Origin of the sequence: Comamonas sp. B21-038, from assembly GCF_022387135.1 — a bacterium.
Lineage (GTDB): Bacteria > Pseudomonadota > Gammaproteobacteria > Burkholderiales > Burkholderiaceae_C > Comamonas > Comamonas sediminis.
This window is the reverse complement of the sequence record NZ_CP092462.1, coordinates 4,051,387-4,108,302: the sequence shown is the minus strand read 5'-3', so window position 1 is coordinate 4,108,302 and position 56,916 is coordinate 4,051,387. Positions and strand designations below refer to the sequence as shown.

Sequence of the window (56,916 nt, the reverse complement as noted above, 5' to 3'; positions counted from 1 at the left end):
ACCTGCGCGCCGTCAGCGGCGCGAGCGAAGACATCATTTTGTCCAAGGTCGTCACCACGGTCGGCCGCCCCGGCATCGCCGTCGCTGCACTGACCAAGCGCGGCAAGGGATACGTTGCTACCAAGGTCGATGGTTCGGCTGATGTGGTGCTCAACGGCCAGGCGCTCAATGGCGTGGCTTTGTCGATGCACAAGGGGGACAGGATTGAGCTGGCGGGGATGGCTTATGAGTTTTGGGGTTAGGACTCTGAACCTTGGGCTTATATAGTCAAGTCCTCAAGAGACGCAGCGGCACTTTCGGGTGCCGTTTCTGTTTCTGCCGCCCATGCGCATAGCTTGCACAGGCGTTCAGAAGGTGACAAAAATGGCAGACATCTTGGCTTGCTGACATTTATGAACGTCTTGCACAATAAGTTAACAAAACGCCGCATTTTTGTCAGTCAACGCCGCGAGATGTATGGGCGCTAGAAGTTGGCACAGCACTTGCAGTAAGTGAAGCACGCCAAGTCGTTCGACAAGGCTACCTAATCACTGGTTACATAGAGAGGATTCAACATGTTGCGTAAGATGCAAAAGGGTTTCACCCTGATCGAACTGATGATCGTTGTGGCGATTATCGGTATTTTGGCTGCTGTGGCTTTGCCTGCTTATAACGATTACGTCACCCGCGCCCAGGTGGCGGAACCAACAGAACTGCTGGGCGGGCTGAAGGCTCCGTTGTCTGAATACGGTGCTAATGAAAATGCATGGCCAGGCCTGGTCCAATCTGATGGAACAAATAACCAATCAGTTGCTGCTGGATCGATCGCAGTGAATTTGACCGGTAAATATTCATCGTTAGGCGGCACTGTTGCCGGCACCTATCCGAATGGCACTATAACTGGGACGATGGGCTCTAATTCCCGCGCATCGGGCCAAACTATCACTTTTGCAACAACGAATGGTGGTCAATTGTGGGACTGCACAGGCGGTACTGTAAATCAAAAATTCCGTCCACAAGCCTGCCGTGCAGCAGCGGCGGCTCCTAACCCTTAATAAATAAAGATATATCTATTAAAAGAGGCTTCGGCCTCTTTTTTTTAATTATTATAAGGAGGGGAGATGAGAGGTTACTCCAAGGCGGCAATGGGTGGCTACTCACTCTTGGTATTGATCGCAGTTTTTATAGGATTAAATGAGGCTTGGATCGCGCCTTTTGGTGTTTTGATGATGATTTTTTCGAATTTCATGAATCATCCTCATTTTATGGCCTCTTATAAACTTTTTTTTGAAATGTATCCAAAAATTAAAACAAGTGAGTTTCAAAAAACGTTACAAATCCGTTGGTGGGTCGCTGCTATCATAGTTCCACTAGGGTTGTCGATATTATTAGTTATTGGTATTGTAAAGTATTTTCATGGCGATGATTTCGTGCTTACCTTAGTCATTTTTCTCTACGGGATCAGTGTGGGGTGGCACTATGTTAAACAGGGTTTTGGCATGGCAATGTCGGAGGCGGCTCTGAAAAGATGCTATTGGCAGCCGAAAGTACGGCGCTGGATGCTATGGAATGCCTATGCGTGCTGGATATTTAGTATGTGCTTGTTGTTTTCTGCTGAAGGCGGGGTTGGTTTTTTAGGCTGGTATTTCCCATTGGAGAGAAGCTCCTTGCAGCAATGGTTATTGCCCGCTGCAATTTTTTTTGGTATTACTAGTGTTGGTGTAATAATTGGTATTCGGAGGAATATTGGTTACTGGCGTCAAATAGGCAAACATCAAAAGGATTGGCCGAGTGCAGGGTTAATGGGATATCTGGTGTCTTTGTATGTTTGGGTCGCGATTGGTGTCTCTTTTCCGTTGTTAATGCTTGTGATTCCATTTTTTCACTCTATGCAATACATGCATGTGGTAGAAAAATTTTACGACAATAAAGAAAAAAAACAATCTAAACAAGAAAAAACTCGCCGTTGGTTGTATTTGATTGGATGGGGATTTGTTTTATTTTGGTTAATTCCAGGTGTGTTGGATTATATAAATTCGGGGAAGGTTAACTTAATGTCGCAGGTGGGGATGCTTTTTACAGCCGCATTTTGGTTGTTCATAAATATCCATCACTACTTCATTGATAATGTAATATGGCGTAAGGAGAATAAATATATCTGGGAGAGTTTAAATGCTTGCTGAATTTATTAATAATCTGTGGGCTCGTTACAAAATCCTGCGGTTTGGTGTGCGGATTATTGTTGTGGCTTTGTTATTCAATTTCTGTTTGCAGGCTTTTGAGGTGTACAGCCAAACAAAAAAAATAAATTATTTTCTCCTCCTGATTGCTGAATTGTTTACGGTAGGGTTGGTTATTTTTTCTAGAGATACGAAGAAGGTTAATTTGTCAATTCTGGCAATTTTTTCTACAATCGGTGGTAGCTTTTATTATATTTTTTTTGATTTTTTTCAATATCCACATGTCTCATTGATCCCTTTGTCTTATGGCGTCTCGCTCCAGTGCCTGGGAATAGTGATGCAGATTTTTTCTAAGGCTTCGCTGGGCTTCAGTTTTGGCCTGGCTCCAGCCAATCGAGGTATTCAGCAAAGGGGAGCTTACCGCTTTGTGCGGCATCCTATTTATGCTAGTTACTTGGTGGCACATATCGGATTCATTCTGTCATTCTTCAGTTTTTTCAATTTGCTAGTGTTGTGTTTCAACTGGATGTGCCAATTCATTCGCATTTTTGAAGAGGAGAAAATTTTAAGGAAAGACCCTGGCTATATAATCTACGCTAGAAAAGTGCGCTGGCGGTTGGTGCCTGGGATCTTTTAAGAGAAACCAATTAATTTTATGAGTTTTACGATCAAGTATGTTAAGGTGATTAAGGCTTGTGGCATTCACTTGTTAGTAAGCGCGGGCATTGCAGCGCTGGCAGCAATATTGGTGTTTAAGGCATGGTTTCCATTTCCCTTTCGCGAACTTGCCGGAGGAACCTTTCTTTTTTTGGTTGTGATAGGGGTAGATCTGGTGTGTGGGCCTCTCCTAACACTGGTCCTGTTCAAGACCACTAAATCCAGACGTGAGCTGATCTGGGATCTATCCCTTGTAGGCGCTGTGCAGTTAAGCGCACTGTTTTATGGTCTATATAGTATTAGTCTAGCGCGTCCGGTGGCAGTTGTATATGAGGTGGATCGTTTTGTGATGGTAACTGCGGCGGAGATTGAATCGAAGTCCTTGATGCAAGCGGACAAGGCTTATCAATGCATGCCATGGTGGGGGGGGCCATGGTTGCTCAGTATTCGATCGCCTCGTAGTAATAAAGAGGTGAGTCAGAACCTGTCACTTTCCTTGCAAGGCCATGAACCTAGTACTCGGCCAGACTGGTGGTGGCCTTATGAGCCAAACCGGGCGTTTGCTCAAGTGAATATGCAGCCGCTGATCCAACTTTACCAACGCTTGTCCCCATTACATCGCTCAATGATAGACGATGCTGTTCAGAAAACAAATTTGACGATCAATAAGCTCTCTTATTTGCCGCTGGTCAGTCAGAAATCACTGGATGGCTGGATTGTGCTATTGGATGGGCAGGCATATATTGTAGGATATGCACCGATAAGCGGGTGGGAGTAATGATATTTAGATTTGAGTGTACGCTCGAAACAATGAAGTTCGCAAATTTATTGCAGGGATTCTGAGTATTGCGAATATTAATACTTTGCTAAATGCTATATGGATTTGATATATATTTTTAAGATTTTTAAAAATTGTGCTAGTGCGGTCATAAATAAATGATTCTGTTCTGATGCGGCATCTGCCAATGTGCGTCGGTGTTTTCTCAGTCTGTCGCGGTGTAAGTTGGGGGTAATTAAGTAAAATGGAATTGGGGTTTGTATAAGTCTAATAAACCTTATCCGCATATTCAGTCAACTGCGCCCCTAAATTGTCACCTTGCGATTTATAAAATACAAGCAGCTTTACTTGGGAGTAAATTTGCCTAATCGATTAAGATTGATATTTCTGCCCCGTGCTTTTCAAGTAAGCGTGTGCCATTTATTACCATCTCCCTTTCCACCGCCTTGCACATATCATATATAGTTAATAACGCAATCTGCACTGCAGCCAGCGCCTCCATCTCCACCCCCGTCTGCCCTACCGTCTCTGTCCGCGCTTCGCATCGCACAGCATTTTTCTCCGGCAGCACCTCAAACTCCACCGCCACCTTGGTCAACGCAATCGGGTGGCACAGCGGTATCAGCTCACTGGTCTTCTTCGCCGCCATGATTCCGGCGATGCGGGCAATGCCCAGCACGTCCCCTTTTTTGGCAGTGCCCGCAGCAATGATGTCCAAGGTGGCCGGCTGCATGGTGATGAAGCCCTCCGCGATTGCAATGCGGTGGGTGTTAGGCTTGGCGCCGACGTCGACCATATGGGCCTGGCCCTGGGCGTCGAAATGGGTGAGTTCAGTCATAGTGCTTCCGTGTTCAATGCGTCACAAGCTGCAATACAGGGTGCAACTTGTGCAGTGGTGCTTCATCATACGTGTTGGCGTTCATGCATGATGGCGGGGAGCGCGCCCCGGGCTGGCTCTCGCCTTGATGCAGATTCAGCCTCTGTTGCAGCACGGATTATTGATGAATACATGGTTTTTTAAACGCACAGCATGTGCCTTGCTCGCGGCCCATATGGCGGCAGTGACCGCCCTGGCCCCCCTGCAGGTGCGGGCGGATACCAGCTTGCCGGCGATGGGCGAGGGCGCCGAGATGACCACCAGCGAGGAGCGGCGCCTGGGGGATGACATTGCGCGCGAGATTTATCGCGATCCGCAGTTTCTGGATGATGCGATTCTGTATGAGTACGTCAACGGCATCTGGCAGGAGCTGATGCTGGCGGCGCGCCAGCGCGGCACCTTGACGTCTGAACTGCAGGAACGCTTTGCCTGGCAGGTGATGCTGATCCAGGATGCGACCGTGAACGCCTTTGCGCTGCCAGGCGGTTTTATGGGGGTGCAGACTGGTCTGGTGGGCGTGGTCGGGAGCCGCGACGAGCTGGCCTCGGTGCTGGCCCACGAGATGAGCCATATCACCCAGCGCCATATTGCGCGCATGCTGGCCCGCCAGTCGCGCATGACGCCGGTGATGATTGCCGGCATGATTTTGGGCGCCTTGGCGGCTAGCAAGAACCCGGCTGCCGCCCAGGCGCTGATGGTGGGCAGTTCGGCCGCCGCCATCCAGTCGCAGCTGAACTTTTCACGCGATATGGAGCGCGAGGCGGATCGCACCGGCATGAGCCTGATGCCGCCTGCCGGCTACTCGCAAGCGGGTTTTGTCAGCATGTTTGAAAAGCTGCAGCAAGCTAACCGCATGAACGACAACGGCAGCTGGCCCTACCTGCGCACCCACCCGCTGACGACCGAGCGCATTGCCGACATGCAGTCACGCTTGCCGGCCGGTGCTGCACGCAAACCACAGGACACGGGCATGGTGGCGCAGATGATGTCGGCCCGGGCCCGCATACTGTCAAAGCCTGAGCCCCAGGTATTGCACCAATGGGTGCAATTGACCACGGCGGCCGATTTTGCCAACCGCTCATTGGAGCAGCGGGCAGGTGTCTGGTATCTGGCCGCCATGTCCCAAAACCAGCTGGGGCGCCATGCTGAAGCGTTGGCCGCATTGGACCAACTGGATGCCACCGTGCAGGCCCATCCCGATGCGATGCGCCAGGCGCAACTGCTGCGCGCTGATCTGGCATTGCGCAACCGCCAGCCGCAGGATGCGTTGGCGACGCTGGCCAAGATCCAGCCACTCAAGACCCTGCCCAGCAAGGCAGGTAGCACCTCGGTGACCGTCAGCAATGCGATGACTGGCTTGGTCAATGAGGCGGTGATCACGCAGGGCTCGGACAAATCGCTGAGCATCCAGGACAGCAGCCGCGATGTGCTGCTGCCGGAGGTCAAAGCGGTGGTGGGCGACGATGCAGGCCAGAGCAGTGACCGGCCCGAGCTGGTGCTGGCTGCACAGGCACTGGCGCAGCTGCCTGCCACAGGTTTGGCGGCCTACGAAGGAGTCTTGCGCCAGACCAGCAGCCGCTTGCAGACCCTGGTGGTGCAGTGGCCCAAGGATGCGGGGGCCTGGCTTGCGCTGTCATGGGTGCTGCGCCAGCAGAACCAGCCGCTGCGCTCCATCCGTGCCGAGGCTGAGAGCCGGGCTGCACAGTATGACTACGCAGCAGCGGTAGACCGCCTGCGCGCCGGGCAGGACATGGCGCGCAACAGCCCCAACCGCAACGACTACTACGAGGCCTCGATCATCGACACCCGCTTGCGCGAGATGCAATCACTTGCCAAGGAGCAGGCGGCCCGTAAGTGATTCTATGACGAGGCTGATGATGGAGTAGAGCACAGAGCCGATCAGCGCTGCCCAAAAGCCATGCACCACAAAGCCGCTGCCTGCGATGCCGGACGCGGCCCAGAACATCAGCGCGTTGATGACAAAGATGAACAGGCCCAAGGTCAGGATGGTGACGGGTAGGGTCAGCACGATCAGCACGGGCCGCACTATCGCATTGCACAGCCCTATCAGCAGCGCTGCAATCAGCGCCGCGCCAAAGCTGCGGACTTCCACGCCACTGTAAAGGTAGGCGACACAGAGCAGGGCGACTGCGGAGAGCAGCCATTTGAGTATGAGTTTCATGGCTCCAGCATAGCGGATGGCAGGCGCGCTGTGTATAGGCCGGCATCCAACGATAGCTGGCTTGGCAAACCCCGCCATGAAAAAAGCGCCCGAAGGCGCTTTATGTGGGGTGGTGCGGCTGATGGCTTACGCGCCGTCGAGTACCAGGCTGAAACAGATACCCAGAATGCCCAGCAGCGAACCTGCCAGCTTGGCAGGGCGCGGCACAAAGTCGGCCGATGGCGGCTCGGAGATGGCCTTGGGGCGGCGCCAGTCCAGCACTTCGGCCTCGGGGTACTCGGCATGCAGTTGGGCGGTCATTTGCTGAACGCTCACTTCCGAGATATGGGTCGAGACGCGGGCGCGCTGCAGCTGGGTGCTTTGCGGGATCAGGCCCTCAAACAGGTTCTTGGCCCACTTGTTGCGCCACTTTTCGAGGGTGCTGCGATTGCCCCAGCGGCTGGCCCTGCGGGTGATCTTGGGGGCACAAGCCACCAGCACCCAGTGCTCGTCGTTGATGGTTGCGCGCTCGTTCAAGCGCTGCAGGGCAAAGGCGGCATCATCTACAAAGACTATTTTTACGTTCATCCAAGTGGCCTAAGTGGGGCTGGCAGCGCGGGGCTGCCAGCGGTGGTGATAGAGGGCGGGTATAGGCTTAGTGTACGTTGGCCGCCGGGAGTTCCTTGGCTTTTTTGCCGGCCAGCCATTTGCCCAGCACCAGCACGATCAGTGCGCCAGCGGCAGCGGCTGCATAGTGCAGCGTCTTGCTCTGGTCGATCTTGAACATCCAGGTCCACTTGTCAGGGTTGGCAAACACGGGGTCGGACACCAGCATGCCACCTGCAATCCAGCCCAGCAGCATGCCGCCGGCGGTGATGACCATCGGGAAGCGCTCCATCAGCTTGATGACCAGCTGGCTGCCCCAGACGATGATTGGGATCGAGATCAGCAGGCCCAGGATGATGAGCAGCATGTGGTGCTCGTCACCGGCGTTCTGTGCGGCGCCGGCAATGGCGATCACGTTGTCCACGCTCATCACCAGGTCGGCAACGATGATGGTCTTGATGGCGGCAAACAGGCGGTCGCTGCCCTGGATGTTGCCGTGGTCTTCGTCTTCAGGCACCAGCAGCTTGATGCCGATCCAGAACAGCAGGATGGCGCCGACAAACTTCAGGAACGGCAGGGCCAGCAGGAACATCGCGAACGCGATCAGGATGACGCGCAAGATGATCGCGCCAGCGGTACCGAAGATGATGCCTTTGCGGCGCAGGTCAGGGGGCAGCTTGCGGCAAGCCAGTGCAATCACCACCGCGTTGTCCCCGCCGAGCAGGATGTCGATGATGATGATTTGGCCCAGTGCAATCCAGAAGGGCGCGTGCGTCAGAAAATCCAAGTCCATGTAAGCACCTAATTTTTGAAAAAGCGGCCCATGCACCATGCACAGACCAGCCAGTAGGGTGTCGTTACAAGTCAGGGAGGCGACGTGGTTCGGCGTTGACGCTAGAAATGGCCAACAGCCGGGGCAGTAGCTTCGAAAGACCTGTGGTGCGGCACCATGGTTTTCAAAGGTCTTGCTCAGATCATGTGGGCCATGAACCTAACGCGCCGGAAGCCGTGAGGCTTCGTACTGACGACGCATTACATGTCGCTGCGCTTGCCGCAGGCAAGGCATCGACGGGAGCTACTCCCCTTCGTCAGCGCGTATTGGAACACAAACACGGCGCTTTGGGGTGACAAAGACCGGGCCAGCGCACAGAGTATTCCCGCATGTTTGTGTTTGCCCACACCTGTGGATAACAAGCTGTGAACAAGTGGATGCGGGCTGGCGTTTGGTGATTTGGTTGCTGCAGAGCTATCATCCCCGCAGCTATGGAATCCATCCACCTGACTGATCTGGAAGCGGCCATCAACCACTGGCGCCAGCGCGCGCCCAGTGGCCCGGGTGCGTCGCTGTCACCCCAGGTTGCTGCGCTGGCCGAGGTGTATGCGCGGATGGTCTACCAGCGCCAGGATGCGGTGGAGGCCCGCGAGCTGGGGGATGCCGCGATGCGGGCCTGGCTGGATTGGTGGGAGACCACCCCGGACACGCCCTGCATCGCCATCTGCTCCACCAGCCAGGGCGATGAGGTCTGCACGGGCTGCGGCCGCAGCTTCGACGAGGTGCAGCACTGGCTGGCCTACACGCCTGTGCAAAAGCGGGCGGTGTGGCGGCGCATCACCGCGCAGGGCACGGCCTGGCGCTTCAACCGCTATGCGGAACGTGCGCGTTCCGCAGGCGGCATCACTTCCAGCGAATAGGTTCTACAAAGACGGTGCCCTTGTCGCTGGACAAGGTCAGCTGGCCTTCCTGGATGGTGGCCTGCAGCTGCATGCTGCGCTCGGCCAGGTCGGCTAGCGATTGCGACACCTCCGTCGGCAGGCGGAACACTTCGAGCTTTTCCTGGCGCGCGAGCTTGCCTTCCAGGCCCTTCCACCAGATCTCGGCCGCATGGTTGAAGCAGTAGACCAGCATATGGTCCGACTTGTTGCAGGCCTTGGTGATCGGCTTTTCTTCGGGCTGGCCCACTTCGATCCAGATGCGCTTGGCGCCGGTGAAATCGGTCAGGTGCACATCGGGGTTGTCCGGGTCGGACAGGCCGGCGCCAAAGCCCAGCGTGCCGTCGCCGTTGCACAGGTCCTGCAGCTGGTGCGCGTTCAGGGCCAGCGCCACCAGGCGCACCATCATGCGCTCGTCGGTTTCGCTGGGGTGGCGCGCCAGGGTCAGGTTGTGGTCGGCGTAGTAGTTGTGGTCGATATCGGCAATCGACAGATTGGCCTTGTAGATCGTGGATTTGATAGCCATGGGGCAGGGTCTGGTGACGAAGCCTGGGCTTCGGGGGTGAATCCGGCGCGCCCGGGCGGTCGCATTGCAGTCCGCCGGGCGGTGAGAGAAAAGGCAAGAGGCCAGCGTGTACCTGGCCTCTGGGGGCGCACGGGCTTAAACGCGCTGGGCCAGCTCGGTGGCCTTGCCGATGTAGCTGGCCGGGGTCATCGCCAGCAGGCGTTCCTTGTCGGCCTGCGGGATCTCCAGGCTGTTGATCAGCTGGTGCAGGTCTTCGGCGCGCACCGTCTTGCCACGGGTGACTTCCTTGAGCTTTTCGTAAGCGCCTTGCACGCCATAGCGGCGCATGACGGTCTGGATCGGCTCGGCCAGCACTTCCCAGGCATTGTCCAGGTCTTCGGCCAGGCGCTCTTCGTTCAGCTCCAGCTTGTTCAGGCCGGTCATCAGCGAGGTGTAGGCCAGCGCGGCATAACCGGTGGCCACGCCGATGTTGCGCAGCACGGTGGAGTCGGTCAGGTCACGCTGCCAGCGGCTGATCGGCAGCTTTTCCGACAGGTGGCGCAGCAGTGCATTGGCCAGGCCCAGGTTGCCTTCGGCGTTTTCGAAGTCGATGGGGTTGACCTTGTGCGGCATCGTGGACGAGCCAATCTCTCCGGCCTTCAGGCGCTGCTTGAAGTAGCCCACCGAGACATAGCCCCAGATGTCGCGCGACAGGTCGATCAGGATGGTGTTGGCGCGGGCAATGCCGTCAAACAGCTCGGCCATGTAGTCATGCGGCTCGATCTGGATCGAGTAGGGCTGGAAGGTCAGGCCCAGGCCCTGAGGTTCGTGCTTTTCCACGACGTTCTTGCTGAAGCTTTCCCAGTCGAAGTCGGGCCAAGCCGACAGGTGGGCGTTGTAGTTGCCCACCGCGCCGTTCATCTTGGCCAGCAGCTTGACGTTGGCAATGCGGTCCATCGCGCCTTGCAGGCGCACCACCACATTGGCCAGTTCCTTGCCCACGGTCGTGGGGCTTGCGGTCTGGCCGTGGGTGCGGCTGAGCATGGGCACCGCAGCGTACTGGTGCGCCATCTCGCGCAGCTTGAGCACCACGCGGTCCAGGCCAGGCAGGATCACCTGGTCGCGGCCGGCGCGGATCTGCAGCGCATGGCTGGTGTTGTTGATGTCTTCACTGGTGCAGGCAAAGTGCACAAACTCGGCCGCCTTGAGCAGCTCTGGGCGCGCCTCGAACTTGCTCTTGATCCAGTATTCCACCGCCTTGACATCGTGGTTGGTGGTCTTTTCGATGTCCTTGATCGCCTGCGCGTCGGCTTCGCTGAAGTTGTTCACCAGGCCGTGCAGGTAGCTGCGTGCACCTTCGGACAGCGGCGAGAACTCGGCAAAACCGGCATCGGACAGCGCGATGAACCAGGTGATCTCCACCTGTACGCGGCGATGCATGTAGCCGAATTCGCTCATGATCGGGCGCAGGGTGGAGAGTTTGGAGGCGTAGCGGCCATCCAGCGGAGAAAGGGCGGTAAGGGAAGACAGGCTCATGGGCCGCTATTGTAGAAGCGGGGCGTTTGCCGCATCTACAGTCTGGATTTGCCTATTTACAATCTGCGGGTGCGGATACCCGCAAGGCCCTCCTCGCCGTCTGCCGGCTGGAGGTCACCTGGTGACCGAACGGACACCACCAGCATGGGTTTTACTGCTATGAAATTGCTAGGAAGTCTGACCAGCCCATTCGTGCGCAAGGTGCGCGTGGTACTGGCCGAGAAAAAACTCGATTACCGTCTGGAGACGGTGGATGTCTGGGGCGACAGGGCGACGATTGCCCTGGTCAACCCACTGGGCAAGGTGCCTTGCCTGGTGCTCGACGATGGCTCGGCGCTGGTGGATTCGCGCGTGATCGTCGAGTACCTCGATACCCTGTCCCCCGTTGGCCGTCTGATTCCCAGCCTGGGCCGCGAGCGCGCTGAAGTGCGCAGCTGGGAGGCGATGGCCGATGGCGTGCTCGATGCCGCCGTGCTGGCCCGTATGGAATATGCCTTTTCGGGCCGCACCGAACTGCAGCGCAGCCCCGCCTGGGTGGAGCGCCAACTGGGCAAAGTCTGGGCCGGGCTGGACGCGATGAGCCTGGGCTTGGGCGAGAAGACCTATTTTGCCGGCAACGGCATACATATCAGCCTGGCCGACATTGCCGTCGGTTGCTGCCTGGCATGGTTGCGGTTCCGCTTCCCGGAGCTGGACTGGGCAGGCCGCTACCCCCAGTTGGCCCAGCTGCTCGATCGCCTGGAGGCCCGGCCCAGCTTTGCGGCGACCCAGCCCCAGGGCTGATCCACAGCGCTTCTCTGCGCAATGCTCTGCATGCCGGCTTGCCCGGACCGCGCCCGCCCGTTTGGCGGCGGTCCGGCAACCTATTGCTGAATATTCTCCGGGCCTGCAGATGGTGGCTGGCAGCGCGCAGCCAAAAAAAGGCCCAGCCGTTGAGGACTGGGCCTGGGTATAAAAAAAGTTGCGAAGCGTCCCGAAGTGAATGATAGAGAGGGAGGGAGGAGAAGCACTTCAGGTTTGCAGTCATGCCGTTAGGGCCTGAAAGACTTCGCAACATTAAAACCGGTATGAAAAACTATGCCTATCGCTTTCCCTCAGTACAGAGATGGATCGCCGGTTTAAGTTTCCAGCGCTGATGCTAAATGTATTGTAAACAAATAAATAATTTGTTTCTTTCTGTTATCATTTGTCGAATTAATCGCTGCCTGAGGTCTGATAGTGCATTGTTTTGGTGGCGCTTGCACGTAAGTGAATGCTAGCGAATGGCAGCGTCACAGTATAAACCCTTATGAAAACCCGAGTTCCATCAGCCTTTCTACAGGGTTTATGTGCTCTGCAACACCGCCTTCCACAGCGTTCTTACCGTCTGTTGTTCCTCCAGCAAGGCAGTCTCCGGCACCTGGGTGGGCGCCTCGTTCAAGCGGGCCAGATGCTGCACACGCCGCAGTGCGCGGTAGGCATTGGCCGCCGCCTCGCCCATACCGGCAGGCAGCAGGCCTGCGTTTTCGGCGCGGCGCAGCAGACTGATGTTCCCCAAGTTGGGCCGCAATTGGGGATTGCAAGCGGAATGCAGCAAAACCAGGTACTGCACGACAAATTCCACATCCATCATGCCGCCGACACTGTGCTTGACATCGAACAGGCCCGCCGGCACCTTGTGGGCGCTGCGCACGCGCTCACGCATCGTCGCGATTTCACTGCCCAGCGCCACCGCATCCCGGGGCGCGGTGATCACTGCCTCGCGCACCGCGTCAAAGCGCGCTGCCAGCTCTGCACTGCCCATCACAAAGCGGGCGCGGGTCATCGCCTGGTGCTCCCAGGTCCAGGCGGTGTTGCTGCCGCGCTGCTGCTGGTAGTTGGCGTAGGACTCAAAGCTGGTGACCAGCAAGCCGGAGTTGCCGTTGGGGCGCAGCGCGGTGTCGATCTCGAACAGATCGCCCTCGCCGGTCTTGACGGTGAGCCAGCTGATCAGCTTGCGCACGAAAGCCGAGTAGACCTCGGGTGCGCGTTCGTCATCGTCATCGAACACAAACACGATGTCCAGATCGCTGCCGTAGCCCAGCTCTTTGCCGCCAAGCTTGCCGTAGCCGATGATGCCGAACTGCGGCTCTTCGCGGTGGGCGCTCTTGAGCCGGCCCCAGCACCAGCGGGTCGTCACGCGCAGCACGGCGTCAGCCAGTGCCGAGAGGTCATCGGCCACCTGCTCGACGGTGATCTGCTGCTCGATGTCGCGCGCCAGGGTGCGGAAGGTCTCGGCATGGTGGGCGCGGCGCAGCAGGTTCAGCAGGTTTTCGTCGTCATCTTCGGCAGTCGATTGCAGCGCGGCGCGGCGCCGCTCCAGATCCGCTTCGAACTCCTGCGGATTGAAGCGCTCATGCATCAGCGCATCGCTGGCCAGCTCGTCGATCACGCCGGGATGCTGCAGCATGTAGCGGGCAGGCCATTTGGCGGCGCCCAGCATGTGCATCAGCTTCTCGTGCACGGCCGGGCGTTCCTGCAGCATCGCCAGATAGCTTTCGCGGCGCAGCAGTGATTCCATCCAGTCGGCCAGCCGCACTGCGGCGATCTCGCTCACCTGGCCCTGGCCCAACCACTGGGCGGTGCGCTGCAGCAGCAAGACCAGGCGGCCTCGGCCGGCATCGCTCAAGTAGCTGTAGCGGGGGTTGCGCTGCCACTGCAGCACGCGATCGCGCACCGCCTCGGGCAGCCTGGGCAGCACCGTTTCCAGCTCCGGGGCGCTGGCCGCTGCGCCCTTGGCGCCGCCGCACTGGCCGCTCTTGCAGGCCTCGTTGCCGCCCAGCAGCTTGTCAAACTCCTGGGCGACCAGCTCGCGGTGGGCATCGAGCTGGTGCAGAAAGCGGCACTCGTCGTCATAGCCCAGGGTCTGCGCCATCCACCGCAGGTCGTCATCGCGGGTCGGCAGCACATGGGTCTGCTGGTCGTCCAGGTACTGGATGCGGTGCTCCACCTTGCGCAGGAAAACATAGGCATCGGCCAGCGCCTGCGCTGTCTCGGGTGCCATCAGGCTGGCGCGCTCGAGCCGCTGCAATGCCTCCAGGGTGGCACGGCAGCGCAGCTCGGGGAACTGGCCGCCCCGCACCACCTGCAGCAGTTGCACGATGAATTCGATCTCGCGGATGCCGCCACGCGAGAGCTTGACGTCGTTGGCGCGCTCGGGATGGCCCGCGCTGCGCTTGGCCGCATGCTCGCGGATCTGGCGGTGCAGGCTGCGTAGCGAGTCGAACACGGCGTAATCCAGGTAGCGACGAAACACAAAGGGCAGCACCGCGCCGCGCAGCGCCTGCACATTGGGGGTGCGGATATCGGCCAGCGGTGCCACGATGCGGCTCTTGAGCCAGGCAAAGCGCTCCCATTCGCGGCCATGGGTCTGCAGGTAGTCCTCCAGCGCTGCCACCGAGATGGCGGCCGGGCCCGAGTTGCCATTGGGCCGCAGCATCAGATCGACGCGGAACACGAACCCGTGTTCGGTGGTCTCTCCAATCAGCTGGTAGATCAGCTTGACCGCACGGATGAAGTACTCATGGTTGCTGATCTTGCCCCGGCCATCGGGCTGGCCCTGGGTCTCGCCTTCTTGCTCATAGATATAGATCAGGTCGATGTCGCTGGACACATTGAGCTCGCGCGCGCCCAGTTTGCCCATGCCGATCACCCACAGTTGCACCGGGTTGCCCTCGGCGTCGCGCGGTGCGCCATGGCGGCCGTCAAGCTCTGCGCGTGCTGCGGTGCAGGCGGCGTCCAGTGCCAGCTCGGCCAGCTCGGTCACCCCTTGCGTGATGGTCTGCAGATCAGCCTGCGCGTCGCAGTCAAGATGCACCAGCCGCTCCATGACCAGCTGCCGAAGAATGCGCAGCGCAGCGCCCAGCGCATACCCCTGGGCCTGCAGCGCCGCCAAGGTGGGGGCCATCGTTGCATGGCTGGGGGCACCACTGGGCAGCAGATCCAGCAAACCCTCGTAGCGGCGGTGCAGGCGCTGGATGAAGCGCGAATGCTCAGACAGAGGCAGGCTGGCCTGCGGGGGCGTGATATCCGTGTGTGCCATAGCGCTTTATCGACAATGTCCTGCGGCAGAACTGTTCAAATGCTCACATATGCGACGCGAGCGAGGGACTTGCCGCGGGTCATAATTTCGCTTTCCCCTAACTGATTGGACTCGATTGACTGTGCGCGCGCCCCGATTGCTCAAGCTCGCTGCCAAGCTGGTGCAATGGTCTGTGGGCTTATTGCTGGGCTTGGCGCTGCTGCTGGCTCTGGCCGTGGCGGCGCTGCATTGGTGGATTGTGCCCCGTATCAATGACTTTCGCCCGCAAGTGGAATCTCGGCTGTCGCAGGCGCTCGGCGTGCCGGTGCGCATTGACCGTCTGCAGGCCGAAGGCCATAACAGCCTGGTGCCGGCGATCGCGGTCAAAGGGCTGCGCATCGAGCAGCCCGATGGATCCACAGGGTTTACCCTGGATACGATCAAGGTGGCCTTGTCGGTGCCGTCGCTGCTGCGGCTGCGGACCGAGCAGATCGTCATCGACGCGCCGCAGCTGACGGTGCAACGCGCTGCCGATGGCAGTGTGCGCGTGGCCGGCGTGCTGGTCGATACCTCACAGGACAGCAACAGCGGCAGTGCTGGCGACTGGTTGTTCCGCCAGCGCGAGGTGCTGCTGCAAGGCGGCAGCATCGTCTGGGATGACCAGCTGCGCGGCCTGCCCCCCGTCACTTTCAGCGATGTGCATCTGCTGCTGCGCAACCCGGGCCTGCGCCACGAATGGCAATTGCGCGTGCGCCCTCCCGAAGACTGGGGGGATACGCTGGAGCTGCGCGGCCGCATGCACCAGCCGCTGTGGGCGCTGCACGACGGCAACTGGAAGCACTGGAGCGGTCAGGTCTATCTCGAAGCGCTCCAGCTCAATGCTGCGGCGATGGCGCCCTATCTGCCGCCTGCGGTGGGTCTGCAGCAGGGCCAGGGCTCGGCAAGGCTGTGGCTGGATGTGACGCGTGGCAAGCTTGCGAACGGCACCGCCGATGTCGCCTTGCGCGATGTGGGCGTGCGCCGCCCAGCCGCCGCTGCCGGTGATGACAAAGCGGCGCAGGGCTCGGTGCTGCTGCTGCGCTCGGTGCAGGGCCGCATCGGCGGCGCTGCCGATGACAGCGGCTTTCGCTTGCTGACGGAGAACCTGGCGGTTGAATCGGCCAACGGCGAGCAATGGCCCGGCGGCAGCGCCCGCATCAACCACGTCTATGCGCAGGGCAAGCAGCCCAGCGAGACCGAGGCCAGTGCCCAGTCGCTCGATATCGCCTCCCTGGCCCAGCTGGCGCGGCTGCTGCCCATCCCCGACAACGCACGCCAGTGGCTGCAGAGCAACCGGCCGGTCGGTCTGATCCGCAGTGCATCGGCCCACTGGCGCGGTGATATCGACCGCTGGCAGGACTGGCAGGTCAAGGCCGATGTGGGCCAGCTGGCCTTTGGCATGCCGGTTGCGGCACCCAAGGCCAATGCAGCGCGTGACAGCCATGGCGGCCTGGTGCTCGCCGCCGGGCAGCCGCACGCCGGCCTGCGCGGGCTGGATCTGGCCATCGAGGCGCGCGCTGGCGGGGGGCAGGCCAATCTGCGCTTTGCCGATGGCGCGCTCTACCTGCCTTCGGTCTTTGAAGAGCCGTTGCTGCCAATCACCTCGGCCAACACCGAGCTGCAGTGGACGGTGCAGGGCGATCGCATCCAGATGCAGTCCGAACGGCTGGAATTCGCCAATCCGCATGCGGCGGGCCATGCGCGCTGGAGCTGGCACACGGCAGACCCGCAGAAGTCCGGCTCGCAATCGCGCTTTCCCGGCATTCTGGAACTCAAGGGCGTGCTTGACCGGGCCGATGGCACGCAGGTGCACCGTTATCTGCCACTGCATATTCCGCCCGATGCGCGCCACTATGTGCGCGATGCCGTGCTGGCCGGCCAGGCCAGCAATGTGCAGTTCGAGATCCAGGGCGACCTCTGGGAAGTGCCTTTTCCCGATTCGCGCCATGGCCTGTTCCGTATCGTCGCGCCGGTGCGCGATGTGCGCTATGCCTATGTGCCCAACTCGCACCTGCACCCGGGCGACAAGCCCTGGCCCGAACTCCATCGCCTCTCGGGCGAGCTGGTGTTTGAAGGCAACGGCATGCAGGTCAACAAGGCCAAGGGCATTCTGGACGGCAACGCGCGCATCGTCGTCGACCAGACCAGCGCGCAGATTCCCAATTTCCACGAGACCCGCGTGCTGGTCAATGCGCAGGCCCGTGGGCCGCTGGCGGACATGCTCTCGACCGTGCGCGGCAGTGCCATTGATGCGCTCACCCAGCATGCGCTGGCGCAGACCCAGGCTGATGGCGATACCCAGTTGCAGCTCAAGCTGGACCTGCCGGTGCATGAGATGGCCCAGTCCAAGGTCGAGGGCAAGGTACTGCTGCCGGGCAACCGCATCCAGTTCCATGATGACTCACCGGTGGTGGAGAAGGTCACCGGCGCGGTACAGTTTTCCGAGCACGGCTTTGCGCTGCAGGATCTGCAGGGCCAGGCCTTTGGGGGGCCGGTGAAGTTCTCCGGCGGCATGGATGTCAGTGGCATGCCCGCAGGTGCGGACCATGGCCCCCGGCTCAAGGTGCGGGCCCAGGGCGTCGCTACGGCGGACGGTCTGCTGCGCGCCAGGGAGCTGGGGCCGGTGGTGCAGCTGGCGCAGTGGGCCCAGGGCCAGGCCGCCTACCAGCTGGACATCGGCATGGCCCAGGGCGTGCCGCTGGTGGAGGTGCGCAGCGATCTGGCCGGCATGGCGCTGGCGCTGCCGCCACCGCTGAAAAAAGCCGCCGACGAGGTCTGGCCGACCCAGTTTGCCAGCACCGTGCCCGATGCCCCGCGCGCTGCGCTGGTGCGCCAGAACATGCAGCTGGATGTGGGTGGCCGCCTGCAGCTGCGCTATGTGCGGGATATCAGTGCCGATGACAACATCCCTGACAAGGTCGTCAGCGGTGTGCTGCGCCTGGGCGCCGGTGCGCTGACCTTGCCCGCCAAGGGGGTGATTGCGGAAGTGCAACTGCCCCAGGTCGATGTGCAGGAATGGCAGGCGCTGGCCCAGCGCATCAAGGCCATGGCGCCGCCTGCGCGGGCCCCCGCTGCCGAGGGCGCTGCGGCCTCGCCGCCCGCCAGCGACGCGTACCAGGCTTTCCTGCCAGACCATTGGGATATTCGCCTGGGCACCGTGCAGGTGCGCGGGATCGACATCCATAACCTGCACCTGAGCGGCTCGCGCACGGGGCAGCGCTGGCGCAGCCAGGTCAGCTCCAGCCTGCTCGATGGCCAGCTGGAATACGAGCAAGAGGCCAAAGGCCCGGGCACCATCCGTGCGCGCCTGAGCCAGCTGCGCGTGGGCCAGGACGGCGCCGACAGCAAGCCCGGTGCCAGCCACGACGACGCGCCCGAGCAGGAGCCGGGGCAGTTGCCGGCGCTGGATGTCGTGGTCGAGGACTTGCGCTGGCGCCAGCATTCGGTGGGGCGGCTGGAGGTGCAGGCGGTCAACCAGCGCCAGTCCGACAGCTCCTGGTGGCAGCTGAAAAACATGGTGCTCTCGAACGATGCCGCCAGCCTGCAGGCCAGCGGTGATTGGGGCGCCAAGCGCAGCAGCGCCGGCGGGCGCCGCACCGAGCTGGAAATGCGGCTGGACCTGAAGGACACCGGCGCGCTGCTGGCCCGCCTGGGCATGGCTGGCGTGGTGCGCCAGGGCAAGGGCGCGGTACAGGGCCGCATCGGCTGGACAGGCAGCCCGGTGAGCCCCGACTACAACAGCATGGATGGCAAGCTGCATGTCGATGTGGGCCAGGGCCAGTTCCTCAAGGTGGAGCCTGGTGCCGCCAAGCTGCTGGGCGTGCTCAATCTGCAGGCCTTGCCGCGCCGCCTGACCTTGGATTTCAAGGATGTGTTCAGTGCCGGTTTCGGCTTTGACTTTGTGCGCGGCGATGTGCTGGTGAGCGACGGCGTGGCCTCGACCACCAACTTGCAGATGAAGGGCGTCACCGCCGCCGTGCTGCTCGAAGGCCGTGCCAATCTGCGCGACGAGACGCAGGACCTGCATGTGGTCGTCATTCCCGAGTTGAACACCACGACGATGGCGCTGGTGACCACGGCCATCAATCCGGTCATCGGCATCGGCACCTTTTTGGCACAGGCGCTGTTCAAGGGGCCGCTGACGCAGGCAGTGACCCAGGAGTTCGAGGTCAGTGGCTCCTGGTCGGAGCCCGAGGTCAAGCGCCTCAACCGCCGCCAGGAAGCCGACCCCAACGCCATCGGCACGCCGCATTGAACGCCCGGCCCCTGCTGCGCTGAGTCACCTTCGATATCCGCAAGTGCCGCCCCAGGTCGGAGCTTACGGATAATAGCTGCCAGTTTCTCTTGCAGGATGCATCGATGAAAGTAGCCGCACTCCAAATGGTGACCAGCACGCGCTGGGAGCACAACCGCGCACAGGCCTGGCAGTTGCTGCAGCAGGCCGCCGCCGCCGGCGCGGAGCTGGCGGTGCTGCCCGAGTACTTCTGTCTGATGGGCCAGCGCGATACCGACAAGCTGGCACTGGCCGAGGCTTTTGGCGAAGGCCCGATGCAGCAGTTTCTGGCCGACAGCGCCCGCAGCCTGGGCCTGTGGATCGTCGGCGGCACCCTGCCATTGCAGGGGCCCGATGCCGACCATGTCTACAACAGCAGCTGCGTCTACAACCCGCAGGGGGACTGTGTGCTGCGCTACGACAAGATGCACTTGTTTTGCTATGCCAACGAGCGCGAGTCCTATGACGAGCACCGGGTCATCGCGCCGGGCAGCACGCCGGTGCAGTTTGACCTGCCCAGCCGCGATGGCCAGCGCTGGTGCATTGGTTTGAGCATCTGCTACGACCTGCGCTTTCCCGAGCTGTACCGCCTGCATGCGCAGGCCGGCGCGCAGCTGATGCTGGTGCCCAGCGCCTTTACCTATACCACCGGCCAAGCCCACTGGGAGCTGCTGCTGCGCGCGCGGGCCGTGGAAAACCTGGCCTATGTGCTGGCAGCAGCCCAAGGCGGCCAGCATGAGAACGGCCGCCGCACCTGGGGCCACAGCATGGCCATCAACCCTTGGGGTGAGGTGATGGCGCTGCAGGCCAGCGAGCCTGGCGTGGTGCTGGCCGAACTGGATTGGGCGCAGCTGCAGCGCTGGCGCCAGCAACTGCCGGCCTTGCAGCACCGCGTATGCTGATGGCGCATTGGGCGCAGGCACTGGCGCAGCGCTGGCACCAGAGCTGGCGCCGCTGGTCATTGTGGTCGGCGCTGGTGCTGCTGGTGGCAGGCACCCTGGTCACCCAGGTCTGGCTGGCGGGGCGCTATGAGATCTCCGAAGTGCAGCAGCGCCTGGACCGGGAGGCCCAGGATGCCGTCAGCGACATCCGCAGCCTGTTCAACGACAACGTCAACCGCCTGCGCAGCATGCCACGCTATGACAGCGATGTGATGGCCTGGCAGTCGGCGGCCGCGACCATCCTGCGCAACCAGCGCGATCTCGCCCATATCGAGTGGCGCAACCCGCAGTTGCAGATCGAGGCCAGTGAGGAGTCGCCTTATCTGAGCCTGCAATGGTCGGCGATTGACCGCACCGGCATGAACACCGAAAGCCATACCGCCTGCCTGCGCGCCCGCAATACGGGCGCCGCCTCGTATGCGGGCAGCTATTTCCTGTCGCAGGGCAATGGCACCGGGCTGGAGCTGCTCGAGCTGTGCGTGCCGGTGATCACCGGCGACCAGCTGCACGGCTTTGCCGTGGCCACCTACATCCTGCAGAACGTGCTGTCGGACCTGGTCAACGAGAGCCTGCGCCGCAACCATGAGCTGTCCTTCACCGAGACCGATGGCACGCGCCTGGCGATCGTCAGCACCCCGCGGCGCGGCACGCGGGTGTTCACCTCCAACCAGCTGCTCGATCTGCCCGGCGTGGCGCTGATGCTGCGGGTGGACAGCTGGCATGCGGCGCCGAACGTCTTCCCGAACGTGCTCACCGCGCTGGTCACCGGCATGTCGATCGCGCTGATCACCGTGCTGGTGGTGCTGGTGCGGGACAACCGCCGCCGCTTGAAGGCTGAGCGCGACCTGGGCGACGCACTGGCCTTTCGCAAGGCGATGGAGGACTCGCTGGTAACGGGGCTGCGCGCGCGCGATCTGCATGGCAAGGTCACCTATGTGAACCCGGCGTTTTGCGAGATGGTGGGGTTCTCGGCCGAGGAGATTCTGGACCCGAGCAAGGCCACGCCTTATTGGCCGCCCGAGATGGCGCCTGAATACGCGCGCCGCCAGCAGATCCGCCTGTCGGGCCATCTGCCACCGCCGCGCGAGGGCTATGAGTCCACCTTCATGCACAAGGATGGCCGGCGCTTTCCGGTGCTGATTTTCGAGGCACCGCTGATCAATGCCGCCGGTCTGCATACCGGCTGGATGAGCGCCTTTGTCGACATGAGCGAGCAGCGCCGGGTGGAGGAACTCTCGCGTGCCTCGCAAGAGCGCCTGCAGGCCACCGCGCGCCTGGCGACGGTGGGCGAGATGGCCTCGCTGCTGAGCCACGAGCTCAACCAGCCACTGGCCGCCATCTCCAGCTATGCGACGGGCATCATGAACCTGCTGCCCGAGGGCGCTTCGCCCGATGAGGTGCAGGAGCACCTGCCCGATGTGCGCATGGCCGTGCAGCGTATGGCCTTCCAGGCCGAGCGCGCGGGCAAGGTCATCAAGAGCGTGCACGGCTTCGTGCGCCGGCGCGACCAGTCGCGCGAGTTCGTGCAGGCCTCCGAGCTGATGGATGCAGTATTGCCCTTGGTGCGGCTGCAGGCGCGTAAACTCTATGTCGATGTGGCCACCGAGCTGGCGCCCGGCTTGCCGGCCGTCTTCTGTGACCGGACCATGGTCGAGCAGGTGCTGCTCAACCTCAGCCGCAACGGCATGCAGGCCATGGACTATGGCGGCACGCACCCGCGGGTGCTGCAGATGCTGGTACGGCTGGCGCCCAGCGACGATGGCCGGGCCTGGGTGGAGTTTGTCGTGGCCGATGTGGGCGAGGGCATCACCGAGGAGGTGGCCGCGCGTCTGTATACGCCGTTCTTCACCACCAAGGACGAGGGCATGGGGCTGGGCCTGAGCCTGTGCCGCACCGTCGTGGAGCAGCATGGCAGCCATTTGCGCTATCTGCCCAACCAGCCCCGTGGGACCATCTTCAGTTTTACCCTGCCGACCTGGCGCAACGATTGAAAGTTCAGAGATGCAGCCGCTAGTGAATGCGACCGTGTATATCGTCGATGATGATGCCGAGGTGCGCGATGCGCTGGCCTGGATGCTGCGCTCGCGCCGCTTGCTGAGCGAGAGCTTTGCGTCGGCCGAGGCCTTTGAAGCCATGCTGCGCAGCCGCCCGCCACAGGTGGACCCGGCCTGCGCTCTGTTGGATGTGCGCATGCCCGGCATGAGCGGGCTGGCGCTGTTTGATCGCCTGGTCGAGATGGATGTGATTGCCGCCTTGCCGGTGATCTTCCTGACCGGCCATGCGGATGTGCCGACAGCCGTGGCCACCGTCAAGCGCGGAGCCTTTGATTTCTGCGAAAAGCCGTTCTCCGACAATGTGCTGGTCGACCGCATCGAGCATGCGCTGCAGGCATCGAGCGCTTACCTGGAAACCTTGCGCTCGCAGCAAGGCGTGCGCGAGCGCGTGGCCGAGCTGACGGACCGCGAGCAGGCGGTCATGCGGCTGGTGATCGATGGCCTGCCCAACAAGCTGATTGCCGATGAATTGACCATCAGCGTGCGCACGGTCGAGGTGCACCGCGCCCGGGTGTTTGACAAGATGCAGGTCAAATCAGCGGTGGAGCTGGCCAACCTGCTGCGCGACCTGGCCTGAGACGGCCGCCAGCGCAAGGCCCGCAAAAAAGGGCGCCAGTCCCACTGGCGCCCTTTGTGCGTTCCGCACAGCCTGGTGTTAGCGGCCTTGCTGCACCTCACCCACATAGATCTCGACGCGGCGGTTGTGCGCGCGGCCGGCCGGCGTGTCATTGCTGGCCACGGGCTGGCGCGAGCCCATGCCCTGTACCTGGATACGCGCGCCGTTCACGCCGCGCTGCGTCAGGTAGTTGCGTGCGCTCTCGGCACGGGCCAGCGACAGCGGGTCGTTGATGCCGTCGTTGCCGGTGCTGTCGGTGTGGCCGATGATGCGCACCTGGGCGTTGGGGTTGTTGCGCAGGCCTTCGGCAAAGCGGTCCAGGATGGGGGCGAAGTTGCCCTGGATGTCCGAGCGGTTGGTCTGGAACGAGATGTCGCTGGGGATGTCGAGCTTGAGCTGGTTGTCCGGCGTCTGGGTCACCACCACACCGGTACCCTGGGTGGCCTGCTCCATCTCCTGCTTTTGCTTTTGCATGTGCTGCGACCAGATGTAGGTGCCCAGCGCGCCGATGCCCGCGCCGATGACGGCGCCCGAGCCTGCATGGCCGCCAGCAATCGCACCGACGGCAGCGCCGCCCAGGGCGCCCACGCCGGCGCCGGTGGCCGTCTGGCGTTGCGTGTCGGACATGTTGGCGCAGCCGCTCAGAATGGCCAGGCTGGCAACGGCAGAGACTAGAATTTGTTTACGCATGCTTGAACTCCTCTGATGCAAGGGCATCCCCGGAAATGGGGACGGCCGTGGATGCAAATTGTGGGCAGTAGAACTGCCAAATGCCAGAGACAAAGTTCAAAAATGGTAAAAATGACGGCAATGAGCGGCCATGTCCTACGATTTGCGCAAGCTAGTCGCGAGGAGGCTGCTCATCTTTGCTTACGATTTCCCCTTTTTTGCGACCGGCAAACATCGTCCACCAGACGATCGCCACCAGTATGACCAACGCCAATAGCGCTTCCAGCAATATCAGTCCCATCGGTACCCGCTCCTTACGTACGCTGTCGATGGCTGCGATTGTAGGAATTCTGGCCGCCTGCTCCAGCCAAGTCCCTTTGGACCAGCCGTCTTCGCCGACCACCCGCCCGCCGGTATCGGGCAGCATCGAGGTGCTGCCACCCGATGCGAATGAGCCGCTGCCCCCGGCGATCCAGCAGGCCAAGAGCCGCTGGGTGCCGGTGCACTGGTCGTCGGTGCCCGGTCTGGAGCAGGACAACCTGGCCGATGCCTGGAATGCCTGGATCAAGAGCTGCAGCCGCCCGCCCGCGCCGTTTGCGCAGTTCTGCTCCGAGGTGCGCCGCATGAGCCTGGCGTCGACCGAGGAGCAGCGCGCCTGGATGGTGTCGCGCTTTCAGCCCTACCGCGTCGAATCGCTCGACGGCAACCCCGACGGGATGCTGACCAGCTATTTCGAGCCGATGCTCGATGGCACGCGCCAGCCAGGCAACGGCTATTCGATCCCGCTGTACCGGTCGCCGGCCACGCTGGGCTCGCGCAAACCCTGGTTCAGCCGCCAGCAGATCGAGACCCTGCCGCAGGTGCAGGCCGAGCTGCAGGACAAGGTGATTGCCTGGGTCAACGACCCGGTCGATGCGATGGTGCTGCACATCCAGGGCTCGGGGCGGGTGCGCATCCAGGAAGCCGATGGCTCGGTGCGCCTGATCCGCGTGGCCTATGCTGCCACCAATGACCACCCCTACAAGAGCATCGGCAAGTGGCTGCTGGACCAGGGCCTGGTGCGCGATGCCACCTGGCCGGGCATCAAGGCCTGGATTGCCGCCAACCCGACCCGTGTCAATGAGCTGCTCTGGAGCAACCCGCGCTATGTGTTCTTCAGGGAAGAGCCACTGTCGCCGCTGGATGCCGAGTTTGGCCCCAATGGCGCCCAGGGTGTGCCGCTGACCCCGGGCCGATCGATTGCGGTGGACCGGGGCAGCATTCCCTACGGCACGCCTGTCTGGCTGTCGTCCACCGGGCCCACGGTGCAGCTCAACCGCCTGGTGATGGCGCAGGACACGGGCAGCGCCATCCTGGGTGCCGTGCGCGCCGACTACTTTGCCGGCTGGGGCCATGAGGCGGGCGATTTTGCCGGCCGGGTCAAGCAGCCGCTGCGGCTGTGGGTGCTGTGGCCCAGGGGCGTGGCCAAGCGCTGATCTCCGCAGATGGTGCCACCCAGGCCAGCCCCAGGCTGGCCTTTTGCATGGTGGCGGCTCGGATAGGAAAGGGGATCAGCGCGAAGGCGTGCCCTTGGGGTTGGCCGTCATCGGCAGCGGCAGTGCGCTGCTGGATTTGACCTCGCCCAGCGAGAAGGTGGTGTGCACGTCTTTCACGTTGGGCAGGTGCAGCAGCACGTTGCGGATAAAGCTGGAGAAGCTCTCCAGGTCCTTGGCCACCACCTGCAGCTCAAAAGTGCCCGCACCGCTGATGTAGTGGCAGGACGTGACCTCGGGCAGAAGGCGGATCGATTCCTCCATGCGCAAGGTGATGTCGGCCGTGTTCTGCGCGGCATCGACGCGCACAAAGGCCAGCACACCCAGGCCGAGCTTGTGGCGGTCCAGGGTTGCGTGGTAGCCGGTGATGTAGCCGGCCTCTTCGAGCGCACGCACCCGGCGCCAGCAGGGCGCGGCCGACAGGCCCACACGCTGGGCCAGTTCGGCATTCGTCAAACGGGCGTTTTTTTGCAGCTCGTAGAGGATGGCCCAGTCGAATTTGTCAATTTGGTTCATTTATTGCCATTATTGAGCAAGATTCTTTCAAATACTAGGTAAACCCCGGCAAGGAAAAGAATACTTTATTCTCGCTGCCCGTCATACACTGCAGCGATGAAGGCTGGGGTGTTTTGCCCCGCCTGCTGGACTTGGTTCCAGCTTCTTATAACGCCCCACAATCCCGGACCTGCCACAAGCGGCCACCGGGGGCTCTCCCCAGGAGACAAGACGATGAATGCCTCACTCCCCGAGTCCGTCCGCAAAGCGCTGGAAACCGTCACGCTTGAGGATAAGTACGCACTGGCCCATGGCCGTGCCTTCATGAGCGGGGTGCAAGCCCTTGTTCGCCTGCCGATGCTGCAGCGCCAGCGCGATGCATTGGAAGGTCTCAACACCGCAGGCTTCATCAGCGGCTACCGTGGATCGCCTCTGGGCGGCTACGACCAGGCGCTCTGGGCGGCCAAGAAGCACCTCAAGGACAACAACATCGAGTTCCAGCCCGGCGTCAACGAAGAGCTGGGCGCCACCGCCGTCTGGGGCACGCAGCAGCTCGACCTGTATCCGCAGAGCAAGAAGTTCGACGGTGTCTTCGGCATCTGGTACGGCAAGGGCCCGGGCGTGGACCGCAGCGTGGACGTGTTCAAGCATGCCAACATGGCCGGCACGGCCAAGCACGGCGGCGTGATTGCGCTGGCCGGCGATGACCACATCAGCAAGTCCTCGACGGCGGCGCACCAGAGTGACCACATCTTCAAGGCCGTGGGCTCGCCGGTGTTCTTCCCCTCCAGCGTCCAGGACATCCTGGACATGGGCCTGCATGCCTTTGCGCTGAGCCGTTTCTCCGGCGTCTGGTCGGGCATGAAGACGATCCAGGAGATCGTGGAGTCGTCGGCCAGCGTCTCGGTGGACCCGGACCGGGTCAACATCATCACCCCCGATGACTTTGTGATGCCGCCCGGCGGCCTGCACATCCGCTGGCCCGATGCGCCGCTGGAGCAGGAAGCGCGTCTGATGGACTACAAGTGGTATGCGGCGCTGGCCTATATCCGTGCCAACAAGCTCAACTACAACGTCATCTCCACGCCGAATGACCGCTTTGGCATCATCGCCAGCGGCAAGGCCTTCAATGACACGCGCCAGGCATTGATCGACCTGGGCCTGGACGATGACACCTGCCGCCAGCTGGGCATCCGGCTGCACAAGGTCAACGTCGTCTGGCCGCTGGAGGCCTCCATCACCCGCGACTTTGCGATGGGTCTGCAGGAGATTCTGGTGGTCGAGGAAAAGCGCCAGATGATCGAGTACCAGCTCAAGGAAGAGCTGTACAACTGGCGCTCCGATGTGCGCCCCCATGTGCTGGGTAAGTTCGACGAGATCGAGGGCGACCACTCGGGCGGCGAGTGGTCGGTGCCCAACCCCAGCAACCACTGGTTGCTGCGCCCCAAGGCCGACCTGACCCCGGCGCTGATTGCGCAGGCGCTGGCCAAGCGCCTGAAGAAGCTCGGCGTGCCCGACGACATCGTGCGCCGCATGGATGCGCGCCTGCAGGTGATTGCCGCGCGTGAACAGGGTCTGAAGGACAGCAAGCAGGAGTCGGTGGACCGCCTGCCCTGGTTCTGCAGCGGCTGCCCGCACAACACCAGCACCCGCGTGCCTGAAGGCAGCCGCGCGGTGGCCGGCATCGGCTGCCACTACATGGTCAACTGGATGCCCGACCGCAACACCAGCACCTTCACGCAGATGGGCGGCGAAGGCGTGACCTGGGTCGGCCAGGCGCCGTTCACCACCGACCAGCATATTTTCTCGAACCTGGGCGATGGCACCTACTTCCACAGCGGTCTGCTGGCCATCCGCCAGAGCATTGCCTCGGGCGTGAATATCACCTACAAGGTGCTGTACAACGACGCGGTGGCGATGACCGGTGGCCAGCGCGTGGGCGAGCGCCCCGAGGGCCACTCGGTGCTGCAGATCATGACCAGCCTGTTGTCCGAAGGGGTCAAGAAGCTGGTCATCGTCAGCGACGAGCCGGAAAAGTATGACGGCGTGCAGCTGGGCGCCGGTGTGACCGTGCACCACCGCGACGAGCTCGACCGCATCCAGCGCGAATTCCGTGAGCTCAAGGGCACGACGGCCATCATCTACGACCAGACCTGCGCGACCGAAAAGCGCCGCCGCCGCAAACGCGGCACGCTGGCCACGCCGGCCAAGACCGTCATCATCAACGAAGCGGTCTGCGAAGGCTGCGGCGACTGCTCGGTGCAATCCAACTGCCTGTCGGTCGAGCCGGTCGAGACCGATTTTGGCCGCAAGCGCAAGATCAACCAAAGCACCTGTAACAAGGACTTCTCCTGCGTCAAGGGCTTCTGCCCGAGCTTTGTCACCATCGAAGGCGGCCAGCTCAAAAAGGCCAAGAAGGAGAAAAAGGGCGATATGGCCAAGCTGCCTGCCTTGCCCGATCCCGTCTTGCCCGTGGCCACCCAGGCCTGGGGCATTGTGGTGGCGGGTGTGGGCGGCACGGGTGTGATCACCATTGGCTCGCTACTGGGCATGGCCGCCCACCTGGAGGGCAAGGGCGTGGTCACGCAGGATGCGGCCGGTCTGGCGCAAAAGGGCGGCTCGACCTGGAGCCATATCCAGATCGCCAACTCGCCCGACGCGATCTACACCACCAAGGTGGACACCGCCAAGGCCGACCTGGTCATCGGCTGCGACCCCATCGTCGCGGCCAACAAGACCACGTTGGCTGCCATGCAGCAGGGCCGTACCTTTGTGGCGCTCAACACCCATGGCGCGCCCACGGCGGCCTTTGTGCACAACCCGAACTGGCAGTTCCCCGAGGCGGGCTGCGAATCGGCGATCCTGGCGGCCGTGGGCCAGGAGGGCGTGGGCATGTTCGATGCCGAGCACATTGCGACCCAGGCGCTGGGCGACAGCATCTACACCAACCCGCTGATCCTGGGCTATGCCTGGCAACAGGGCCGGGTGCCGCTGTCCCATGCCGCGCTGATGCGGGCGATGGAGCTGAACGGCGTGCAGGTGGACAACAACAAGGCTGCGTTTGAATGGGGCCGCCAGTGCGCCGCCAACCTGCCCCAGGTGCAGGCCATGTTTGCCGCCCAGCAGGTGATCCAGCTGGTCAAAAAGCCCTCGTTGCAGGAGCTGGTGGCCAAGCGCGTGGCTTTCCTGACCGATTACCAGGACAGCGCCTATGCCGCCGACTACGAAGCCTTCGTGAACAAGGTACATGCGGCCGAAGCCAGGCTGGGCAGCAGCACCCGCCTGTCGCAAGCGGTGGCGCGCTACCTGTTCAAGCTGATGGCCTACAAGGACGAGTACGAGGTGGCGCGCCTGCACACCACGGCCGAGTTCAGCGAGAAGATTGCCAACATGTTCGAGGGCGACTACAAGATCGTGCACCACCTGGCACCGCCCACCACGGCCAAGCGCAATGACAAGGGCGAGCTGGTCAAGAAGGCCTATGGCGGCTGGATGCGCAAGGCCTTTGGTGTGCTGGCGGGGCTCAAGGGCCTGCGCGGCGGCGCACTCGATGTCTTTGGCCGCACCGAAGAGCGCCGCACCGAGCGCGCACTGATCCAGGAGTACCGGGCATGCATCGAGGAGCTGCTGCAGCGCCTGAGCGCCGAGCGCCTGGCGCTGGCCGTGGAAATCGCCAGCATTCCCGAAGACATCCGCGGCTACGGCCATGTCAAGGAACGCCACCTGGCCGCCGCCCGCAGCAAATGGCAGCAGCTGATGGCACGCTGGCGTGCGCCTGCCGATGACGCAGCGGCAGCCGCGGCTGCTGCCAAGCCCGAACCGGCACAGGTATGAAGCCCGGTTGACGGGTGAAAGCGAGTGGATCGAGCCGCCTGCGCGCCAAGCCAGGCGGCTTTTTTGTCAGCGGCTGCAGCAAACGGGCGTGACAAATTTGTCACAGCGCGTGGGGCAGGGCGGTGCTCGCGGCGACTTTGGCGTGCAAATACCACTTAAGCGGCAGTATCTGCCATAGTGGCTTCTACCAATGCGCTGGCATGAAAGCTGCTTAATTCCATGAAAACAACCGGAAAAACCAGAGGCATCCAAGGTATTGCCTGGGTGTTCGCAGAGGGGCACGCATACAATGCTTCTCTTTGGGTCTTGGTTTTGGTCATCCAGGCAAGGCCTGCATCCACGTTGGGAGCTTCATTTGTTTATCTCTTCTGCTTTTGCCCAGACCGCACCGGCTGCTGCTGCCTCCGGCGGCATGACCTCCACCCTCACCAGCATGCTGCCCTTGGTGCTGATGTTTGTGGTGCTGTATTTCCTGATGATCCGTCCTCAGATGAAGCGCCAAAAGGAAGCCCGTGCCATGATCGATGCGCTGGTCAAGGGCGACGAAGTGGCCACCAATGGGGGCCTCGTGGGCCGCGTGGTGGGCCTGGACGAACAGTTCCTGCAAGTAGAGTTGGCCCAGGGCGTGGTCGTGCAACTGCAGCGTGGTGCTGTGGTGCAGGTGCTGCCCAAGGGTACGCTGAAGTAATCCATCGTTGAAACAGCAATTGGCGCAGCATGGCTGCGCCTTCTATTTTGCGTAAGGTAAGAGCGCGATCATGAACCGTTATCCGGTCTGGAAGTACGCGATCATTGTGATCGCGCTTCTGGTAGGGGTTGTTTACACCCTGCCCAACTTTTTTGGTGAGGCGCCTGCTGTCCAGGTCGCCTCGGTCAAGGCCACTGTCACCGTGGATTCTGCATTGCAGCAGCGCGTGGAGTCGGCGCTGGCCGATGCCGACGTCAAGCCGCTGAGTATCGCGCTGGAAAACGGTTCGATCCGCGCCCGCTTCGACAAGGAAGACGAGCAGCTCAAGGCCAAGGGCGTGCTCGAGCGCGTGCTGATCCCGGACAGCAGCGACCCCTCCTACGTGGTGGCGCTGAACCTGATCTCCCGCTCGCCCGCCTGGCTTACCGCCCTGCATGCCAAGCCCATGTACCTGGGTCTGGACTTGCGTGGTGGCGTGCACTTCACCTTGCAGGTGGACATGCAGGCGGCGCTGACCAAGCGCACCGAAGCGCTGACCAGCGATGTGCGTCTGGCGCTGCGCGACAAGAAGATTCGCCACGGCGGTGTGAACCGCGAAGGCCAGTCGCTGGAGGTGCGCCTGCAAGACGAGGCCACCGCCACGACGGTGCGCAACCTGATTGTGGACACCATGCCGGACCTGCAGGCCAATGTGGTCAGCACCGGCGGCGCCTATGTGGTGCGGGCCAACATCAAGCCTGAATCGCTGCGCAGCGTGCAAGAGCAAGCGCTCAAGCAGAACATCACGACCTTGCACAACCGTATCAATGAGCTGGGCGTTGCCGAGCCGGTGATCCAGCAGCAAGGCTCCGACCGCATCGTGGTGCAGCTGCCCGGTGTGCAGGATCCCGCACAGGCCAAGGACATCCTGGGCCGTACCGCTACATTGGAAGTGCGCATGGTCGACGACAGCTCGGACGCGCGCGCCGCCGAAATGGGCACCGGACCCGTGCCGTTTGGCTCTGAAAAATACAGCGACCCGCATGGCCAGTCCATCGTCGTGAAGAAGCAGGTCATCCTGACCGGCGAGAACCTGAACGACGCGCAGCCCGGCTTTGACAGCCAGACCCATGAAGCGACCGTCAACCTGACCTTGGATGGCAAGGGCGCGAACATCTTCAAGGACGTCACGCGCGAGAACATTGGCAAGCGCATGGCCATCCTGCTGTTTGAAAAGGGCAAGGGCCAAGTGGTGACCGCCCCGGTGATCCGCTCCGAAATCGGTGGCGGCCGCGTGCAGATCTCGGGCAGCATGTCGACCAAGGAAGCCAGCGATACCTCGCTGCTGCTGCGCGCCGGCTCGCTGGCCGCGCCGATGGAAATCATCGAGGAATACACGATCGGCCCGAGCATGGGTAAAGAGAACGTGGAAGCCGGTGTCAAGAGCATCGTGGGGGGCTTCATCGCGATTGCCGTCTTCATGTGCATCTACTACATGGTCTTTGGCGTGGTCTCGACCATTGCGCTGGGCGTGAACGTCCTGCTGCTGCTGGCCATCCTGTCGATGCTGCAGGCTACGTTGACCCTGCCGGGCATTGCCGCCATGGCGCTGGCCATCGGTGTGGCCATTGACTCGAACGTGCTGATCAATGAACGGGTGCGCGAAGAACTGCGCGCCGGTGCGTCACCCCAGGCGGCCATCCATGCCGGTTATGAACATGCCTGGCACACGATTCTCGACTCCAACGTCACCACCCTGATCGTGGGCCTGGCGCTGCTGGCCTTCGGCTCCGGCCCGGTGCGCGGCTTTGCCGTGGTGCACTGCATCGGCATTTTGACCAGCATGTTCTCGGCTGTGTTCTTCTCGCGTGGCCTGGTCAACCTCTGGTATGGCCGCCGCAAGAAGCTCAAGAGCGTGTCGATCGGCCAGGTCTGGAAGCCCGAGGGCGAAGACCACCGCTCCGTGGCATCTGCTAAACGTTAAGGAGGAAGACCATGGAATTCTTCCGTATCAAAAAAGACATCCCTTTCATGAAATACGCGTTGGTGCTCAACGCGATTTCGGTCATCACCTTCGTGCTGGCGGTGTTCTTCCTGACCACCCGTGGCCTGCACCTGTCGGTGGAGTTCACCGGCGGTACCGTCATGCAGGTGGCCTACGAGCAGCCTGCCGATGTGGGCAAGATCCGCGAACAGGTCGCCTCGCTCGGCTACCAGGACATCCTGGTGCAGAACGTGGGCAGCGCCGACCGCGTGATGATTCGCCTGCCGATTGAAAAAGGCGTGACCACGGCCCAGCAGGGCGAGAAGGTCATGGGCGCGCTGAAGGCGGCCGACCCCGGCGTGACCTTGCTGCGCAGCGAGTTCGTCGGCCCGTCGGTGGGGGAGGAGCTGGTGCACGGCGGCCTGATGGCGCTGGCTGCGGTGGTGCTGGGCATCGTGATCTACCTGGCGATGCGCTTCGAGTGGAAGTTCGGTGTCGCCGCGGCCATTGCCAACTTGCATGACGTGGTGATCATCCTGGGCTTCTTCGCCTTCTTCCAGTGGGAGTTCTCGCTGGCCGTGCTTGCCGGTGTACTGGCGGTGCTGGGGTACTCGGTCAATGAATCGGTGGTGATTTTCGACCGGATCCGCGAGGCGTTCCGCAAGTTCCGCAAGCTCAGCACGCCCGAAGTGATCGACCACGCCATCACCTCGACGATGAGCCGCACCATCATCACCCACGCTTCGACCGAGGCGATGGTGCTGTCGATGTTTCTTTTTGGCGGCGCCAGCTTGCATTACTTTGCATTGGCGCTGACCATTGGTATTCTTTTTGGTATCTACTCGTCGGTATTCGTGGCCGCGGCCATCGCGATGTGGCTGGGCGTCAAGCGGGAAGACCTGGTCAAGGTCAGCCAGAAGGACCTGGACCCGAACGACCCCAATGCCGGGGCCACGGTATAAAGATCGATAAAGGGATGGGATTTCTGTGGCTGTTGCACCTTCGCACCATCGCAGCTGGCAAAAAAAGCTCGCCCGTGAAGCGCGGCTGAGATTTGTCGGTGGTTTGTGCGCGGGTCTGCCCGGGGTGGCGGCGCGCTTGCGCGCCGAGCTGCTCCAGATCATCGCGCGGCCCAGCACCGATCCCTCCCGCTCGCATGTGGCGCTGTCTGCCGCGATTGCCGAGTTTGACAGCCGCCAGCAAGCCTGGCTGGACAGCGCCAACAAGCTGCTGCGCCAGAGCCTGCTGGCTGGCGAGCCGGCCCCCGAGCCGGTGGCTGCGCCCCCGACCATCACCAGCTTGGAGCTGGTCAGCAACGAAGCCATCGAGGGGCGCATCATCGCCTCGCGCCTGGCAGCCCAGCTGCTGGAACTGGTCGCAGCCGAGCTCAACAGCGTGCGCCGTGTGACCCAGTTTCTGGAAGACCAGGAGCTGGGCCCCGCCGACGCCCTGCGGCCCGAGACCTGGTGCCTGCGCCTGATCGAGGCCTGGGAGGCGGCCGGCCTCAGCCGCAAGACACTGGATCTGCTGTGGGCGCCGATGCTGGAAATCCTGGCACCGCTGGGCATCAGCGTGTACACGGCGGTCCGGCGCTTCTACGACGAGCAAGGCGCTGCCACCGAAGACGAGCTGCGCAGCTACCGCATCAAACGCACGGAAACCGAACGCCCCGCAGCCGCTGCCGCCGCCATGGCTGCCGCTGCTGCCCAGCAGTTGGCGGGTATGGCGGCAGCACAGGCGGGTGCGGTCTCCGGTGTCGCCAGCATGCCCTCGGGCTTGATGCCTGCAGGCGGTGCCGGTTGGGCCGCGATCGGCGCAGCGCGCCAAAAGAGCCAGGGCGTGCTCGCGCAGCTGCGCGGGTTCTTGCAGGGCGTTGCCGGTAGCCGCTCCAATGGTGGTCCCACCTCGGTGCGCGCATCGCTGGGGGCAGCGGGTGGCTATGTGATCTCGCCGGCGCTGCAGCACGCACTGGTGTCGCCGCCCACGGCGATCCAGTCGGCCTGGTTCCATACCGCGCCGGCCGATGACGATATGGACGCCGTCCAGGTGGTGGCACCGGTGGCGTTGGCGGTGCGCCAGCAGTCCTCGGCGCTCAAGAGCGTGGCCTCGTCCGACGAGGAAAAGGCGATCATCGAGATCATCGCCTTGATGTTCCAGAGCATTCTGAACGAAGACCGCATTCCGGCCGGTATCCGCATCTGGTTTGCGCGCCTGCAGGTGCCGGTGCTGCGCGTGGCGCTGGCCGAGCCGGCGTTCTTCAACGACACCGAACACCCGGCGCGCCAGCTGATCGACCGCATGGGCGCTTGCGTGCTGGGCTTTGAGGCGGCTGCGCTCAATGGCACGACGTTGGAGGCCGAGGTCAAGCGGGTCGTGCAGGTCATTGAGCAGTACCCGGACACCGGCAGCCGCGTGTTCCAGCTGGTGCTCAAGGAATTCCAGAAATTCCTCGAAAAGAACCTGACCGGCCAGACCGCGACCGCGCGCGAGCTGGTCAGCCTGGCCCAGCAGATCGAGCAAAAGGAGACGCTGGCCATCCAGTACACCATCCAGCTGCGCGACATGCTGCTGGAGATGCCGGTCGACAGCGATGTGCGGGAGTTCCTGTTCAAGCAGTGGTCCGATGTGCTGGCGATGTCGGCGATCCGCTTCGGTGCCGAGCACGAGAACACACAGAAATTCAAGAAGGCGGCGCTGGACCTGGTCTGGTCGGCATCGGCCAAGCCCAGCAAGGAAGAGCGCGCCCGGGTGATCCGCCAGCTGCCGCTGTTGCAGACCGTGCTGCGCCAGGGCCTGACCTTGTCGAACATCGTCGGCGAGCGCCAGGACGAAATCATCAAGAGCCTGATGGATATCGTGGCCGAGGCCTTCCTGGCCAAGACCAATGAGATCCCGCAGGAGCGCATCATTGCGCTGGCAGAGCGCCTGGCCCATCTGGAAGACGCACTCGACGAGGTGGTGACCGAAGAGTATCCGCTCAGCGCCGAGAGCATCGAGCTGATGCTGGGCATCGACACCAGCAGCATCCAGGTGATTGCTGACGATGGCGCGCTGGTGCAGCCCGAAGTGCTGGAGTGGGCGAAGAATCTGTCGCTGGGCAACTGGTTCCTGCTGGACCACAATGCCAGCCCGCTGCAGGTGCAGTACGTCTGGCACAGCCAGCACAAGCAGCTGCATCTGTTTGCAGCGCTGAGCGGCTCCTGCTTTCTCTTCCAGATGCGGCGCATGGGCCATTACCTGCAGGCCGGCCTGCTGCTGCCGCGCGATGCCGAAGGCATCACGGCCCGTGCCGCGCGCGATGCGCTGGCCAAGATCGAGGCCAACCCCGAACGGCTGTTGCAGTAAGCGGCTGCGGGTCTAGCCTGCCGCCAGGCGCTGGAACAAGCCGCCCGGCAGGCGCGCCACCCGGCCTTGCAGTTCCAGCTCCAGCAGCTGAATCTGCAGGCGGGCGATATCGATGCCGGTGCGGCTGCACAGGCTGTCCAGATCGACCGGGTCAAAACCCAGTGCCTGCAGCAAGCCCTGGTCTTCTTGCCTATCGTTGCTGGCCGCTGTGCCAGAGGTATCCACCGGCGCAGGTTCTGCGGCTGGCACCCGGGCCACAGCGCCCAACGCAGGCAGTTCTTCCAGAATATCTTCCACCGATTCCACCAGCTTGGCGCCCTGGCGGATCAGCGCATGGCAGCCTTTGCTCTGTGGCGCATGGATGGAGCCGGGGATCGCAAAAACCTCGCGCCCCTGCTCGCTGGCGAGGCGGGCGGTGACCAGCGATCCCGAGGCGGGCGCAGCCTCGACCACCAAGGTGCCGCTGGCCAGACCCGCTATCAGGCGGTTGCGTTTGGGAAAGTTCTGCGCCAGCGGAGGGGTGCCCAGGTGGTATTCGCTGACAATCCAGCCCTGCTCGGCAATCTGTGCAGCCAGCGCATAGTTGGCGCGGGGGTAGACCCGGTCGATGCCGGTGCCGATCACGGCGATGGTGGCGGGCTGCCGGCCGGTTGCGGCTTCCAGCGCACCGGCATGGGCAGCGGCATCGATGCCCAGTGCCATGCCGGAGATGACGGTGATGCCCTGGCGCACGAGGGTCTGGGCAAAAGCACGGGCATTCTGCACGCCCTGTGGCGTGGGGTTGCGGCTGCCGACCATCGCCAGCGCCTTGTGCGGCCATGCCGGACCTGGCCCCTCGAAACAGCGGGCATGGCCGGTGATGTACAGCAACACGGGCGGGTCGGCGGTTTCAAGCAGCGCGGGCGGGTAGCCGGCGTCGCCCAGGGTCAGCACATGCCGCACCAAAGGTGCTGGCGCGCTGGCCAGCCAGCTCCAGGTGGTGGCCTGCAGCGCCTGCAGCTCAGCGCTGGGGTTCAGCAGCGCCCGCGCTTGCGCAGGTGTGATGCAGCTCTCCAACTGTGCCGCAGTCTGGGCCAGTACCGCACCCGGCAAGCCAAAGCGCGCCAGCAGACGCCGGATGCCGGTGTTCCCCAGGCCAGGGGTCGCTGCCAGGCGTATCCAGTCGTGCAGCTCTTGTTCGGTCATGGGGCCAGCGCTGCGGTGCCGTCCACTGCGTCAGGGGCGGTAGTCGGGCGAGATCAGCGCGTCGCCGACCTTCACCCCTTCCTTGGCTTCGAGGATCAGCGCGTAGGACACCTTGTCGAAGGTGCGAAAGACCATGGCCAGGCCATTGGCCTCGTTGGGCAGCTTGATGACGGTCTGGTCGCTGTCGGTCTTGTCCTTGATGCGCGCGCCGCGTGTCATCAGGCGGAAGACATGGCCGAGCTCGACACCGTCGGCCTGGCCCCGGTTGATCGCGATCACATTGTTGCGCGATGCATAGGCCACGCTGTTGCTGCCGTAGATCGACATCACGCTGCCCTGCAGATGCTCATCGGGCGCATGCGGCACATAGCTGGTGACCTGGATGCGCGGCATCGGCAGCAGCTTGTCGCCGACGCGGATTTCCTCCTTCACTGCGGTGATATCGAGCGATGCGGGCACCGGATCGGTGTGCGCATTGCCCTTGGCGTCCAGGGTCGTCTCCTGGCGCTCGCCCGCCATCAGTTGCACCTTGCCGAGGTACTGCGCTTCATAGCCCAGGATGGCATTGGTTTCCGGGTCGGTCATCGGCACCGCATTGCGGAACACGCGGTAGTACTGGCGCTCCTGCCCCATCTCCAGCGACTGGTCGGCCGAGCGGCCATAGACACGGTCGCCAGGCGACAGCAGCGCGCGCTCTTGCGCGGCACCGACCAGGCGCGGGGCTTTTTCGCTCTCGCCTGCGGACAGCACCTCGGGCTCCACCAGGAAGGCCTCGATCAGGCGCTGGTTGACTGCGGGCAGCGCGGTGCCGGACAGGCTTTCACTGCGCACGCGTGGCGAGATGCGGATGACTTCCTCCTCGCCCGAGCGCGACGTGACCAGACGCGCCATGCCATTGCGGCGTTCTAGGTACAGGGTCTGGCCGGGGTAGATCAGGTGCGGGTTGGCAATGGTCTGCAGGTTCATGCCCCACAGCGCGGGCCAGCGCCAGGGTTGCTGCAGGTAGACGCGCGAGATGTCCCACAGCGTGTCGCCACGCTTGACGACATAGGTATCGGGTGCATTAGCGGCCAGCTCGGCCTCGGGGATGCCCTGCGCCGCCACTTGCTGGGCGGTGCTGCGTTGCTGCGCGGTGACCGGCAGCTGCGCAGCCGGCGTGGCGGCCCAGGCACTCAGGCCGGCGCAGGCCATGCAGGCGGCTGCAATGGCGCTGCTGCGCAGCTGGTGGAACAGGGGCGTGGTGGATGCTGGCATGGCCGGGTGACTCCCTCTCAGTCGCTGGCAGGCCACAGTGGGCCTACTGTCAATGTTTGTAATTGCCTCTGATTCTCGGGCCAAGCCCTTGATCGATCAATGATTATTGCAAGGCATCCGGGCATTGAAGCGCAAAAGTGGCGAAAATAACGACATTCACAAGTGAAAACTATGTCTATCCTCCCGATTCTCTGCTACCCCGATCCCCGTCTGCACAAGGTCGCCAAGCCCGTGGCCGTGGTCGATGACCGCATCCGTACTCTGGTCCAGGACATGCTGGCCACCATGTACGACGCCAGCGGTATCGGCCTGGCAGCCACGCAGATCGACGTGCATGAGCGCGTGGTGGTGATCGATGTCTCTGAAGAGCGCAACGAGCCGATGGCCATCATCAACCCGGAAATCATCTGGGCCAGCGACGAGAAGCAGGTCGGCGATGAGGGCTGTCTGTCGGTACCCGGCATCTACGACGGCGTGGAGCGTTCGGTAGCGGTCAAGATCAAGGCGCTCGACGAGCACGGCAACAGCCGCGAGATCGACGCCGAAGGTCTGCTGGCCATCTGCATCCAGCATGAGATGGACCACCTGCTGGGCAAGGTGTTTGTCGAGTACCTGTCACCGCTCAAGCGCAACCGCATCAAGTCCAAGCTGGTCAAGCAGCAAAAGCGCGAACTGGCCGACGCCAAGGGCTGATATGGGCACCACGCGATCTTCACGGAGCTGGCTGCCTGGCCGCGCGTGGGGCGCGATGGCCTTGCTCATCCTGTACGCGGCCCTGGCTGGCTGCGCCTATCCGACCCAGTTCAAGCCCGGCACCCCGCAGCAGGAGGTGCTGAGCAAGCTGGGGCCTGCCAATACCGTCAAAAAGCTCGATGGCGGCGGTGAGCGCTGGCTCTACACCACCCAGCCGATGGGGCGCGAGGCCTACCAGCTGCAATTTGGTGCCGATGGCCAATTGCAGACGACCACCCAGGTGCTGACGGCCGGCAACTTTGGCGCGATCCCGCTGGGCCAGTTCACGCAGCAGCAGCTGCTGCAGGATTTTGGCCCGCCGATGGAAATCACCCGGGTCTGGAGCTTCACGGGACAGGTCTGGACCTACCGATTCTGGGACAATGGCATCAAGCGATTCGCGCATGTGCACGTCGATCCGCAAGGTGTGGTGCAAAAGCTGATGTTCATCGATGAGCCCCTGCCCGAGCCCCGCCAACGTGACTGAGTGCCGCTGTGCCTGGGCGGATCGCCGCTTGCCCCTTACTCCCGCTAAAAAGACATGAAAGTAGTTTTCGCCGGCACGCCGGAATTCGCCCGTGTGGCGCTGGAGCAGCTGCTGGCCGCCGGTCATGAGGTGCCGCTGGTGTTGACCCAGCCGGACCGGCCTGCCGGCCGAGGCATGAAGCTGCAGGCCTCCCCAGTCAAGCAGTGCGCGCTGGCGCACGGCATTGCCGTCAGCCAGCCGCTCAGCCTGCGCCTGGATGGCAAATACCCCGAAGAAGCGGCTGCTGCGCGCGCAGCGCTGCTGGCCGCCCAGCCCGATGTGATGGTGGTGGCGGCTTACGGATTGATCCTGCCGCAATGGGTGCTGGACTTGCCTGCCAAGGGCTGTCTCAACATCCACGCCAGCCTGCTGCCGCGCTGGCGCGGTGCCGCACCCATTCACCGTGCGATCGAGGCCGGTGACGCGCAGACCGGCGTCACCATCATGCAGATGGACGCGGGTCTGGATACCGGCGATATGTGCCTGGTCGAGGCGCTGGACATTGCCCCCCAGGACACCACCGCCAGCCTGCACGACAAGCTGGCAGCGCTGGGCGGCCGCATGCTGGTGCAGGCGCTGGCCTTGAGCCACGAAGGCCGCCTGCAGCGCGAGCCGCAGCCGGCAGAAGGCATCACCTACGCGCACAAGATCGAGAAGACCGAAAGCGCGATCGACTGGTCAATGGGAGCGGAACAGATCGATCGCCGCGTGCGCGCCTTCAACCCCTTCCCGGCAGCCTCCACCCACGTCGGGGACGAGGTGGTCAAGATCTGGGCGGCGCAGCCCGAGCGGCATTCGCCCGCCGAGGCCGTCCCCGGCCAGGTGCTGGTGGCGGATGACCAAGGCATCGTGGTGGCCTGCGGCGAAGGTGCGTTGCGCATCAGCGAACTGCAGCGGCCCGGTGGCAAGCGTTTGCAGGCCGCAGATTTTCTGCGCGGCCATGCGCTGCAACCCGGCCAGGTTTTGGGCGACGGCAGGCCATCCGTGGCAGCTCCATGAGCCTGCACCACCGGCGCCGCGCGATCGACCACCCCAGTTTCCGTGCCGGCGTGGTCGACATGTCGGGCACGGCCGTGGGTATTGCGGCCTGGGCGCTGGTCACTGGCGTGGCGATGGTCAAGGCGGGTATCTCCGCGCCCATGGCCATCTTCATGTCCCTGGTGGTCTATGCCGGCAGCGCCCAGCTGGCGGTGCTGCCGCTGATGGCGATGGGCTCGCCGATGTGGGTGGTCTGGTTCACGGCGGCCTGCGTGAACCTGCGCTTTGTCATTCTGTCGAGCATGTGGCGCAGCTATTTTGCGCACCTGCCGCTGTGGCACCGGCTGTGCATTGGCTATTTCAGCGGTGATGTGATCTTTGTGGCCTTCATGCGCCGCTACACCGCGCCGGTGGCCAAGCCCCAGCAGGTGTACTACTTCTGGGGCGCCTCGTCGCTCAACTTCATCACCTGGCAGGGCTTCTCGATCGCCGGCATCCTGCTGGCCAATGTGGTGCCGCTGGAGTGGGGCCTGGGCTTTGCCGGCGTGCTGGCGCTGCTGGGCGTGCTGTACTCGATGCTGATCGACCGCGCCACCAAGGTGGCGGCGCTGGTGGCCGCGACAGCGGCGATTGCGGCCTACGGCATTCCGCTCAAGCTCAACATCCTGGTGGCGATTGCCTGCGCCGTCACCATCGGCCTCCTGGTCGAGGCGGTGGACCAGCGCGGCCGCAAGCCCAAGATCGTGGTCGTCGCCAAGAACAAACCGCTGCCGTCGCCCGGGCCCGAGCAGCCCGACGATGGCACCACGGCCGTGCCCGTGCGCGAGGAGCATGTGCGATGAGCCAGGACGACTGGGATCTGCTGTACCAGCTGACCGCCATTGTGGGCCTGACTGTCATCACCGTGGTCACCCGTGCGTTCTTCATGATCCCGAAGAACGAGCTGCCGTTGCCCGACTGGCTCAAGCGCGGCCTCAAATACGCCCCGCTGGCGGCCCTGATGGCCGTCATTGCGCCCGAGCTCTTGATGGTCAAGGGCGAGCTGACCGACACCTTGCTCGACGCCCGCATTCCGGCGGTGATCTGCGCGACCGTGTATTACTTCAAAAAGCGCGGCATCCTGGGCACGATTGTGGTGGGCATGGCGGTCTACCTGCCTTTGCATATCGGCCTGGGCTGGTAAACCTGCGAAGAGACGCCGGCGCGACCGCCAGCTTGGGAGCGGCCGGGCAGGCCTCTACAATGGCGGCCATGCTCGGCCGCTCCCAAGGCCTGTGCCCCAGTTTCTAGACTCTTTGGTAGCCATTCCCATGAACATCCTTCGTTTCTCCGACCTGTGTGCCCAAGGCAAGGTGCAAGGCCAACGCGTTTTCATCCGCTCCGATCTGAATGTGCCGCTCAACGACGCGGGCGAGATCACCGAAGACACGCGCGTGCGTGCGTCGGTCCCTGCGATCGAGATGGCGCTGAAGGCCGGCGCCGCCGTGATGGTGACCAGCCACCTGGGCCGCCCCACCGAAGGCGCTTTCAAGCCCGAGGACTCGCTCGCCCCCGTCGCCCAGCGCCTGGGCCAGCTGCTGGGCCGCGAAGTGCCGCTGATCGCCGACTGGGTCGATGGCGTCAACGTGGCACCCGGCCAGGTCGTGATGCTGGAGAACTGCCGCACCAATGTCGGCGAAAAGAAAAACCTGCCCGCGCTGGCGCAAAAGCTGGCCCGGCTGTGCGACATCTATGTGAATGACGCCTTTGGCACGGCCCACCGCGCCGAAGGCACGACCTACGGTATTGCCGAGTACGCGAAGACCGCCTGCGCCGGCCCGCTGCTGTCGGCCGAGATCGATGCCATCACCAAGGCACTGGCAGCGCCAGCGCGTCCGCTGGTGGCCATCGTCGCGGGCTCCAAGGTGTCGACCAAGCTGACCATCCTGCAATCGCTGTCCAGCAACGTGGACCAGCTGATCGTCGGCGGCGGCATCGCCAACACCTTCATGCTGGCTGCGGGCCTGAACATCGGCAAGTCGCTGGCCGAAGCCGACCTGGTCGGCGATGCCAAGGCGGTGATCGATGCGATGGCCGCTCGCGGTGCCGATGTGCCGATTCCGACCGATGTGGTCGTCGCCAAGACCTTTGCTGCCGATGCCGAAGCGACCATCAAGCGCGCCACCGATGTGGCCGATGACGACCTGATCCTGGATATCGGCCCGGAGACGGCCGCCCGCCTGGCCGAGCAGCTCAAGAAGGCCGGCACCATCGTCTGGAACGGCCCGGTGGGCGTGTTCGAATTCGATGCGTTTGCGCACGGCACCGAAACCTTGGCGCAGGCCATTGCCCAGTCGCCCGCGTTCAGCATTGCCGGCGGTGGTGACACCTTGGCCGCCATTGCCAAGTACGGCATCGAAGACAAGATTGGTTATATCTCCACCGGAGGTGGTGCGTTTTTGGAAGTATTGGAAGGCAAGACCTTGCCAGCTTTCGAAATTCTGCAAAAGCGCGCCGCAGGCTGAGCTTTCAGGGCGGGCAAATGACCGTTCCAAAGTGTGAGCAAAAACAACAAAATGCATGGCTCTGTTCGCACTTTGGATCGTTTCTCTTGTCTTGGCACCACCACATCTACAACAATGGATGCAAGCCTGGGCGGGTGTTGGCCCGTCGGCTATCTAATTCCGAGGAGGGAAACATGGCTTTGAAAAAGACCATCGGAGCGGCGGCGCTGGCAAGCGCCGTGCTTGCGTTGACGGGTTGTGCGGTAGAGGCGCCCGTTCCATACGGCGCCAACTATGCGCAGCCAACCCAGATGAAGGTGCGTGCCGCAGGCCACTGGGACCTGATGGCCAGCGAAGTGGTCGCTGACACCCTGGCGACGCTGGAGCGCAATGGTCTGAACGCCAAGACGCCCTTGTATGTGGCCCTGCCACAGAACGCCAGCGCCTTCGACAGCGTGTTCCACGACCTGGTCGTGACCAAGCTGGTGCAGCATGGCGCATCGGTCTACACCACCCCGGGCCAGCAACTGGAGGTGAGCTACGACGCCAAGATCGTGCACCACAACCTGCAGCAGGCCGGCAACTGGGCCTATGAAGGCGACAACGGCCAGGTCATCGCTGGCGTGAGCCCGACCATCGGCACCGACTACCAGGCCGCCACCATCGCTGGCGCTCCGGCTTACTCCGAAGTGCTGCTGACCACCACGGTGCTGCGCCAGGGCCAGTACGTCGCGCGCAAATCCAACGTCTACTATGTCGACAACGCCACGGTTGGCCAGTTCGCCAAGACGCAAGCCTACCGCGCCGTCAACATGAAGGTGGTGAACCAATGATGCGGCGACTGACCACCCTTGCTGCTGTGGCCTGTGCCACTGTGCTGGCGGGTTGCGCCAGCTGGACTGAGCCTGCCCAGCCCGTGAGCACGGTGCGCAGCGAGCCCACCTACCAGTCCGCCGATGCCAGCATCTTCCTGGCCAACAGCCAGGATGCGATCAACAAGCTGACCGCCTCGGTCGCGCCGCAGTCGACCGGAACCGGTCCGGTGCTGGTGGCCACCGTGGTCAACGTGAACAACATGGGCGCCTCGTCGCCCCTGGGCCGCACCTTGTCCGAGATCTATGCCAACCAGATGGCTGCCCGGGGCTTCTACGTCAAGGAAGTCAAGCTGCGCACCGATCTGTATGTGCGCGAAGGCACCGGCGAGCTGCTGCTGTCGCGCGAGATGCGCGACATCGCTCGCAGCCAGAACGCCTCGATGGTGCTGGTCGGCACCTTCTCGCCGGCGGCCAACTTCACCTACGTCAGTCTCAAGCTGGTGCGTACCGAAGACAGCCGCATCCTGTCGGGCTATGACTATGCGTTGCCCAACGACCGCGATGTGACCCGTCTGCTGAACGCGCCTCGCTGATCCCCGGCCGGGCCCGCGCCCGGCTGCTACAAAGAACGCACTCCCCTTGGGCAGTGCGTTTTTTTTATGGCCGGAACGGCCGGCGTTGACAGCCGCCATCACAGGCTGGCAGAATCCAGCCTCCCTCCTGGCGCGACATTCGATCCCGTCGGCCTGCGTGTTTCCCAGACCCGCTGCCGGCTTCAGGTTTTCCAGTCCCGATCTGCGCGCCTGCGTGCTTCTTGCACACCTCCCCGCCAACGCTGCGTTGGCACATCTTTGATGGATCAGGTGCCGAACCTTGTCGTTCGGCGCCACGGCATCCGTCTGTCTTTTTCCTATCCCTTTCTCACTCTCTCACGTCTGGAGCTTCGAATGATGATTCGTCTGTCCAAGTCCGCCATGGTGCTGGCCATGGCTTTCTTCGCCACCTTGGTGGCTTTTGGCAATATCACCGATTACGCCACCAACTTTGCCTTTGTGCACCATGTGTTCCTGATGGACACCACCTTCCCCGGCAACGGCATCATGTACCGCGCCATCGAGGCGCAATGGCTCCACCACCTGGGCTATGCCGGCATCATTGCGCTGGAAACGCTGACGGCCGTGCTGTGCTGGATCGGGGGCAGCAAGCTCTTGCGGGCCCGCCATGCCGATGCCGCCGGCTTTCGCGCCGCCAAAAAATGGGCGATTGCGGGGCTCACCCTGGGCTTTCTCACCTGGCAGGTGGGCTTCATGTCGGTGGGCGGCGAGTGGTTTGGCATGTGGATGTCCAAAGAGTGGAACGGCGTGCCCGATGCCTTCCGCTTCTTCATCACCTTGCTGCTGGTGCTGGTCTACCTGACGATGGACAACGACAGCCTGGCCGAACCCGTGCCACCTGCAGCCCGCTGATACCAGCGGCCCAGGACGGCCTCGTGCAGGCTCAGCCGCGTGCCCGGCTGGGCCAGAGCACCGAGGCAATGGCCAGCACCATCAAGGCCACCGCGGTCCAGTCCTGCCAGTGCAGGATCTCACCCAGCCACCAGGCGCCGCTGAAGACGCCGAGCACGGGGATCAGCATCACGCTCAACGTGGACGCCAGCGGTGGCAAGGTGCGCACAAGAAAGAACCAGGCCACCTGGGCAAAGCCGATCACCAGCACGGCATTGAACAGGATGGTGCCCCAGGCCACCGGGTCGGGCGCATGCCAGCGTGGACGCTCGAGCACCGTGGCCAGCAGGCACAGGCAGGCGGTGGTCATCACCGTCATCCAGAAGGCCAGGGTCAATGTGGCGGCCGGGATGCGGGTGCGGCGCAGCAGCTGGGTGCCCAGCGCCCAGCTGGCCGCCGCCAGCAGCATCAGTGCCACGCCGGTGGGCTTGCCGCCGAGCTTGTCCATCTCATTCCACAGCAGCAGCAACACGCCGCCAGCGGCAGCGGCCACACCCATCCAGGCGCGCGGGGGCAGCCGGTCACTGAAGAACAGTGCGCCCAGCGCTGCTGAAAAAATAGGCATGGTGTAGCCGAGGATGGCCGCCCGGCCACTGGGTAGCAGCGGGATGGCCACGATGATCAGCGTGTGCCACATCACCATGTTGAAAAAACCCAGCACCAGCAGCGGGCCCCAGTAACGGCGCTCCAGCCGGAACGGCACCTTCAGCGCCACCAGGCCCAGCGCTAGCAACGGCAGACCGATCAGCATCGACAGCGCGCGAAAGCTCAGCGGCGGGAAGTGCTGAACCCCTGTTTTCATCACTGGCCAGTTCAGGCCCCAGACCAGGGTCAGCAGGCCCAGGGTCACCAGTTGTTGTCTCGACAGCGTAGGCATGGGCTGCGATTGTGCCTGCAATCCCCGTGTGACGCAGTCAGCCCTGCGCAGAGCGGGGCCCCTGGCCAGCTTTTACAATAGCGGCCATGCCTTTCATCGACCAGCTGCGCGCCGCAGCCACCCAAAACAACTCCATGCTGTGCGTGGGCCTGGATCCGGAACCCAGCCGTTTTCCCGCCACGATGCGCGGCGATGCCAGCAAGATCTATGATTTTTGCGCAGCCATCGTCGATGCCACCCATGACCTGGTCAACAGCTTCAAACCGCAGATCGCCTATTTTGCCGCGCACCGCGCCGAGGACCAGCTGGAAAAGCTGATGGCCCATATGCGCCGCGTGGCCCCGCAGGTGCCGGTGATTCTCGATGCCAAGCGCGGCGATATCGGCTCGACCGCCGAGCAGTACGCCAAGGAGGCCTTTGAGCGCTACGGCGCCGATGCGGTGACCTTGTCGCCGTTCATGGGCTTTGACTCCATCACGCCCTATCTGCAGTACGAAGGCAAGGGCGCCTTCCTGCTGTGCCGCACCTCCAACCCTGGCGGTGACGACTTGCAGGCCCAGACCTTGGCCGATGTGCCCGGCCAGCCGCCGATGTTCGAGCATGTGGCGCGCCTGGCCCAGGGCCCCTGGAACACCAATGGCCAGCTCGGCCTGGTCGTCGGCGCTACCCGCCCGCAAGAGATCGAGCGCGTGCGCGCCGTCGCCCCGCACCTGCCGCTGCTGATTCCCGGCGTTGGCGCACAGGGCGGCGATGCGGTGGCCACCGTCAAGGCGGCCCGCATTGGCGGCGGCCCGATCATCATCAACTCCTCGCGCGCCATCCTGTACGCGAGCAGCGGCGAGGACTTTGCCAGCGCCGCGCGCGCCGCTGCGATCAAGACCCGCGATCTGCTGAACGCCGTGGAATAAACACATCCCAGGCCCAGGACAACAGGGTCCGTGCTGCACGCTGGCACGGACCCTGCTTCTTTTCCGGGACAGTGCGCGGGCCTCTTGCGCCAAGACACAATGCAGCCTGCCGCTTTCCTCTGACGACGCTCCCACCCGCCACAAGGATTCCCGATGCTCCCAGCGCTTTTTTCTCGCCCCCGCCTTGCGGCCACCGTCGGTCTGATGGCATGGGCGGCCAGCATGGCGGCAGGCGCCCAAGCAGCTGCGCACTACCCGAGCAAGCCCATTACCTTGGTGATTGCCTACCCGCCCGGGGGCAGCACCGATGCGGTGGGCCGCCTGGTCGGCACCGAGCTGGCGCAGCGGCTCAAGCAGCCGGTGGTGATCGAGAACCTCGGCGGTGCCGGCGGTGCGATCGGCGCGCAGAAGGTGGCCCGGGCACCCGCCGATGGCTACACCCTGCTGCTGGCGGCCAACAACGAGATGGCGATTGCACCGCTGATCAACAAGGCCATCAAGTACCGCGTGTTTCAGGATTTCACGCCCATCAGCTTGGTGGCGACGCAGCCGATGGTGCTGGTCGCGTCGCAGGCCAGCGGGGTCAAGAACACGCAGGCGTTCCTCAGCCTGCTGCGGCAGAACCCCGGCAAGTACAGCTATGGCAGCTCGGGCGTGGGCACAGCGCTGCATATCGCCGGTGAGATGGTGCAGCAGGCCGGCGATGTGACGATGGCCCATGTGCCGTACAAAGGCGTGGCTCCGCTGACCAATGACCTGCTGGGCGGCAGCCTCGAATTTGGCGTGTTTGTGCTGTCCTCGGGCCTGCCGCACATCCGTGCCGGCAAGGTGGTGGCGCTGGGCACGACCGAGGCCAGGCGCTCCCCCGTGACGCCCGATATCCCTGCGTTAGCCGAGACTTCGGCGTTTGCCAAGGTCGATATCAACAGCTGGTTTGCGCTGATGGGCCCGGCCAAGCTGCCACCCCACGTGCTGGCTGCGTTGCGCGGGGCGCTGGCCGACACGCTGCAATCGCCAGGTTTTCGGGCCAAGCTCGAAGCCAGTGGCAACGTGGTGGCCGCACCGGGCCAGGACATGGGCGCTTTCTTGAAAGCCCAGGTGGGCAAGTACCAGCAGATCGTCGAGGCTGCGAAGATCGACGACCGCTGAGCTAGCGCCGCGCCGCCTGCAGCCAGCGGCCGCCCCAGACCACGACCACCAGGGCCAGCACGACAAACACCGCGCCGGCCCATTGCCAGGCCGTCACCGTCTCGCCCAGCACCAGCATGCCGGTGGTCAGCCCGATCACGGGCACGCAGAGGCTGAAGGGCGCCACGCGGTTGGCGGAGTAGCGCTGGATCAGCTTGGTCCACAGCCCGTAGCCGACGATGGTGGCCACCCAGCCCAGGTAGGCGATGGAGGCCCAGGCCAGCCAGGGGATCTGCTGCCAGGTCTCGGCATGCAGCCACTTGCCGACGCTGCCCTCGTCCAACCAGGCGCTCAGCCCGATGAAGGGAATGATCGGCATCAGGCTGCTCCAGGCGATAAAGCTCACCGGGTCGTAGCGGGCGTTTTCCTTTTGCGCCAGGCGCACCACCACGTTGGAGCAGGCCCAGGAGGTGGCCGCGCACAGCACCAGCAGCAGGCCAGCCAAGGTGGTGCCACCGGCGCCATTGCTGCGCAGCTCATTGATCAGCAGGCAGGCCAGGCCCAGCGCCGCAATGCCCATGCCCGCCACCAGCGGGCGGCCGGGCCGCTCGCGCAGCAGCACCCAGGTCCAGACGGCGGTAAGAAACACCTGGGTCTGCAGCACCACGCTGGCGAGCGACGCCGTCATGCCCACCTTGAGCGCGGTGAACAGAAAGCCGAACTGGCCTACGCCTTGCAGCAGGCCAAACAGCACCACCCAGCGCCAGTGCACGCGCGGTGGCTTGATGAACAGCACCAGCGGAAAGGCTGCGCACAGGTAGCGCAGGGCACCCAGCTCGAACGGGGTCAGGCTTTGCAGGCCCCATTTCATGATGACGAAGTTGATGCCCCAGACCACCACCACGACCAGCGCCAACGCGAGGTCAGTGGGGCGGAACGGGGCGGGGGAGCTGGAAGCAGACATGGCTGGAGGCGCTGGTGTGCGCAGCGCCGGATGTTATTCAAAGTTTTCCAGCAGTGTGCCAGCAAGCGCGGCTGCGTGCTGGCACTGCGCTATTCAGCGCAAATTGCGCGTGGGCGACAGTGCTTCAGGCTGCACACCCTGGCCGGCAAGGTCCGGGTCCAGCGGCTCATGCAAGGCCAGGTTGCGCGCCAGCAGGCCGTAGCCATAGGCGCTCTGGATGCCGTAGCCGCCTTGCGCAGCCACCCACAGAAACTGCGGCGCCTGGCCATCCCAGCCGATCACCATCTCGCCATCGGCGACAAAGGAGCGCAGGCCCGCCCAGCTGTGGCTGGGGCGGCGGATGTCGAAGTGGCTGGCCTGCATGATGCGGTCAATGCCTTCGGCAATGTCGAGCATCTCGGGCTGCACATCATGCGGGTGGGTGGCATCGGCATTGGCGGGCGAGCCCAGCAGTTGGCCGGCATCGGGCTTGAAATACCACTGCTCTCCAATATCGATGACGGCCGGCCAGTGCTGGCCGTCCATGCCCTCGGGCACCGCAAAGGTGAAGGCGCTGCGGCGCTTGGGTGTGAGGCCAATCGCAGCGGCACCAGCCATCTGGCCCAGTTCATCGGCCCAGGCACCGGCGGCATTGACGACATGGCGGGCCTGCAGCTGGCGGCCATCGGCCAGGCCGATCTGCCAGCGGCTGGCGCCGGCATCCCAGTGCAGGCTCTGCACCCGTGCATCGTTCCACAGCTGGCCGCCGCGCCGGCGCATGCCCTTCAAAAAGCCCTGGTGCAGCGCATGCACATCGATATCGCGGGCGCCGTCGTCGGTAAAACCGGCTTCGAGCACCTCGGTGTTCAAGGCCGGCAAGAAGGCTTTCAGTTCGGTCTTGTCCAGCCAGCGGGCGCCGGGCGAATGCTGGCGCGCCTCGTCGTAGGCGGCTTGCAGTGCGGGCAATTGCTCGGGTGTCGCCACATACAGCACCCCCCGGGGGCTGACCAGCGCCTGCTCGGCAAAATCGGCCGGCGGCTGCTCGTAAAACGCGCGGCTGGCCCGGGTGAGCGCTTGCACCTGGGCTGGGCCATAGTGCTCTTCGAACAGCGCGGCCGAGCGGCCGGTGGTGTGGTAGCCGGGCTGGGATTCCTGCTCCAGCACCAGCACCTGGGCGCTGCTGGCCAGGTGCCAGGCGGTGGCGCTGCCGGCCATGCCGGCGCCGATGACGACAAAATCCCAGACGGCCGGGCGGGCGGCGGCAGAGGCTGACGGGTTGGGGGTGGCCGAAGGGGAACTGTTGGGGGTATCCATGGTCAGCATGGTAAGGTCAGTGACACTTCGCAAAGGGCAAACATGAGACAGAAACAGGCACGCAAGGGTTTTCATTCATGGGCGCTGGGCGCCAGCGGGCTGCTGGCCGTCTGTGCGGCCAGCACTGCGCCAGCACAAACGGCGGTGCCCGCGCTGCCCCAACCCACGGTGGTGGGCAGCGGCTACCTCAACCCCTGGGCCATTGCGCCGTTGCCGGACAAACGCTTTTTGCTGACCGAGCGCGGCGGCAAGCTTTGGCTGCTCGATGCCGATGGCCGCAAGCAGTCCGAGCTGCAGGGCGTACCCAAGGTGGTCGATGCCGGCCAGGGCGGCCTGCTCGATGTGGTGGCCGACAGCCAGTTCGCCAGCAACCGCCGCATCTATTTCTGCTTCAGCGAAGCCGGGCCCCAGGCGGGCACCAACAGCACGGCGCTGGCCACGGCGCGCATTGCGGCCGATGAGCGCCAGCTCGACGAGGTCAAGGTCCTGTTCAGCCAGCGCCCCAAGGCCAAGAGCAATGCCCACTTTGGCTGCCGCATTGCCGAGACGCCTGACGGCAACCTGTTCCTCAGCCTGGGCGACCGCTTCTCGTTGCGCAACGATGCGCAGACCCTGAACAACCACCACGGCAAGCTGGTGCGCATCGCCAAGGATGGCAGCGTGCCCAAGGACAACCCCTATGTGGGCCGCCAGGATGCGCTGCCCGAGATCTACAGCTATGGCCACCGCAACAGCCAGGGCCTGGCCGTGGCCGCCGATGGCAGCCTGTGGCAGCACGAGCACGGCCCCCAGGGCGGCGACGAGATCAACCGGCCCCAGCCCGGCAAGAACTATGGCTGGCCGGTGATCACCTATGGCGAGGAATACGGCGGCGGCAAGATCGGCGAAGGCACGCAGAAGGCCGGCATGGAGCAGCCCTTGCACTACTGGGTGCCCAGCATTGCACCGTCGGGCATGGCCTTTGTCACGAGCGACCGCTATGGCCCGGCCTGGAAAGGCAGCCTGCTGGTCGGCGGCCTCAAGTCGCGCAGCGTCGCCCAGCTGACGGTCAAGGACGGCAAGGTGACGGGCGAGAAGCGGCTCTATGAATCCCTCGGTGAGCGCATCCGCGATGTGCGCCAGGGTGCCGATGGCCTGGTCTACCTGCTGACCGATGGGCCCGATGGCAAGCTCATCCGCCTCACGCCATCGGGCACTTAAAGCTTGCGCTTGAAACCCAGATGGCTGGGCACAAAGCCCAGCTTTTCATAGAAACGGTGCGCATCGGTCCGGCTTTTGTCGGTGGTCAGCTGCACCACCGAGCAGCCCTGCTCCCGGCACTGCGCCACCGCCCATTCCAGCATCTGCTGGCCCGCGCCGGCGCCGCGCAGTTCTGCCGCAATGCGCACCGATTCGATCTGGCCACGCCAGGCGCCCGTGTGCGACAAGCCGGGCACAAAAGACAGCTGCAGGGTGCCGACCACCTGTCCGTTCAACTCCGCCACCACCAGGCGCTGGTTCGCATCGGCGCAGATCGCATCAAAGGCTGCGGTATAGCGCGCATCGGGCGGGTCGGTCAGCACCTCGCGCTCGCGGCCCAGCGCATCATCGGCCAGCAAGGCGATGATGGCGGGCAGGTCGGCAAGGGCTGCGGTGCGGAACATCAGGTGGGTCGGCATCGCGGTGGCGCTCCAGGTCGTGGTGGTTGCATCGCCCAACGGGCTCAGCGCTTCAGGTAGGGCGCCAGATAGCGGCCGGTATGGCTGGCCGGGTTGGCCGCCACCTGCTCGGGCGTGCCCTGGGCCACCAGTTGCCCGCCACCGGCGCCGCCTTCCGGCCCCATGTCGATGACCCAGTCAGCCGTCTTGATGACGTCGAGGTTGTGCTCGATGACGACAATCGTGTTACCCGCATCGCGCAGCTGGTGCAGCACCTTGAGCAGCAGGTCGATATCGGCAAAATGCAGGCCGGTGGTCGGCTCATCGAGGATGTAGAGCGTGCGGCCGGTGTCGCGCTTGGACAGCTCCTGCGCGAGCTTGACGCGCTGGGCCTCGCCCCCCGACAAGGTGGTGGCGCTCTGGCCCAGGCGGATGTAGCTCAGGCCCACATCCAGCAGGGTTTGCAGCTTGCGGGCAATGGTGGGTACATCGCGGAAGAAGTCGTGCGCATCCTCCACCGTCATCTCCAGGATCTGCGCAATGTTGCGGCCCTTCCACTGCACCTGCAGGGTTTCGCGGTTGTAGCGCTGGCCGTGGCAGATGTCGCAGGGCACATAGACATCGGGCAGAAAATGCATCTCCACCTTCACCATGCCATCGCCCTGGCAGGCCTCGCAGCGGCCGCCGGCCACATTGAAGCTGAAACGCCCCGGGCCATAGCCGCGCTCCTTGGCGGTATTGGTCTCGGCCATCAGCTCGCGGATGGGGGTGAACAGACCCGTGTAGGTCGCCGGGTTGCTGCGGGGCGTGCGGCCAATCGGGCTTTGGTCCACATTGATGACCTTGTCGAAATAATCCAGGCCTTCGATCTCCCGGTAGGGCGCAACATCGCCCTGGGCGCGGTTGATCTTGTGGGCCGCTGCGGCATACAAGGTGTCGTTGACCAGGGTCGACTTGCCCGAGCCCGAGACGCCGGTCACGCAGGTGAACAGGCCGACGGGGAAATCCACCGTCACATCGCGCAGGTTGTGGCCGCTGGCGCCCACCAGGCGCAGGCTTTGCACCGCATGCGGGTCCACCGGGGCGGGCGCTGCTTCCTGCGCGCTGCGGCCCTTGGCGCTGCTGGTGCTGCTGGCCTTGCCGCTGGGCTTTTTCTCCAGCGAGGTGCGCACCGTGGGGAACTGCGAGCCGCTCTTGTCCGCCACGGCCTTGCCCACGGGCGCACCCACGGTACTGGCCAGCACCGGCAGCCAGGGCGTGCGGCGCGCAGGCACGGCAATCGATTTCTGGCCGCTCAGGTACTGGCCGGTGAGCGACTGCGGGTGGGCGCAGATGTCGGCATAGCGGCCCTGGGCCATGATCTGGCCGCCGTGCACGCCGGCGCCCGGGCCCATGTCGATGATCTGGTCGGCCGCGCGCATCATGTCCTCGTCGTGCTCGACGACGATCACGCTGTTGCCGATGTCGCGCAGGTGCTGCAAGGTAGCGATCAGGCGGTCGTTGTCGCGCTGGTGCAGGCCGATCGAGGGCTCGTCGAGCACATACATCACGCCGGTCAGGCCAGAGCCGATCTGCGATGCCAGGCGAATGCGCTGCGCCTCGCCGCCCGAGAGGGTCTCGGCGCTGCGTGCCAGGCTCAGGTAGGTCAGGCCCACATCGTTGAGGAACTGCAGCCGCGTGCTGATCTCCTGGATCACCCGGGCGGCAATATCGGCCTTGGCGCCCGTCAGCTGCACCGTGGTGAACCAGGCGTGGGCCTCGCTCAGGGTGACCTGGCTGATGTCCTGGATTGCACGGGCCTGGTCGCCGTCGCCCACGCGCACAAAGCGCGCCTCGCGGCGCAGGCGCGCGCCGTGGCAATCCGGGCAGGGCTGCACGCTCTGGTAGCGCGCCAGCTCGTCGCGCACGATGCTCGAATCGGTCTCGCGGTAGCGCCGCGTCATGTTCGGCAGAATGCCTTCAAACGGGTGCTTCTTCGTGACCATCTTGCCGGCGTTCTCGCCGCTGGCCAGCTCGTACTTGAAGGCAATTTCTTCGTCGCCCGAGCCATGGAGCACCACCTGGCGCACCGCCTCGGGCAGGCTCTCGAAAGACTGCTCGATGTCGAATTGGTAGTGGCGGCCCAGGCTTTCGAGCATCGCAAAATAGTAGCCATTGCGCCGGTCCCAGCCCTTGATGGCGCCGCTGGCCAGGCTGAGCGTGGGGAAGGCCACCACACGCTCGACGTCGAACACCTCATGCAGGCCCAGGCCGTCGCACGACGGGCAGGCGCCCTGGGGCGAGTTGAAGGAGAACAGGCGCGGCTCCAGCTCGGCCAGCGCATAACTGCAGACCGGGCAGGAGAACTTGCTGCTGAACAAATGCTCCTTGCCGGTGTCCATCTCCAGCGCCAGCACCCGGCCATTGCCTTCGTTGCCGCCCACGCGCAGCGCGGCCTCAATGCTTTCAGCCAGGCGCTGCTGCAGCCCGGCGCGCACCTTGATCCGGTCGATGACCACGTCGATGTCGTGCTTCTCGTTCTTGGCCAGCGCGGGCAGGGTCTCGTGCTCGTACATCTGGCCATCGACCCGAAAGCGCACATAGCCCAGCGCCTGCATCTGGGCAAACAGCTCGGCGAACTCGCCCTTCTTGCCGCGCGCCACCGGCGCCAGGACCATCAGCCTGGTGTCCTCGGGCAGGGCCAGCACGGCATCCACCATCTGGCTGACGGTCTGGGCCGCCAGCGGCAGGTTGTGGTCGGGGCAGAAGGGCGTGCCTGCGCGGGCGTACAGCAGGCGCAGGTAGTCATGGATTTCGGTGACCGTGCCTACGGTCGAGCGCGGGTTGTGGCTGGTCGCCTTCTGCTCGATCGAGATGGCCGGCGACAGGCCCTCGATCAGGTCGACATCGGGTTTGTCCAGCCGGCCCAGAAACTGGCGCGCATAGGCCGAGAGGCTCTCGACATAGCGGCGCTGGCCTTCGGCATACAAGGTGTCAAAGGCCAGGCTGGATTTGCCCGAGCCCGACAGCCCGGTGATCACCACCAGCTGGTGGCGGGGGATGTCCAGGTCGATGTTCTTGAGGTTGTGCGTGCGCGCGCCACGGATGGCAATGCGGCTGTGTGCCAGCCGCGCACCCAGGTAGCGGCTGTCGTCCTGGCGCGCCTCGGACACGCCGAGTTCGTGGTGCAGGTCGATCGCAGCGGATGGGTCGGTGGGGGTGCGTGGTGGCATGTGGGCGTCAGGATCCAAAACCCCTCATGATAGCCAGCATGCCCGTTCGTTGTGCAATCTGCCGGGTATCGCTGCACATGCTTTGCGGATAAACCGGGCGCCGCCCCAGGGGAGCGGCCTACAACTTGCCGCCCAAACCGGGGTGGGGGCTTGCTGCAGCTTTGCGCTCAGCTATCGTTTCTGAAGGGCCTGCAGCCGCGTAGATTCCGTCTGCCAGCAGGGCTTGCGGCTGCGCTCTACACTTGCCGCTGGCGATCGTCGCCATCCGTCCCTTGTTTGCCAGCGTATCGCCCTTGTCTCTCACTTCTGTTTCTTCATCCACGGCCATGCGGCCGGCCGAGCGGCGCGCCAGCTTCAGCCTGGCGCTGATCTTTGCATTGCGCATGCTGGGCCTGTTCCTGGTGCTGCCGGTGTTCGCGCTGGAGGCCCACAAATACCCTGGTGGTGATGACCCGGCGCTGGTCGGGCTTGCCATGGGTGTCTATGGCCTGACCCAGGCCGTCTGCCAACTGCCGCTGGGCATGGCGTCTGACCGCTATGGGCGCAAGAAGGTCATCGTGCTGGGCCTGCTGGTGTTCGCCGCCGGCAGTCTGATCGCCGGCATGGCCGGCAACCTCCATGCCTTGCTGCTGGGCCGGGCGCTGCAAGGCGCGGGCGCCGTGTCCGCCGCCGTCACGGCGCTGCTGGCCGACCAGACCCGCGATGTGGTGCGCACCAAGGCCATGGCGCTGGTGGGCGCGAGCATTGGGCTGATGTTTGCGCTGGCGCTGGTGCTCAGCCCGCTGCTGGTCGTGCATATCGGCCTGAGCGGCCTGTTCTTGATGACCTGCGGCCTGGCGCTGGGCGGCATTGCCGTGGTGCTGTGGGTGGTGCCGCCGGAGCCGCTGGAGCACCGGGGCGGCGCACGCGGCGGCCTGCGTGAGGTGTTTCGCCATGCCGATCTGGTGCGGCTCAACGCCGGGGTGTTTGTGCTGCACACGGTGCAGATGTCGATGTGGGTGGCCGTACCCGCGATGCTGGTGGCCGCGGGTCTGCCCAAGGCCGAGCACTGGCAGGTCTACCTGCCGGCCGTGGTGCTGTCCTTTGTGCTGATGGGCGGGTTGTTTGCGCTGGAGCGGCGCGGTTACCTGCGCGGCGCGCTGCTGGGCTCGATCGGGCTGGTGGCCCTGGTGCAAATAGCCTTGGGACTGGTGGCGACCTCCGGCCAGGCGCCCACGCTGTGGCTGATGGGGGTGCTGCTGTTCGTGTTTTTCTGCGGCTTCAATGCGCTGGAGGCGACGCAGCCGAGCCTGGTGTCGCGCATGGCGCCCGCCTCCCTGCGTGGTGCGGCGCTGGGCAGTTACAACACTTTGCAATCGCTGGGCCTTTTTGCCGGCGGCGCATTGGGTGGGGTGCTGACCCGCTGGGGCAGTGTGACCGATTTGTTCATCGCCACCAGCGCCTTGGCGCTGCTGTGGCTGGTGCTGACCTGGCCCTTGCAACCGCTGGCCCGCACCGCCGCTGGCGCTGGCGCTGCACAAAAGTAAGCGCTGGCTGGGAATGGGGCCGGCCCGTCAGGCCCCTTTGCAGAATCTGCGGGTACTGGGCAAGAAATGCCTGGCCGCTTTGGGGTAGGATACGCCCCTGTATCTCAGTGATGGGCGCTTTGAAGGCTGCAATGCCTGCAACACTGCCAACGCATAGTAGGCGCCCATTTTTCAAAGGAAAAACCTGAACCATGGCATCCGTCAACAAAGTCATCATCGTCGGCAACCTCGGCCGCGACCCTGAAATCCGCACCTTCCCCTCGGGCGACCAGGTAGCCAACGTCACCATCGCCACCACCGACCGCTGGCGCGACAAGAACAGCGGCGAGAACAAGGAAGCCACCGAGTGGCACCGTGTGGTGTTCAATGGCCGTCTGGCTGAAATCGTCGGCCAGTACCTGCGCAAGGGCAGCCAG

49 protein-coding genes (2 of these 49 cut by a window edge) are annotated in these 56,916 nt (G+C 63.4%); 32 read left to right on the top strand and 17 right to left on the bottom strand.

Annotated features, from left to right (window positions below):
- The 5 genes from MJ205_RS18705 to MJ205_RS18680 form a co-directional block, all read left to right on the top strand.
- Nucleotides 1–242, top strand: the final stretch of a protein-coding gene (locus MJ205_RS18705) for an FHA domain-containing protein (protein ID WP_239809829.1). The gene continues 439 nt to the left of window position 1, outside the view; the window shows 242 of its 681 coding nt (coding positions 440–681); the start codon falls outside the window, past its left edge; it ends in the stop codon at nt 240–242.
- A gap of 312 nt (nt 243–554) precedes the next feature.
- Nucleotides 555–1,034, top strand: coding sequence for a pilin (locus tag MJ205_RS18695; RefSeq protein WP_305852700.1), 480 nt, complete (start codon nt 555–557; stop codon nt 1,032–1,034).
- Nucleotides 1,035–1,100: 66 nt separating this feature from the next.
- Nucleotides 1,101–2,162, top strand: coding sequence for a hypothetical protein (locus tag MJ205_RS18690; RefSeq protein WP_239809828.1), 1,062 nt, complete (start codon nt 1,101–1,103; stop codon nt 2,160–2,162).
- Nucleotides 2,152–2,796 carry a methyltransferase family protein gene (locus MJ205_RS18685; protein WP_239809827.1) on the top strand — a complete coding sequence of 215 codons (645 nt, stop codon included), beginning with the start codon at nt 2,152–2,154 and terminating at the stop codon, nt 2,794–2,796. Before MJ205_RS18690 ends, MJ205_RS18685 begins: the two co-directional genes overlap by 11 nt.
- 18 nt (nt 2,797–2,814) lie before the next feature.
- A complete protein-coding gene (locus tag MJ205_RS18680; RefSeq protein ID WP_239809826.1) occupies nt 2,815–3,594 on the top strand; it encodes a hypothetical protein in 780 nt (259 codons plus the stop codon).
- Nucleotides 3,595–3,958: 364 nt separating this feature from the next.
- Here the strand turns inward: MJ205_RS18680 and moaC are convergent, their stop codons facing one another.
- Entirely contained in the window at nt 3,959–4,432 is a 474-nt protein-coding gene (gene moaC, locus MJ205_RS18675) for a cyclic pyranopterin monophosphate synthase MoaC (protein ID WP_239809825.1), read from the bottom strand.
- 199 nt (nt 4,433–4,631) lie between these two features.
- On the opposite strand from moaC, the gene MJ205_RS18670 reads away from it, so the two are divergent.
- On the top strand, nt 4,632–6,329 hold the full coding sequence (locus tag MJ205_RS18670; protein WP_239809824.1) for a M48 family metalloprotease: 1,698 nt from the start codon (nt 4,632–4,634) through the stop codon (nt 6,327–6,329).
- Here the strand turns inward: MJ205_RS18670 and MJ205_RS18665 are convergent.
- The 3 genes from MJ205_RS18665 to MJ205_RS18655 all read right to left on the bottom strand — a co-directional run bounded on the left by MJ205_RS18665 (nt 6,297) and on the right by MJ205_RS18655 (nt 8,031).
- Entirely contained in the window at nt 6,297–6,653 is a 357-nt protein-coding gene (locus MJ205_RS18665) for a phage holin family protein (RefSeq protein ID WP_230779770.1), read from the bottom strand. The genes MJ205_RS18670 and MJ205_RS18665 overlap by 33 nt on opposite strands.
- A 126-nt stretch (nt 6,654–6,779) precedes the next feature.
- A complete protein-coding gene (locus tag MJ205_RS18660) occupies nt 6,780–7,220 on the bottom strand; it encodes a hypothetical protein (RefSeq protein ID WP_230779768.1) in 441 nt (146 codons plus the stop codon).
- 67 nt (nt 7,221–7,287) lie between these two features.
- Nucleotides 7,288–8,031: a TerC family protein gene (locus MJ205_RS18655; protein WP_230779765.1), complete on the bottom strand. Its 744-nt coding sequence runs from the start codon at nt 8,029–8,031 to the stop codon at nt 7,288–7,290.
- 470 nt (nt 8,032–8,501) lie between these two features.
- Between MJ205_RS18655 and MJ205_RS18650 the strand changes: the two genes are divergently transcribed.
- Complete coding sequence (locus MJ205_RS18650; protein WP_239809823.1) at nt 8,502–8,930, top strand: DUF3717 domain-containing protein; 429 nt, start codon at nt 8,502–8,504, stop codon at nt 8,928–8,930.
- Here the strand turns inward: MJ205_RS18650 and MJ205_RS18645 are convergent.
- Both MJ205_RS18645 and purB read right to left on the bottom strand, forming a co-directional pair.
- Entirely contained in the window at nt 8,914–9,474 is a 561-nt protein-coding gene (locus MJ205_RS18645; RefSeq protein ID WP_021026607.1) for a YaeQ family protein, read from the bottom strand. The two genes, MJ205_RS18650 and MJ205_RS18645, sit on opposite strands and share 17 nt — an antisense overlap.
- Before the next feature lie 135 nt (nt 9,475–9,609).
- Nucleotides 9,610–10,989 (bottom strand): adenylosuccinate lyase, encoded by a 1,380-nt coding sequence (gene purB, locus MJ205_RS18640; protein ID WP_239809822.1) that lies wholly within the window; start codon nt 10,987–10,989, stop codon nt 9,610–9,612.
- Nucleotides 10,990–11,148: 159 nt separating this feature from the next.
- On the opposite strand from purB, the gene MJ205_RS18635 reads away from it, so the two are divergent.
- A complete protein-coding gene (locus MJ205_RS18635; protein WP_239809821.1) occupies nt 11,149–11,772 on the top strand; it encodes a glutathione S-transferase family protein in 624 nt (207 codons plus the stop codon).
- A gap of 541 nt (nt 11,773–12,313) precedes the next feature.
- Here MJ205_RS18635 and glnE read toward each other — a convergent pair.
- Nucleotides 12,314–15,049, bottom strand: a complete 2,736-nt coding sequence (gene glnE, locus MJ205_RS18630) for a bifunctional [glutamate--ammonia ligase]-adenylyl-L-tyrosine phosphorylase/[glutamate--ammonia-ligase] adenylyltransferase (protein WP_239809820.1) — start codon at nt 15,047–15,049, stop codon at nt 12,314–12,316.
- 121 nt (nt 15,050–15,170) lie between these two features.
- Between glnE and MJ205_RS18625 the strand changes: the two genes are divergently transcribed.
- From MJ205_RS18625 to MJ205_RS18610, 4 genes are all read left to right on the top strand, one after another.
- Nucleotides 15,171–19,322, top strand: a complete 4,152-nt coding sequence (locus tag MJ205_RS18625) for a YhdP family protein (protein ID WP_239809819.1) — start codon at nt 15,171–15,173, stop codon at nt 19,320–19,322.
- 104 nt (nt 19,323–19,426) lie between these two features.
- Complete coding sequence (locus tag MJ205_RS18620) at nt 19,427–20,242, top strand: carbon-nitrogen hydrolase family protein (RefSeq protein ID WP_239809818.1); 816 nt, start codon at nt 19,427–19,429, stop codon at nt 20,240–20,242.
- Nucleotides 20,242–22,272, top strand: a complete 2,031-nt coding sequence (locus MJ205_RS18615) for a two-component system sensor histidine kinase NtrB (protein ID WP_239812794.1) — start codon at nt 20,242–20,244, stop codon at nt 22,270–22,272. Before MJ205_RS18620 ends, MJ205_RS18615 begins: the two co-directional genes overlap by 1 nt.
- A 10-nt stretch (nt 22,273–22,282) precedes the next feature.
- Nucleotides 22,283–22,912 carry a response regulator transcription factor gene (locus MJ205_RS18610; protein ID WP_239809817.1) on the top strand — a complete coding sequence of 210 codons (630 nt, stop codon included), beginning with the start codon at nt 22,283–22,285 and terminating at the stop codon, nt 22,910–22,912.
- A gap of 78 nt (nt 22,913–22,990) precedes the next feature.
- On the opposite strand, the gene MJ205_RS18605 is transcribed toward MJ205_RS18610, so the two are convergent.
- Complete coding sequence (locus MJ205_RS18605; protein ID WP_133856321.1) at nt 22,991–23,641, bottom strand: OmpA family protein; 651 nt, start codon at nt 23,639–23,641, stop codon at nt 22,991–22,993.
- A 151-nt stretch (nt 23,642–23,792) separates the two neighbouring features.
- On the bottom strand, nt 23,793–23,921 hold the full coding sequence (locus MJ205_RS23695) for a hypothetical protein (protein ID WP_021026473.1): 129 nt from the start codon (nt 23,919–23,921) through the stop codon (nt 23,793–23,795).
- Nucleotides 23,922–23,949: 28 nt separating this feature from the next.
- On the opposite strand from MJ205_RS23695, the gene mltA reads away from it, so the two are divergent.
- A complete protein-coding gene (gene mltA, locus MJ205_RS18600) occupies nt 23,950–25,095 on the top strand; it encodes a murein transglycosylase A (RefSeq protein WP_373449129.1) in 1,146 nt (381 codons plus the stop codon).
- Between the two features lie 75 nt (nt 25,096–25,170).
- Here mltA and MJ205_RS18595 read toward each other — a convergent pair whose 3' ends face one another.
- Complete coding sequence (locus tag MJ205_RS18595; protein WP_021026471.1) at nt 25,171–25,668, bottom strand: Lrp/AsnC family transcriptional regulator; 498 nt, start codon at nt 25,666–25,668, stop codon at nt 25,171–25,173.
- A 213-nt stretch (nt 25,669–25,881) separates the two neighbouring features.
- Here MJ205_RS18595 and MJ205_RS18590 point away from each other — a divergent pair, with 213 nt between their 5' ends.
- The 5 genes from MJ205_RS18590 to MJ205_RS18570 all read left to right on the top strand — a co-directional run bounded on the left by MJ205_RS18590 (nt 25,882) and on the right by MJ205_RS18570 (nt 35,477).
- Entirely contained in the window at nt 25,882–29,481 is a 3,600-nt protein-coding gene (locus MJ205_RS18590; RefSeq protein WP_239809815.1) for an indolepyruvate ferredoxin oxidoreductase family protein, read from the top strand.
- A gap of 355 nt (nt 29,482–29,836) precedes the next feature.
- Complete coding sequence (gene yajC, locus MJ205_RS18585) at nt 29,837–30,169, top strand: preprotein translocase subunit YajC (RefSeq protein ID WP_021026469.1); 333 nt, start codon at nt 29,837–29,839, stop codon at nt 30,167–30,169.
- Between the two features lie 70 nt (nt 30,170–30,239).
- Nucleotides 30,240–32,132: a protein translocase subunit SecD gene (secD, locus tag MJ205_RS18580; RefSeq protein WP_239809814.1), complete on the top strand. Its 1,893-nt coding sequence runs from the start codon at nt 30,240–30,242 to the stop codon at nt 32,130–32,132.
- 11 nt (nt 32,133–32,143) lie between these two features.
- Complete coding sequence (gene secF, locus MJ205_RS18575) at nt 32,144–33,094, top strand: protein translocase subunit SecF (protein WP_239809813.1); 951 nt, start codon at nt 32,144–32,146, stop codon at nt 33,092–33,094.
- A gap of 25 nt (nt 33,095–33,119) precedes the next feature.
- Nucleotides 33,120–35,477, top strand: coding sequence for a DUF1631 family protein (locus MJ205_RS18570; protein WP_239809812.1), 2,358 nt, complete (start codon nt 33,120–33,122; stop codon nt 35,475–35,477).
- Nucleotides 35,478–35,489: 12 nt separating this feature from the next.
- On the opposite strand, the gene dprA is transcribed toward MJ205_RS18570, so the two are convergent.
- Together dprA and MJ205_RS18560 are read right to left on the bottom strand one after the other, a co-directional pair.
- Complete coding sequence (dprA, locus tag MJ205_RS18565; RefSeq protein WP_239809811.1) at nt 35,490–36,662, bottom strand: DNA-processing protein DprA; 1,173 nt, start codon at nt 36,660–36,662, stop codon at nt 35,490–35,492.
- 30 nt (nt 36,663–36,692) lie between these two features.
- On the bottom strand, nt 36,693–37,916 hold the full coding sequence (locus MJ205_RS18560) for a LysM peptidoglycan-binding domain-containing protein (RefSeq protein WP_239809810.1): 1,224 nt from the start codon (nt 37,914–37,916) through the stop codon (nt 36,693–36,695).
- Between the two features lie 171 nt (nt 37,917–38,087).
- Here MJ205_RS18560 and def point away from each other — a divergent pair, with 171 nt between their 5' ends.
- The 9 genes from def (at nt 38,088) to MJ205_RS18515 (ending at nt 44,916) form a co-directional block, all read left to right on the top strand.
- A complete protein-coding gene (gene def, locus MJ205_RS18555) occupies nt 38,088–38,609 on the top strand; it encodes a peptide deformylase (protein WP_239809809.1) in 522 nt (173 codons plus the stop codon).
- Nucleotides 38,610–38,664: 55 nt separating this feature from the next.
- Complete coding sequence (locus tag MJ205_RS18550) at nt 38,665–39,135, top strand: hypothetical protein (RefSeq protein WP_239809808.1); 471 nt, start codon at nt 38,665–38,667, stop codon at nt 39,133–39,135.
- 54 nt (nt 39,136–39,189) lie between these two features.
- Nucleotides 39,190–40,173, top strand: coding sequence for a methionyl-tRNA formyltransferase (gene fmt / locus MJ205_RS18545; RefSeq protein ID WP_239809807.1), 984 nt, complete (start codon nt 39,190–39,192; stop codon nt 40,171–40,173).
- The gene (locus tag MJ205_RS18540; RefSeq protein ID WP_133856333.1) at nt 40,170–40,994 is read left to right on the top strand and encodes an AzlC family ABC transporter permease; all 825 of its coding nucleotides are present in this window, start codon (nt 40,170–40,172) and stop codon (nt 40,992–40,994) included. Before fmt ends, MJ205_RS18540 begins: the two co-directional genes overlap by 4 nt.
- Nucleotides 40,991–41,335, top strand: a complete 345-nt coding sequence (locus tag MJ205_RS18535) for an AzlD domain-containing protein (protein WP_239809806.1) — start codon at nt 40,991–40,993, stop codon at nt 41,333–41,335. Before MJ205_RS18540 ends, MJ205_RS18535 begins: the two co-directional genes overlap by 4 nt.
- Before the next feature lie 127 nt (nt 41,336–41,462).
- Entirely contained in the window at nt 41,463–42,656 is a 1,194-nt protein-coding gene (locus tag MJ205_RS18530; protein ID WP_239809805.1) for a phosphoglycerate kinase, read from the top strand.
- A gap of 173 nt (nt 42,657–42,829) precedes the next feature.
- Nucleotides 42,830–43,468, top strand: a complete 639-nt coding sequence (locus MJ205_RS18525) for a hypothetical protein (protein ID WP_239809804.1) — start codon at nt 42,830–42,832, stop codon at nt 43,466–43,468.
- Nucleotides 43,465–44,043, top strand: coding sequence for a FlgO family outer membrane protein (locus MJ205_RS18520; RefSeq protein WP_239809803.1), 579 nt, complete (start codon nt 43,465–43,467; stop codon nt 44,041–44,043). The genes MJ205_RS18525 and MJ205_RS18520 overlap by 4 nt, the downstream gene beginning before the upstream one ends.
- Nucleotides 44,044–44,397: 354 nt before the next feature.
- On the top strand, nt 44,398–44,916 hold the full coding sequence (locus MJ205_RS18515) for a DUF2165 family protein (RefSeq protein ID WP_239809802.1): 519 nt from the start codon (nt 44,398–44,400) through the stop codon (nt 44,914–44,916).
- Nucleotides 44,917–44,947: 31 nt separating this feature from the next.
- Here the strand turns inward: MJ205_RS18515 and MJ205_RS18510 are convergent, their stop codons facing one another.
- Nucleotides 44,948–45,832, bottom strand: coding sequence for a DMT family transporter (locus tag MJ205_RS18510; protein ID WP_239809801.1), 885 nt, complete (start codon nt 45,830–45,832; stop codon nt 44,948–44,950).
- Nucleotides 45,833–45,918: 86 nt separating this feature from the next.
- Here MJ205_RS18510 and pyrF point away from each other — a divergent pair, with 86 nt between their 5' ends.
- The gene (gene pyrF / locus MJ205_RS18505; protein WP_239809800.1) at nt 45,919–46,740 is read left to right on the top strand and encodes an orotidine-5'-phosphate decarboxylase; all 822 of its coding nucleotides are present in this window, start codon (nt 45,919–45,921) and stop codon (nt 46,738–46,740) included.
- Nucleotides 46,741–46,893: 153 nt separating this feature from the next.
- Nucleotides 46,894–47,889, top strand: a complete 996-nt coding sequence (locus tag MJ205_RS18500; protein WP_239809799.1) for a Bug family tripartite tricarboxylate transporter substrate binding protein — start codon at nt 46,894–46,896, stop codon at nt 47,887–47,889.
- Between the two features lies 1 nt (nt 47,890).
- Here MJ205_RS18500 and MJ205_RS18495 read toward each other — a convergent pair whose 3' ends face one another.
- Together MJ205_RS18495 and MJ205_RS18490 are read right to left on the bottom strand one after the other, a co-directional pair.
- Nucleotides 47,891–48,832, bottom strand: a complete 942-nt coding sequence (locus MJ205_RS18495; protein ID WP_239809798.1) for an EamA family transporter — start codon at nt 48,830–48,832, stop codon at nt 47,891–47,893.
- Between the two features lie 93 nt (nt 48,833–48,925).
- Nucleotides 48,926–50,125, bottom strand: coding sequence for an NAD(P)/FAD-dependent oxidoreductase (locus tag MJ205_RS18490; protein WP_256460941.1), 1,200 nt, complete (start codon nt 50,123–50,125; stop codon nt 48,926–48,928).
- 42 nt (nt 50,126–50,167) lie between these two features.
- On the opposite strand from MJ205_RS18490, the gene MJ205_RS18485 reads away from it, so the two are divergent.
- Nucleotides 50,168–51,325 (top strand): PQQ-dependent sugar dehydrogenase, encoded by a 1,158-nt coding sequence (locus MJ205_RS18485; protein WP_239809797.1) that lies wholly within the window; start codon nt 50,168–50,170, stop codon nt 51,323–51,325.
- On the opposite strand, the gene MJ205_RS18480 is transcribed toward MJ205_RS18485, so the two are convergent.
- A complete protein-coding gene (locus MJ205_RS18480) occupies nt 51,322–51,783 on the bottom strand; it encodes a GNAT family N-acetyltransferase (RefSeq protein ID WP_239812792.1) in 462 nt (153 codons plus the stop codon). The genes MJ205_RS18485 and MJ205_RS18480 overlap by 4 nt on opposite strands.
- A gap of 44 nt (nt 51,784–51,827) precedes the next feature.
- Entirely contained in the window at nt 51,828–54,974 is a 3,147-nt protein-coding gene (gene uvrA, locus MJ205_RS18475; RefSeq protein WP_239809796.1) for an excinuclease ABC subunit UvrA, read from the bottom strand.
- Between the two features lie 326 nt (nt 54,975–55,300).
- Between uvrA and MJ205_RS18470 the strand changes: the two genes are divergently transcribed.
- Complete coding sequence (locus MJ205_RS18470) at nt 55,301–56,500, top strand: MFS transporter (RefSeq protein ID WP_239812791.1); 1,200 nt, start codon at nt 55,301–55,303, stop codon at nt 56,498–56,500.
- Between the two features lie 191 nt (nt 56,501–56,691).
- Nucleotides 56,692–56,916, top strand: partial view of a single-stranded DNA-binding protein gene (ssb, locus tag MJ205_RS18465; RefSeq protein ID WP_230779615.1) — the start only. Its footprint extends 363 nt past the window's final position; 225 of the gene's 588 nt are visible here — the first part of the coding sequence; it begins with the start codon at nt 56,692–56,694; the stop codon falls past the right edge of the window.

Excerpts from the sequence above, each read along its gene's own strand:
- MJ205_RS18535 (WP_239809806.1), top strand. The coding sequence starts at position 40,991 with ATGAGCCAGGACGACTGGGATCTGCTGTACCAGCTGACCGCCATTGTG.
- MJ205_RS18680 (WP_239809826.1), top strand. The coding sequence starts at position 2,815 with ATGAGTTTTACGATCAAGTATGTTAAGGTGATTAAGGCTTGTGGCATT.
- dprA (WP_239809811.1), bottom strand. The coding sequence starts at position 36,662 with ATGACCGAACAAGAGCTGCACGACTGGATACGCCTGGCAGCGACCCCT.
- mltA (WP_373449129.1), top strand. The coding sequence starts at position 23,950 with ATGGCTGCGATTGTAGGAATTCTGGCCGCCTGCTCCAGCCAAGTCCCT.
- MJ205_RS18695 (WP_305852700.1), top strand. The coding sequence starts at position 555 with ATGTTGCGTAAGATGCAAAAGGGTTTCACCCTGATCGAACTGATGATC.
- MJ205_RS18550 (WP_239809808.1), top strand. The coding sequence starts at position 38,665 with ATGGCCTTGCTCATCCTGTACGCGGCCCTGGCTGGCTGCGCCTATCCG.
- MJ205_RS18470 (WP_239812791.1), top strand. The coding sequence starts at position 55,301 with ATGCGGCCGGCCGAGCGGCGCGCCAGCTTCAGCCTGGCGCTGATCTTT.
- MJ205_RS18690 (WP_239809828.1), top strand. The coding sequence starts at position 1,101 with ATGAGAGGTTACTCCAAGGCGGCAATGGGTGGCTACTCACTCTTGGTA.
- MJ205_RS18510 (WP_239809801.1), bottom strand. The coding sequence starts at position 45,832 with ATGCCTACGCTGTCGAGACAACAACTGGTGACCCTGGGCCTGCTGACC.
- MJ205_RS18605 (WP_133856321.1), bottom strand. The coding sequence starts at position 23,641 with ATGCGTAAACAAATTCTAGTCTCTGCCGTTGCCAGCCTGGCCATTCTG.
- MJ205_RS18610 (WP_239809817.1), top strand. The coding sequence starts at position 22,283 with ATGCAGCCGCTAGTGAATGCGACCGTGTATATCGTCGATGATGATGCC.
- MJ205_RS18525 (WP_239809804.1), top strand. The coding sequence starts at position 42,830 with ATGGCTTTGAAAAAGACCATCGGAGCGGCGGCGCTGGCAAGCGCCGTG.
- MJ205_RS18515 (WP_239809802.1), top strand. The coding sequence starts at position 44,398 with ATGATGATTCGTCTGTCCAAGTCCGCCATGGTGCTGGCCATGGCTTTC.
- purB (WP_239809822.1), bottom strand. The coding sequence starts at position 10,989 with ATGAGCCTGTCTTCCCTTACCGCCCTTTCTCCGCTGGATGGCCGCTAC.
- MJ205_RS18650 (WP_239809823.1), top strand. The coding sequence starts at position 8,502 with ATGGAATCCATCCACCTGACTGATCTGGAAGCGGCCATCAACCACTGG.
- MJ205_RS18635 (WP_239809821.1), top strand. The coding sequence starts at position 11,149 with ATGAAATTGCTAGGAAGTCTGACCAGCCCATTCGTGCGCAAGGTGCGC.
- MJ205_RS18540 (WP_133856333.1), top strand. The coding sequence starts at position 40,170 with ATGAGCCTGCACCACCGGCGCCGCGCGATCGACCACCCCAGTTTCCGT.
- MJ205_RS18490 (WP_256460941.1), bottom strand. The coding sequence starts at position 50,125 with ATGGATACCCCCAACAGTTCCCCTTCGGCCACCCCCAACCCGTCAGCC.
- secD (WP_239809814.1), top strand. The coding sequence starts at position 30,240 with ATGAACCGTTATCCGGTCTGGAAGTACGCGATCATTGTGATCGCGCTT.
- MJ205_RS18520 (WP_239809803.1), top strand. The coding sequence starts at position 43,465 with ATGATGCGGCGACTGACCACCCTTGCTGCTGTGGCCTGTGCCACTGTG.
- MJ205_RS18660 (WP_230779768.1), bottom strand. The coding sequence starts at position 7,220 with ATGAACGTAAAAATAGTCTTTGTAGATGATGCCGCCTTTGCCCTGCAG.
- MJ205_RS18530 (WP_239809805.1), top strand. The coding sequence starts at position 41,463 with ATGAACATCCTTCGTTTCTCCGACCTGTGTGCCCAAGGCAAGGTGCAA.
- MJ205_RS18560 (WP_239809810.1), bottom strand. The coding sequence starts at position 37,916 with ATGCCAGCATCCACCACGCCCCTGTTCCACCAGCTGCGCAGCAGCGCC.
- MJ205_RS18620 (WP_239809818.1), top strand. The coding sequence starts at position 19,427 with ATGAAAGTAGCCGCACTCCAAATGGTGACCAGCACGCGCTGGGAGCAC.
- MJ205_RS23695 (WP_021026473.1), bottom strand. The coding sequence starts at position 23,921 with ATGGGACTGATATTGCTGGAAGCGCTATTGGCGTTGGTCATACTGGTG.
- uvrA (WP_239809796.1), bottom strand. The coding sequence starts at position 54,974 with ATGCCACCACGCACCCCCACCGACCCATCCGCTGCGATCGACCTGCAC.
- fmt (WP_239809807.1), top strand. The coding sequence starts at position 39,190 with ATGAAAGTAGTTTTCGCCGGCACGCCGGAATTCGCCCGTGTGGCGCTG.
- pyrF (WP_239809800.1), top strand. The coding sequence starts at position 45,919 with ATGCCTTTCATCGACCAGCTGCGCGCCGCAGCCACCCAAAACAACTCC.
- MJ205_RS18595 (WP_021026471.1), bottom strand. The coding sequence starts at position 25,668 with ATGAACCAAATTGACAAATTCGACTGGGCCATCCTCTACGAGCTGCAA.
- MJ205_RS18665 (WP_230779770.1), bottom strand. The coding sequence starts at position 6,653 with ATGAAACTCATACTCAAATGGCTGCTCTCCGCAGTCGCCCTGCTCTGT.
- MJ205_RS18485 (WP_239809797.1), top strand. The coding sequence starts at position 50,168 with ATGAGACAGAAACAGGCACGCAAGGGTTTTCATTCATGGGCGCTGGGC.
- MJ205_RS18655 (WP_230779765.1), bottom strand. The coding sequence starts at position 8,031 with ATGGACTTGGATTTTCTGACGCACGCGCCCTTCTGGATTGCACTGGGC.
- MJ205_RS18590 (WP_239809815.1), top strand. The coding sequence starts at position 25,882 with ATGAATGCCTCACTCCCCGAGTCCGTCCGCAAAGCGCTGGAAACCGTC.
- MJ205_RS18500 (WP_239809799.1), top strand. The coding sequence starts at position 46,894 with ATGCTCCCAGCGCTTTTTTCTCGCCCCCGCCTTGCGGCCACCGTCGGT.
- MJ205_RS18495 (WP_239809798.1), bottom strand. The coding sequence starts at position 48,832 with ATGTCTGCTTCCAGCTCCCCCGCCCCGTTCCGCCCCACTGACCTCGCG.
- def (WP_239809809.1), top strand. The coding sequence starts at position 38,088 with ATGTCTATCCTCCCGATTCTCTGCTACCCCGATCCCCGTCTGCACAAG.
- MJ205_RS18480 (WP_239812792.1), bottom strand. The coding sequence starts at position 51,783 with ATGCCGACCCACCTGATGTTCCGCACCGCAGCCCTTGCCGACCTGCCC.
- MJ205_RS18645 (WP_021026607.1), bottom strand. The coding sequence starts at position 9,474 with ATGGCTATCAAATCCACGATCTACAAGGCCAATCTGTCGATTGCCGAT.
- secF (WP_239809813.1), top strand. The coding sequence starts at position 32,144 with ATGGAATTCTTCCGTATCAAAAAAGACATCCCTTTCATGAAATACGCG.
- glnE (WP_239809820.1), bottom strand. The coding sequence starts at position 15,049 with ATGGCACACACGGATATCACGCCCCCGCAGGCCAGCCTGCCTCTGTCT.
- moaC (WP_239809825.1), bottom strand. The coding sequence starts at position 4,432 with ATGACTGAACTCACCCATTTCGACGCCCAGGGCCAGGCCCATATGGTC.
- MJ205_RS18685 (WP_239809827.1), top strand. The coding sequence starts at position 2,152 with ATGCTTGCTGAATTTATTAATAATCTGTGGGCTCGTTACAAAATCCTG.
- MJ205_RS18615 (WP_239812794.1), top strand. The coding sequence starts at position 20,242 with ATGGCGCATTGGGCGCAGGCACTGGCGCAGCGCTGGCACCAGAGCTGG.